The sequence below is a fragment of the Sphingomonas aurantiaca genome, from assembly GCF_003050705.1.
In the GTDB taxonomy this organism is placed as follows: Bacteria; Pseudomonadota; Alphaproteobacteria; order Sphingomonadales; family Sphingomonadaceae; genus Sphingomonas; species Sphingomonas aurantiaca.
This window is the reverse complement of the sequence record NZ_QAOG01000005.1, coordinates 115343-172896: the sequence shown is the minus strand read 5'-3', so window position 1 is coordinate 172896 and position 57554 is coordinate 115343. Positions and strand designations below refer to the sequence as shown.

The following is a 57554-nucleotide window of genomic DNA, read 5'->3' as shown; positions in this document are numbered from 1 at the left end:
GCCGGCAGCTCGCCCGGCGTGCCGGCTGGTATAGCGTGTGCATCGGCACAGTATTGCATCACCGGACGGGCAGTATCGCTAAATTCTCCGCATCGAATGCAAGAAACAGCGCAGGCGCACGGCGTGGGAGGATTCGCCTCTAAAATGGGGGTATCCACGGCCTGTTTCTGGCCAGTCTCCGAAAGATCCATAGAATGATGACATGGTATCGTGAAGCTGCCCCGATCCGGCAGAAACTGTTCGTGACGTTCTTCGTCATGACCGCACTCGTTGCGACTGGGGCACTGGGCGCGACCTTGGCGACATCGATCGTCGGGCCAGTCGTCGGGATCGGCGTCGCGGTCGTGATGGCGGCGGTGGCGGCCATCGCAGGGGCCTGGTTCCGCGCCACGATCGCCGACCCCTATGTGACGACGGTCGTGCGCATGGAGGCGCTCGCCGCGGGCGACCTCTCGAGCTCGATCCAGTTTACCGATTATGCCGATTGCGTCGGCCGCATGACCAAGGCGATGTTTACCTTCCGCGACACGGCGGTGGCGCAAAGGGATAATGGGGTCGAGCAGAAGGCGGTCGTCGACATGGTGTCGGCCCATCTCGAGGAACTGGCGGCGGGCGACTTGATGACCGCGATCGAGGAGGATTTCCCGCCCGAATATGCCGCGTTGAAGACCAACTTCAATGCCGCGCTCGACAGCCTGCGTGCGCTCATCACGTCGGTCAGCGACGGCGCCGCAACGATCCGGACAGGGTCCAGCGAGATCGCCCAGGCCTCTGAGGATCTGGCGCGGCGCACCGAAGCCAATGCCGCCAGCCTGGAGGAGACGGCCGCCGCGGTCACGCGCATGGACGGCCGTCTGAAGGCGACCGCGGTTGCCGCGCAGAGCACGGTCGGGCGCGCCGATCAGGCGATCGAGACCGTCGGCAGCGGTCGCGCGGTCGCCGCCGAAGCCGTGCAGTCGATGGGGCGCGTGTCGGAAAGCGCCAAGGGCATCGACAGCGTGATTGAGGGCCTCGACAAGATTGCGTTCCAGACGCGCGTGCTCGCGATGAACGCGGCAGTCGAGGCGGGCCGTGCCGGCGACGCAGGTCGCGGCTTCGCGGTCGTGGCCGATCTCGTTTCCGCGCTGGCGATGCGTGCCGAGGAGGAAGCCAAGCGTGCGCGCGACCAGTTGACCGCGACGCAGAGCGAGATCGTGATCGCGGTGAAGGCGGTCCAGAGGGTCGACGGCGCGCTCGCGGGTATTTCGGGCGATGTCGGCCAGGTCCATGAACTGCTGGCGACGATCGCGACCGACAACCAGGCGCAGTCCGCCGCGATCACCCAGATCTCGGAAGCGGTTCGCGCCATGGATGAATCGACGCAGCAGAACGCCGCGATGGTCGAGGAGACGTCGGCAGCCGCGCGCAACCTGAGCGGCGAAGTCGGCGCGCTCACCGAGGCGGCTGAACGCTTCCGCATCAGTGGCACGGGCGGGCGGAGCAAGGTCCGCCGCCTTTTTGGCAATGGCGATTTTTCGCCAAACGCCGCTGGCGCCGCGCGGCCCTTGCCGGCCGCCGCGGTCCACGCGCTGCTGCGCTAGGACAGGCGCCGCGCTGTCACGAACGCTTCGCGCTGGCGGCAGCCGACTATCCGCTCAAGGTTGGTGCGGTCCTGCAATTACATCCTGAATGCGCTGTCCGGATTCTCGAAGGGAATGGTGCACGACAGGCCCTGGGGGCATCGGGCGGATCTTCCTGCCCGGAAAGGAAAGACGCGGAGCAAGTCGCCAGGCGCTCCACGATCGACGAGGCGCCTCCGATCGGCGGCAACCGCAGTACCGGCACACCCCGTCCAGAGACAGGGCAGACAGGAAAAACGAATGTTTCAGCGTTTCACGGCATTGCTGAATCTGGAGCCCGATCCGGGCATCGTCATCGCACAATATGGCGAGCTGCGCCGCCAGAATCCGATGCTGTACGCCCTGCTCATCATCAACACGCTCGCGGTATCCTACACCCACTATGCCTATGCGCCGGTCTGGCTGACGGTCGGGGCGGCGGGGGTGTTGGTTGGTTATTGTGTTGGGCGCTTGATCTTCTGGCTGATGTTTGCGGAGCGGGCGAGCACCATCACGGTCGAACGCGCGGAAAGCGCGCTGCGCGGGACGATGATCCTGGCGGCGTCGGCGGCGATGATCTTCCTGGGCTGGGCGGCGATGCTCGATCAATATGGCGGACCGCTCGAGCGGGCGCATATCGCCGTCTTCACCGCGGTCACGGTGATCGGCTGCATCTTCTGCCTGGTGTACGTCCCGCAGATCGCGTTGATGGTCAACGGCCTCGTAATGACGTCGGTGCTCGTCTATTACCTGTATATCGGCAACGCCGTCCTGATCGGGATCGCGCTGAACGTCGCGCTCGTCTCCGCGGTCATGATCCAGGTCCTGCTCAACAGCTTCGACGGATTTGCCACGCTGATCCGCTCGCAGGCGATCCTCGCCGCGCAACAGTTCGAGACCGAGCGGCTGGGGCTGGACAATGCCCGGCTCGCGCTGACCGACGCGCTGACCGGACTGCCCAACCGCCGCTTCTTCTTCTCCCGCCTCGACGACATCCTGCGTGAGCATACGGAAAGCGGCGAGCGGTTCGCGATCGGCGTGTTCGATCTGGACGGGTTCAAGCCGATCAACGACACCTATGGCCATATCGTCGGTGACCGGCTGCTCGTCGAGGTCGGGAGTCGGCTTGCGGACGTCGCGGATGACGACCTGATCGTCGCGCGGCTCGGCGGTGACGAGTTCGGACTGATCGTCCAGACCGACATCGACGACGTGCAGGCGACCGGGCAGCGGATATGCGAGCTCTTGTCGCAGCCCTTCTACATCAACGAGCAGCGCCTCACGATCGGCTGCTCGGGCGGGGTGGCGATCTTCCCCGAGGCCGGCAAGACCGCGAACGCGCTGTTCGACCGATCCGACTACGCGCTCTACAACGTCAAATCGACGCGGCGCGGCTGCTGCGCCCTGTTCTCGGCGGAGCAGGAAATGCGGATCCGCTCCGATCGCGCGGTCGAGGCGGCGCTCCAGTCGGCCGATCTCCAGGCCGAACTCAATGTCGTGTTCCAGCCGCTGATGTGCATCGACACGATGACGATCCTGGGGGTCGAGGCGCTGGGGCGCTGGACGAGCCCGCTGGTCGGAGCGATCGCGCCCGAGCGGTTCATCGCGACCGCCGAGCGCATCGGCCTGATCAACCAGATCACGATCATGCTGTTCCGCAAGACGCTGACCAACCTCGCGGTGCTGCCCAAGACCATCGGGCTCTCGTTCAATCTCTCGGCGCACGACATCGTTTCGGCGAAGACCGTCGACCAGCTGATCGAGGCGATCGCGCAGCAGGGTGCCGATCCCGCCCGCATTACCTTCGAGTTGACCGAGACCGCGCTGATGCGCGATTTCGATTCGGCGATCGTCGCCATCGGTCGACTGCGCGCGCTGGGAATCCAGATCGCGCTGGACGATTTCGGCACCGGCTATTCGAGCCTGAGTTCGCTCCACCGCCTCCCGCTCGACAAGGTCAAGGTCGATCGGAGCTTCATCGCGCGGCTGGACGATGACCCCGGCAGCAAGATCATGGGGGCCATTCTCGGCCTGTGCACCACGCTTCACCTCGCCTGCATCATCGAGGGCATCGAAACCGAGCAGCAGCTCGGCGAGGTCCGCCGCCTGGGATACTCGATCGCGCAGGGCTATCTGTTCGCGCGCGCGATGCCGATGACCGCGCTGCTGGCGTGGCTCGCGAGCGGCAGCGGCGGCGCGCTCTACGCGTGTGCAATCGAGCGCGCAGCACGCAGCGGTGCGGCGAGACCGGTGCCGCGGCTTGTTCGATCGGAGCGCAGCGCCGGCAAGTGACGCGGCGGCGGCCGGTCAGTCCCGACTGACGATCTTGGGCTGTCAGCTCTGACTGACGATCTCGGGCGCGGCGTCGATCAGGTCCGCGATTCCCCCGGCCGGGCTGGCCGAGGGGATCGCAGCCATTGCGGCGCTCAGTGCTGCCGGATCGACCGCCCCGACCTTGTCCGTAAGCGCCGAGAATGCCGCGGCGGTCGGCAGCCCGGTGAAGGCGGCGGCATAGCGCGCGCGCAACTGCGCCAGATCGGCCTCGCGTCCCAGCATCGCCAGCGCGGTGGCATAGCGGAGCAGTCGCGCCTGCATCACCGAGTTCATCCGCGCGCCGCCCGTGAGCGAGGGGGGAGAATCGGCGGCCACCGTCTTCCAGTCGTGATGTTTCCACGCGATCTCGGCCCGGATCGTGGCTGCGTCAGGGACGGTCTGGAGCACCGCCATCGCCTCCGTCGTCCGGCCGAGCTGGTCGAGCGCGACCGCTTCAACTCGGTGCCGGTCCCAGAGCATCTCGTCGGGATAGGCATAGGTGTCGGTATCGCGGATCGCCGACAATGCGCGCGCCGGTTGCGCGGCGAGGATGAAGAGCGAGGCGACGCGCGCCGACAGCGGCCCCTGCGCCAGATCGCGGGTGCGCACGCGCAGCTGGTGATCGAGCAGCTCGCCCGCGCGCTCGTACAACCCCGCCGCCTGCAACCGATCCGCCAACTGCGATACCAGCAGGTCGCCCGCGGCGGCGGCGGGGGCCAGATCGCGATACTCCCAATAGAGCCCGGCGATCCGGTCGAGCGGCAACGGACTGTCCGGCGCCAGCAGCTGTGCGAGCGTCTGCTGGAGCTCGGTGATCAGCGCGGTGCGATCGGCCCCCCCGCTGAAGTAACGGAACAGAGTCGCGCCGGCTTCGAGCGTCCCCGCCAAGTCGTGCGCGCGCCGGGCGGCGTCGATGCTCAGGCGAAGCGCGCGCACCTCGATATCGTCGCCGCGCCAGTCGAACCGGATGCGGCGCAGCGTCGCCGTGTCCGCGCCGTTCAGGCTGCCCTTGCGCGCGGCGAGTTCGACCAGGCTGAGATCAGCATCGATCCGCTGGCCATAGTCGCCGCTCTCGCGCGCCCGCCCCAGCCGCAACCGCCCGCCGGGTTCGTCGCCCAGCGCGACGGTCGCACGGCCGCGCAGCAGGTTTGCGGCCGGGTCCCGGTCGGGAAGCGTCTCCAGCAACTGTATCGTTATCGCGGGTTTGCCGAGATCGGCGGCGGCGCGCGCGGCGGCGAGCAGGAACGGTGCGCGGGCTGCTCCGGCTCGGGCGTTGAGCGCCGGAACCGCGCAATTGACCTGACCCAGCGCCGGCCCGGGCAGCCCGCCGCGCGCGAACGCCAGCATCCGCCACGCACAGGCTTCGGGATTGTCGGTCAGCGCGTCGTTGGTCAGCGCATCGACGGCGAGCGTCGCGCGATCGAGCTTAGCCAAGGTCGCGCCGAGTGCGAGCCGGAACGCCGGGACCAGCATGAGGTCGGGTTCGTCCTGCCGCATGACGTCGAGTGCACCGATCGCCTCCTGCGCGCGGCCCTGTGCGATCTGCGCGTTCGCATAGGCCCATCGCGCCGCCTGACGGTTCGCCGGGCCCGCTGCGATCAGGGCCTCCCAACCGGCTTGCCCTGCGCTTTGCCAGCCCTGCGGCCTGGTCAGCAGCGGCAGTTCGGACAGTCGCGGCGCGAATGGCGGCAGCGCTGGTCTGGCGGCAACGCCTGGGCTGGCGTCGGTAGGCGATCCGCCCGTGTCCGTGGTGCCGGGCGTCTCGCCTGGCACTCCCGCGGGCGCTGGGGTGCCGGTCGCCGGCCCCGGAGCGGGGACGGGGGCCGAGGCCGATGCCAGCATCAGCGCGATGATCGACGCGAACCGCACGGTCATCGGGCCGCCAGCAGCCACGGCGCCAGCGCGACCCCCGCGGCCCCAACGACGCACGCGAACAGGAACAGCCCGGACAGCAGCAGCGTGCGCGACTTTACCGGCGCGACGGCGGCGGGCGCGCCGGGATCGCCAGTGGCTGCGGCGTTATCGTTCGCGCGGCGCTGGGGTGGCGCGCTCGATGCGTCGGGCGCGATCATCACGGTGCGGGCCGGTCTCTGGTCTCTGCTCATGGCGTTCCCGGGATTTGGTCGATCTTCTTCTTTATAGAGGGGAGGGGCGCGTCGACCGGGCCGACCGATCGCGCCGAACGCCGTACGCCATCCGTAGTACCACGTGGTTCCGCGCATCGGCGGCGGTCCGCACCGGCAAGCCGCTATAAGGCCTAGGATTAGCCAACTCTTTGGAAAAAGGCCTGTCGCATGACCGTTCTCTCCAACCACGCAGACTTGCTGCGGGCGATCGAAGCGCAGCTGGCGATCTGCCTTGAACTGGCCGACGACCTCCAGGAGTTCGTCGTGGGTGCGCAGATCTGCAGCGCGCATCAGACGACGCTGACCCGGCTGAACGAGCTTGCGCGCGGTGCCCCGTCGATCAAGGCGGTCAGGACGTGCTGCAGCGAGTGACAGCGCGAGCCCTCCCGAAGACTCTATCGTCTATAATGGATAGGGCCGGCGACGAGATGCGGCCCGTTGCCGGAGTCCGTCCCATCGCCACCATGCCCCTGAAGCTGGTCCTGCTGTTGTCGCTGATCGCAGGGATCGCCGAACCCGCCGGAGCCAGTACCGAAACGGCGCACGAGCCGCCGCAGATCCTCGCCATGAAGCCGCTCGTCGTGCCGATCGTTTCGTCGGATCGCCTCGACGGCGCGCTGCGCGTGACGTTCGCGCTGACCGCCCCGAACGAAGCCGCGCTCGCGCGCCTGACGCAGAAGCTTCCCGAGCTTCGCGCGATCTCGGTCGGCGAAGCGATCGAATTCTCGCGGCTGCACGTCTCGACCCAGATGCCGGTGGACGCCGCGCGACTTCGGCACACGTTGACGACGGCGTTGCACGACAGCGACGTCGCGTCCGTTCTGATCACGGAGGTTTCCGCGACGGCGTGACCCCGATCCGCGTAGCGACGCGCGGACAGGCCTGATACGGACGCGGCTCCAAAGCCCCTGGTCGGGCATCTTCGTGGGGACGCGCATATGATCTTGCACAGCGACGAGACGCTGGACGTCGACGTCCCGCACGGCGGCGCGATGCGCATCCACCTGTTCCGTCCCGCGGTCGAAGGACGCTTTCCGGGCATCCTGCTGTTCTCCGAGATCTATCAGGTCACCGCGCCGATCCGCCGGCTAGCGGCGATGATCGCGGGGAATGGCTATGTCGTCGCGGTGCCCGAGGTCTATCATGAGTATGAGCCCGCGGGCACGGTCCTCAACTACGACCAGGCCGGTACCGATCGCGGCAATGCGCTGAAGATCGCCAAGCCCGTCGCCGCCTATGATGCCGATGCGCAGGCCGGGCTGACCGCGTTGCTCGATCACCCCGCGTGCAACGGCAGGCTGGGGACGTTCGGCGTGTGCCTTGGCGGCCATCTGGCCTATCGCGCAGGCCTCGATCCGCGCGTGTCGGCCGCCGCCTGCTTCTACCCGACCGACATCCATTCGGGCACGCTCGGGGAAGGGCGGTCGGACGACAGCCTGGCGCGGATGGCCGAGCTCAAGGCCGAAACGCTGTTCGTCTGGGGGCGGCAGGATCCGCACGTTCCCTATGCCGGGCGCGCCGTGATCCGGACGCGGCTGGAGGAGATCGGCGCGTCGTATGAATGGCATGAGCTGAACGCGCAGCATGCGTTCCTGCGCGACGAGGGGCCGCGCTACGATCCCGCGCTGTTCCTCCAGGCGATGGCGATGACGCTGGGGTTCTACCGCCGTACGCTGGGGTGAACCTCAGCGCGCGGCCTCGACGAGCGTCGTGCCCGACGCCGGCCGCATCGTGACGCGAACGGTTGCCACTGCGCCGAGGATCATGAGCGCGCCCGACAGGTACAGGATGTTGCGCGGCTCGCCGCCGAGCACCGAATGGTAGAAGAGTGGCACCGTCAGGCTCTCGATGATCATCGGGATGACGATGAACATGTTGAAGATCCCCATGTACACGCCGTTGCGCTCGGGCGGGATCATGTCGATCAGCATGATGTACGGGTTGCCCATCATGCTCGCCCAGCCGATGCCGATTCCCAGCATCGCGACGAACAGCCCCGCCTCGTCGCGGATGCCGGGGATCGCCAGCATCGCCACGCCCGACGCGAGCAGGCAGACGGCATGCGCGCTCTTGGCGCCCCAGCGGCGTGCCAGCGGGACCAGTGCGATCGCGGCGACGAACGCGACGGCGTTGTAGAAGGCGCCGAGCTGGCCGACGGTCAGGACGGTATCGCGGAACGCTACGCTCTTGGCGTCCGACGTGCCGTGCAGCGACCGCGCGACCGCGAAGGTGATGAACTGCCAATAGGCGAACATCGCATACCATTGGCACAGCATCGCCAGCGCCAGCTGCCGCATCGGCCTGGGCATCTCGACCAAAGCGGTCCGCAGGTCGCGCAGCGTGCCGCCGAGCGTCAGCGGCTCCTTCGCCAGCCGCGCCTTCTCCTCCTCGGGCAAGGGCAGCTCGGGGACGCGCAGCACCGACCAGAGGATCGTCGCCAGCGACAGCACCGCGCCGATCAGGAACGCGATCCGCGTGATGTCGGGAATGCCGTTGCCGTCGACCGCGTCCTTGTTGAACCCGATCCACACCAGCAGCGACGGCGCGAGATACGAAAGGGTCTGCGCGAGCCCCGTGAACGCCGATTGCGTCAGGAAGCCGGCGGCGCGCTGGTCGTCGGGCAGGCGATCACCGACATAGGCGCGGTAGGGTTCCATCGTCACGTTGTTGGCCGCGTCGAGCACCCACAACAGACTGGCAGCGACCCACAAAGTCGGGCTGTACGGCATGGCGAGCAGGCAGAGGCTGCACAGCACTGCGCCGATCAGGAAATAGGGCGTGCGCCGACCGATCCGAGTCGAGGTCCGGTCGCTCATCGCGCCGATCAGCGGCTGGATCAGCAGCCCGGTCATCGGTCCGGCGAGCCACAGCAACGGCAGGCTCGCCTCGTCCGCGCCGAGATAGCCATAGATCGGCGCCATGTTCGCCTGCTGCAGCCCGAACGAGAATTGCAGCCCGAGGAAACCGAGGTTCATCTCGATCAGCCGCATCAGCGACAGCCGTGGCTTGGTCAGGAGGCCGAGGTTCGTCATCGTCATGCCTTCTCTACCATTCCGATCCGACGTCCTTCCTGTTCCCCCGCGGAGGCGGGGGTCCAGGAGTCACGAACGCCGGCCCTCGGGACTCTGGGCTCCCGCCTACGCGGGAGAACAGATAGGGTCGCGTGTATCACCCGGCTGGGCCAGCCCATATTACACCCCAAGGCTCGATCGTGAGCGTGTCGCTGCAAGCTTTGCCCGAGACCCGATCGCGCAATCCGTCGAGCCCATCGACCGCCACCGACGCGTCGGAAAAGTTCAGGAACACGCGGTCGTTGCCGCAGCCGATGCCGAGCAGGGCAGGGACGCCCGTCGCGATCGCCACAGGCGAGCCGGCACCGCCGCTGGCAATCCGTGCGGCGCGCAACGTGGCCAGATCGCCGCTGATCCGTCGCGCGGCGGGGCCATCGAGCGCCGACCAGTCCATGTCGGGGCGGTGCAGCCAGCGGCCTTCGTGCGCGCGCTCGGGATCGTCCAGATAACTGGTGTCGTTCAACAGCCCGGCTTCGTCGCCCATATAGGTCGTCGCCAGGCCACCGCTCGCGATCGACAGCGCGTTGAGGAGTGCGATACGGCGAAACGCCATTTCGCGTGCCTCGTCGTCCGTCGCGGCTTCGAGACCGGCGAGCGAGGCCATCGTCCCGTTCGAGCCGTGCAGCACCGATCCGTCGGACTGGAACGGCGCGCCGCGCGCCCAGCTGCCGTCGCCGCCTTCGAGGAAGCGCGCCGCCGTTTTCAGCCGTGCGACCGGATCCGGATCGATCCCGGCGAGATCGCCGATCACCGCGCCCCAGCCGATATCGTCGTGGCAGCGCGCATAGCTCAGCCAGTTGGCGCCGCGCGGCAACCCACCGCTCGCCTCGACGATCGCATGTGGCAGCGTGGCGGACTGTTCGGCAAGCGCGACCCAGCCCGCGACCATCAGCGAATTATTGTAGACGAGATGGCATTCGGGTTCGAACCCGCCATCCCAGTCCGCGCCCTCGTCCGCGCCGAAATAGGGGGGGACGAGCGCGGTCGGCACGATCGCCTCTGCCTTGAGCAGCGTGGCCGGCGCGACGATGTCGAGCGCCGCGCGCAGCGCCCGGACGATGAAATGCGCCTCTGGCCGGTTGCGGCAATCGGTGCCCAGCTGCTTCCACAGGAACGCGATCGAATCGAGCCGGAACGCCTCGAACCCGTGATTGGCCAGCCGCAGCATCGTATCGACGATCGCGAGCATGACCTCCGGGTTCGACCAGTTCAGATCCCATTGGAATGGATAGAAGGTCGTCCAGACCTGCCCGCCCATCGCAGGAACCGCGGTGAAATTGCCCGGCGCGGTCGTCGGGAACACCTCGGGGAGGGCGGCCTCATAGGCCTGCGCCTCGTCGTCGCCGAGCACGTGGTAAAAGGCGCGGTAATGCGGATCGCCCGCCTGCGCGGCCTTCGCCCAGGGGTGATCGTCCGCGGTGTGATTGAGCGCGAGATCGACGCACAGGCTGATCCGCCCGGCGCGCAGCCGTGCCGCCAGCCGCTCGACATCGGCCATCGTCCCGAGCCGCGGCTCGATCGCCAGATAATCGGCGACCGCGAAGCCGCCATCGCTGTCGCCCGCGCGCGCCTTGAGCAGCGCGAGCAGGTGGAGATACCGAACGCCGAGCGATTCCAGATGGTCGACCCGCTCGGTCAGCCCGTCGACCGTCCCCGCAAACCGATCGACATAGGTCGAATAGCCCAGCATGTCGGGCGCGACGAACCAGTCGGGATCGGCGAGCCGCGCGGTATCGAGCGCGGCTAGCGCGTCCGGGCGCTCGGCCGCCCGGTCGCGCAGGATCCGTTCCATCCGCGGCCAGAGCGCCGCCAGCCGGTCCGCCCCGTACAGCCTTTCGAGCTGGCGTTTCAGGCGGGGGGCCAGCGCCTCCAGGCGGCGCTCGGTCGAGGATGGCGTCATGGTCACCGGTCCGATCAGAAGCCGACGCGGACTGCGGCAGAGATCGTCCGGCCGGTGATCGAGCGTGCGCGGACGATGCCGTTGCTCGGGATGTTGCCCTCTTCGGCCTCGGTGATGCCCTTCACGTCGAACAGGTTGTTGCCGTTGACCGACAGCGTGACATTGTCCGCCGGGCGCACCGACACGAACGCATTGACCTGCGTATAGCCGGGCATCTTGAGCCCGTTATTGTCCTGCGCAAAGCTATCGGTCGTACCGATCACGTTCGCACCGACGGTGAGCCGGCCGACATCGACCTGTGGGGTTGCCTGGAAGATGAACTTGGCCTGGCGACGCGGGCGGTTGCCCTCGACCGCGGGGTTGAGCACGTCCTTGGTGATCTCGGCATCGGTATAGGTGCCGCCGGCCGACAGCGAGAACGGCCCGCGTGCGATCCGACCCTCGAGCTCGACGCCCTTGGCTTCATATTCGCGGTTGAAGAAACGCTGCGTCGTCGCCTCGAAATTCTGCTCCTCGGTACGCGCCCAGAACCCGGTGGCGTAGAGCGAGAGGCCGTTCTGGCGATATTTGAACCCGCCCTCGAGCTGGCGGACGAAATCGACCGCTGCGCCCTGGTCTGTCAGGCCGCCGGTCCGCGTGTTGATCGACGGGCCGAACAAAAGGCGATCGGCGTTGGCGCGGCCGCCGCGGCTGTAGCGCGCGAACACCGCAGTGGTGTCGGTCAGGCGGTAGTTCGCGCCGCCCGAATAGGACAGATAGTCGTAATTATAGTTCAGCGGCGACCGGACGTTCGGGATCACCGCGACCTGGCGCTCGGGGGCCGAGATTACGCCGTCGCCGTTGATGTCGAACGTCGTGATGCCGGTGCCGAAGCCAGCGCCCAGATCCGCACCCGCGACGCTGCCACGTGCGCGACCGAAGTCATAGCGCAGCGAGCCGTCGATGTTGAACCGGCCGATCTCCAGCCCAAGCTGCGCGAACGGTGCATAGGTCGTGTAGTCGAGATCGTACGACCGACGGCAGCAATTGCCGAAGAAGCTCGCCGAATAGCCCGTGACGCCGTTCTGCGTGACCGGCACGCCAGCCGCGGTGCGGACATTGACCAGCTCGGACCGGCCATTGTCGGCGACGGTCTGCACGAACGAGGTCCACAGCCAGTCGCTCTTGATGTCCTGACGCGAGGCGTAGAAGCCGCCTGTGATCGACAGCGATCCGGTACCCACCGGCACCGAGCCGTTGAGGCGGATGTCGTTGGTGATGTTGTTCAGGCTCTTCAGATCGACATCGAACAATACGACGTTGGCAAGCAGGCCGTTGCCGTTGAGCGATGCGGGGTTGGCGATCCGCTGGCCCGCCTGCGATCCGCTGGCGTAGAACAGCTGTGCGCCCGCGCCGCCGATACCGTTGGCGATCGACTGCGCCGACCCGACGGCGGCGGGGAAGGGCGCGGTGAAGCCGCCCGAAATGTCCGAATAGCGGAACCGCTCGACCACGTTCCAGCCGTCCGCGACCGGGATCTGCGTCTCCAGTCCGGCCGAATAGACCACCGGATGCTGACCGTCGGCGATTGAGCGCGTGACGAGCTTGTTGTCGCCGTCGAGCGTCTGCACGGTGCGGATGTTGCCGCTGTGCAGCGTGCCGTTGTTGATCGAGAAATTGGTGATGTTGCGATAGGTCGGGTCGCTGTCGGAGCCGGTGACCTGCACGGGGTTGGGCAGATAGCCGATTGCGCGGTCGTCGAGATACTTGCCGTACAGCCGGACATAGCCGCCGTCGCCGAACGACTTGGTGATGTTCGCCTTGAACTGGCCACCCTTCACGCCGTCATAGCCGACCTGACGCTGGCCGTCGCCGATCCGGTAGAAGCCGCCGAAATGATAGGTCAGCGAGTCGGACAGCTTGCCGCCCTGGTCGAAATCGACGCGGAACTCGCGGTAGTCGAGCCCGCTCGACAGCTGGAACGCGCCGCCTTCCTGCTCGCCCGTCTTCGACAGGAAGTTGATCACGCCGCCCGGCGAGTTCGAGGCGAAGGTCGAGGCCGATCCGCCGCGCACCGACTCGACCGTCCGCACGTTGAAGTCGGCGCGCAGGAAGATGTCGGCGTTGCCGAAGGTGATGTCGCCGAATTCGAGGATCGGCAGGCCGTCTTCCTGCAACTGCAGGAACTTCGAGCCGCCCGACGCGACCGGCAGGCCGCGCACCGAGATGTTCGCGTTGCCGTCACCGCCCGAGGCCTCGACGCGGATGCCCGGCAGGTTGCGCAGCAGCTCGCCCGAGGTGCGTGGTGCGAGCTGGATCAGCGCATCGGACGTGATCGAGCTGGTCGTGATCGAGGTGTTCAGCCGGTTCGTGCCGCGCGCGACCGCGGTGACGACGATGTCGTCCTGCGGGACGTCGGCGGCCGGGGCAGCCGGTGCGGCGGCGGGGTCTGCCTGAGGGTCAGCCGCCTGTGCGGAGGCGACGCCGGCAAATGCCGTGGCGAACGAAGCGGCGGCGATGCCGGCCAGCAAAACGTGACGTACTTTCATGCGATCCTCCCTGCGGGGCGGCTTTCTATGAAGCCCAGAATCGCGTCCTACTATTTTCGCAATCGATTGCAACAATTTTTCACAATCGATTGCGAAATTCAGCCGGATTGTCGCGCAATGAGCACAGGGGGGACGATCGCGGACTGGGCGGGCTCGCCGGCGATCCGTTTCAGCAGCCGGTCGACCATCAGTTCGGCGCCGATCGCAAGGTCCTGGCGAACCGTCGTGAGCGAGGGCGAGGTATGCGCGGCGAGCGTCACATCGTCATAGCCGACGACCGCGGTGGTGCCGGGAATGTCGATTCCCGCCTCGGCCAGCGCGCGCAGGACGCTCATCGCCGCCACGTCCGACGCGGCGAAGATCGCGTCCGGAACGGTGCCGCCGGCCAGATGCGCGGCCATCGCGGCATGAACCGCTTCGGGCATCATCGGCGTTGTCAGCACGTCATGCGGCAGCCCCGCGTCGCGCGCCGCCGCGGCGAAGCCTGCGAGCCGATCCGCGAACTCGGGCGGGGCAGGGTCGCCGACGAACAGCAGGCGCTGGCAGCCTTGCGCGATCAGATGCTCGGCTGCGAGCCGGCCGCCCGCGACATTGTCCGATCCGATCGTCAGGTGATGCTGGCCGGGGCGATGCGCCCCCCACACGACCAGCGGGGCATAGCGTTGCGCCACGCGCTCGATCACCGCGAACTGGTCCGACTGCCCCACCAGCAGCAGCCCGTCGATCCGGCCGCTGTCGACGACGCGTTCGAGCCAGTCGTCGGCATCGGGAATGACCCGCGACAACAGGATGTCATAGCCGCGCTCGACCAGCAGATCGGCGAGGAACCCGAGCAGCGTGAGGAAGAAGGGATCGGTCAGATGCTGCGTCCGGGCGTGGCCCAATGGCAAAACCAGGCCGATCGCGCCCGTGCTTTTCAGGCGCAGGTTGCGCGCCAGCTGGTTGGGCCGGACGTCGTGCTCGCGCGCCAGCGAGCGTATCCGTTCGCGCGTTTGCGCATTGACGGACGAATGCCCCGCGAGCGCGCGCGATACCGTCGCGGTCGAAACGCCGGCAAGTGCGGCCAGATCGGCGAGTTTCATGGCTCTCGAAATCCTCGACGATGCGCGTGGGATGCCTGCCCTACAATTTGCGCCCGCGGGCTGCAAATGTGTGGCAGCAGCGGGAGTGCGGCGCTGGGATCAGGTCAGATAGGCGTGGACGATCTCGACCAGCTCTTCGGCCGCGACGGTGCGCGGATCGTCGCGGGACGTGCCGGGATCGATCATGTGCTCGCGGATGTGATCCTCGATCACCTCGGCGATAAAGCCGTCGAGCGCGCCGCGGCACGAGGTCGCCTGCTGCAGGACGCGCGCGCATTCGCGATCCTCCTCGATCGCGCGCTCGAGCGCTTCTATCTGTCCTTTCAGCCGCTTGAGCCTGTTGAGCAGCTTCTTTTTCTCTTTTTCGACATGGCTCATGGCCGACGCACTGCACCCCCTTGATCTATAGTCCCCTAGGGTATAGCGGGCCCTCGTCGAGCCGCCAAGGGCGGTCGGCGGGTGTCGCGATTCCCGGCACCGGCATTGAACAGGACGCGCATGAAACCCCGATCTACCCCCTTGTCCGGCGATGGCGACAGTAGCGGCTTTGCCCTGCTGACGATCGCCGCTGGACGTCCCGGGTCCGGGTACGCCGTTCAGGGATCGCAGGCGCGGTCCGGCTGAGCGTCGGTCCCGGACTCGTCACACGAGCCCGGAAGAGACGCCTGATGACCATCCTTACGTTCCGCGCGATGCAGCAGGATCGCGCCATCCACGCCGCAATCGCCGCGGCACCGCTGTACCGCGGCCGTATCCTGCGGGGATTGGCGGCGAGCGGCTGCCGCTCGGTGACCGAGCCCTCGGCATGACGCACGCGTGTCACGCGGCGACGTTACCGCACCGCAGCTTCGGAGAAGGACGGCGTGGTGACTGACAGGGTTGCGATGGGGTCGCAGGCGTCCGGTTCGCAGGCGGGTGGCCGGGTGCGGTCGTTCTCGCGCATCCTGCGCGTGACGCAGCCCAACCGGGCCGATGTCATCGCGCTCGTGCTGCTGATCGGGATCGCGGCGCTGCTGGTGCGCGGCGCGGAAGGCGTCGCCGAGCCCTTGTCGCGGCTGCGGATCGAGCCGGTGACGCTCGATCCGCGCTATCTGCCCTATTACGCGCTGCGCACGGTGATCCGCATGTTCGCCGCGCTCGCGGCGAGCCTGGTCTTCACGCTGGTCGTCGCCACGCTTGCGGTGCGCAGCCGGCGCGCGGGGCAGATTATCGTGCCGATGCTCGACATCCTGCAATCGGTGCCGATCCTCGGCTTCCTGACCTTTACCGTCACCTTCTTCATGGGGCTGTTCCCCGGCCAGATCCTGGGCGTCGAACTGGCGGCGGTCTTCGCGATCTTCACCAGCCAGGCGTGGAACATGGCGTTCAGCTTCTACCAGTCGCTGCGCTCGGTACCCTCCGATCTGGACGAGGTGACTCGCGGCTTCGCGCTGTCGCCGATGCGCCGCTTCCTGCGGCTGGACCTGCCGTTCGCGACGCCGTCGCTGGTGTGGAACGCGATGATGTCGATGTCGGGGGGCTGGTTCTTCGTCGTCGCATCGGAGGCGATCACGGTCGGCAACACCACGGTGACGCTACCCGGCGTCGGATCCTGGCTGGCGCTGGCGATCGCGCGCAAGGACTTCGGCGCGATCGGGCTGGCGGTGGTTGCGATGGGGATCGTCATCCTGCTGTACGACCAGCTGGTCTTCCGGCCCGTCGTCGCCTGGGCGGACCGGTTCCGGTTCGAGCAGACCGCCAGCACCGAACGGCCGCGATCCTGGGCCTATGACCTGTTCCGCCGGACCCGCCTGTTGCCGGTGCTGTTCGCGCCCGTTACCGCGCTCGGCCAGCTGCTGCTCACGCTCGATCGCGGCGGCGCCGGCCCGCGCGAGCACCGCGTTCGCGAGCCCGGCATCGTGCTCGAGCGGCTGTGGCAGGCGACGATCCTGGTCGCGGTGCTGGCCGCGCTCTGGCTGGCGGGGCGCTATGTCTTCTCGACGCTGCGGGTGAGCGATGCAGTCGCGGTGTTCGGGCTCGCCTGCATCACGATGCTGCGCGTCGTCGTGCTGATCGCGCTCGCCAGCCTCGTCTGGGTGCCGATCGGCGTCTGGATCGGCCTCAACCCCAAATGGGCCGAGCGGCTGCAACCCGTCGCGCAGTTCCTTGCGGCGTTTCCCGCCAACGTCCTGTTCCCGTTCGCAGTGATCGCGATCGTCCACTGGCGCCTATCGCCCGACATCTGGCTGTCGCCGCTGATGATCCTGGGCACGCAGTGGTACATCCTGTTCAACGTCATCGCCGGCGCGAGCGCGATCCCGACCGATCTGCGCGAGGCGGCTGGCATGTTCGGCGTGCGCGGCTGGCAATGGTGGCGCCAGGTCGCGCTGCCGGGCGTGTTTCCCTATTACGTCACCGGCGCGCTGACCGCGTCGGGCGGATCGTGGAATGCGAGCATCGTCGCCGAAGCGGTGTCCTGGGGAACGCAACGGGTCGAGGCGCACGGTCTCGGCACGTTCATCGCCAAGGCGACCGAGGCCGGCGACTATCCGCGCGTCGCGCTCGGCATCGCGGTGATGTCGATGTTCGTGATCGCGTTCAACCGGCTCGTCTGGCGTCCGATGTACGCCTTTGCCGAGCGCCGCCTCCGGCTCGCCTGATGTCGAAAGGACAAGACATGGCAACAGCATCTCTCCGCGCCCCGGCCAGCCGCCCGCTCGTCCAGGTCGAGCATGTCAGCCACCGCTATGGCCGCGGCGACGGCGGCGCGCCGGTGCTCGACGATGTCAGCCTGACGCTGCACGAGGACGAGGTCGTGGGACTTCTGGGCCGCTCCGGCTCGGGCAAGTCGACGTTGCTGCGGTCGATCGCGGGGTTGATCCGCCCCGACGAGGGTAGCGTCCGCTTCGCCGAGGTCCCGGACGGGCCCGCGCACACGATCAGCATGGTCTTCCAGACCTTCGCGCTGTTTCCGTGGCTGACCGTGCTCCAGAATGTCGAGCTCGGGCTGGAGGCGCAGCGCGTTCCCGCCGACGAGCGGCGGACGCGCGCGCTGGCCGCGATCGACCTCATCGGGCTCGACGGGTTCGAGAACGCCTATCCGAAGGAATTGTCGGGCGGGATGCGGCAGCGCGTCGGGCTGGCGCGCGCGATCGTCGTCAACCCGTCGCTGCTGTTGATGGACGAACCCTTCTCCGCGCTCGACGTGCTGACTGCCGAGACGCTGCGGACCGACCTGCTCGATCTGTGGGCGGAAGGGCGGATGCCGATCAAGTCGATCCTGATCGTCACGCACAATATCGAGGAGGCGGTACTGATGTGCGACCGCATCCTCGTCTTCTCGTCCAACCCGGGCCGCGTCGCCGCGGAGATCGTCGTCGACCTGCCGCAGCCGCGCGATCGGCTCGATCCCGCGTTCCGCGCGCTGGTCGACGACATCTATGCGCGGATGACCGCGCGCGCGCCCGCCGAACCCGTCCGTGACGGGCTGTTCCCCGGCACCGGCATCCAGATGGTGCTGCCGCGCGTCTCGACCAACGCGCTGGCGGGGTTGATCGAGGAGGTCGATGCCAGTCCGTTCGATGGCCGCGCGGCGATGGCGGACCTCGCCGACCAGCTCCAGCTGGAGATCGATGAGCTGTTCCCGATGGCCGAGACGCTCCAGTTGTTGCGGTTCGCCGAATTGCGCGGGGCCGATATCCTGCTGACGCCGACCGCGCGGCGCTATGCGCAGGCCGATGTCGATGCGCGCAAGGCGATGTTCGCTCAGGCGTTGCTGGCGCACGTGCCGCTCGCGCAGCACATCCGCCGCATCCTCGACGAGCGCGCCGGGCATGTCGCCCCCGCACGCCGGTTCCGCGACGAGCTGGAGGACCACATGTCGGAGGACTATGCCGACGAGACGCTGCGCACGGTGACGCATTGGGGCCGCTATGCCGAGGTGTTCGCCTATGACGAAGACGCGGACCGGTTCAGCCTGGACGATGCGGTGTGATGCAGTGGTGGTCGTCGCCTATCGCTACGTAGAGGCGCAGGGGGGGGCATCGTCCATGGACGATGACCGCGCCGGTCTGTAGCGGTGGCGGCGCGCCTTGCAGGAATGCGTGCGTGTCGATTTGGCCGAGCGCGGGGTCGGCGCGGGCGAAAGCGGACGCTTTCTAGGGCGTTGCGCTGCTGATCGCGCCGAACGGAGCCCGATGATGTTCAAGAGTATGATCCTGGCCGCCGTCGCCTTGGCCTGGGCGCATCCCGCTTTTGCCGACATGACGGCGCATTACGTCATCGACGGCGACCAAAGCATCATGACGATGGAGATCGCCGCCAACGGCGATGTGCGCGCCCGGTTCGGCAGCGACGCGAGTTACTTCCTGACACGCGCCGGGCAAAGCTATTACGTCAAGGCAGGCCCTGACGGGCCGTTGGTGATGCGCCAGGAAGACATTGCCGCGGTCATGCTCGAGCAGCTCGCCGCCGAGCCTAATCCGCCGTCGCCGGATCCGCACGCCAAGGACGTCCGGCTCGTGGCGCGCGGCGCGGTCAGCATCAGGGGGCGGAAAGGCGTGGCCTATATGGTGAACGACAAGCATGCGCGGGGCCCTGACGATCCGCCCTTTCTCGTCGTGAGCGACGATCCGGCGCTGACGACGCTGGCGGTGGCGGTGCGAATGCAGTTCAGCGCGTCGCTCGGGCCGATCCGCATCCTGTACGGTGACGCTGGCGGATGGGACGACATGGTCGCGCTGTTCGCTCGGGGAGCGCCGCTGCTGTTTCTCGGCATGGAACTGGGCAGGATCGACCCGGCGCACCTGCCCGCGTCGCGGTTCGTCCTTCCTGCATCGCCGCTGTCGCGGGAGGCGGTCCGGCGCGATTTCACCGCGAGCCGCTAGCGCATCTGCGGTTGCCGATAGTCGCCGCTTTTCTTTGACGCGGTCGCGCAATGTCCCCATCGTGATGGTGGGGGAGGGACTGCGTGCGGCCAACGATCAACGACGTGTCTCGGCTTGCCGGCGTGTCCATCAAGACGGTGTCCCGCGTCCTCAACAATGAGGACCGCGTTTCGGATGCCACGCGCGCGCGGGTGACCGCGGCGTTCGCCACGCTGAAATATCGGCCGAACATGGCCGCACGGACGCTCGCCGGGCACCGCAGCTTCCAGATCGCGCTCGCGTGCGACAACCCCAGCCCCTATTATGTCTACGAGATGCAGTCGGGCATTCGCGATCGCTGTCTGCTCGACGGCGTACGGATGGTGGCACAGCCCTATGACCATGACTCCGACCGGTTGATCGACGATATCGAGAGCCTGATCGACGGATCGGGCGTCGACGGATTGATCCTCACGCCGCCCGCGACCGACTATCCCGAGGTGCTCGCGCTGATGGCGCGGCGAAAGGTGCGGTTCGTGCGCGTGTCGCCTGGCACCGATCTCGATCTGACCGCGTCGGTGTTCATCGACAATGTCGGTGCCGCGGCTGCGATGGTGCGGCATCTGCTGGCGCTCGGGCATCGGCGCATCGGGTTCATCACCGGGCATGCGAGCTATGCCACCAGCGCGCAGCGGCTGGCTGGATACCGGGCCGCGCTGGACGAGGCGGGCATCGCGTTCGATCCCCTCCTGGTGCGGCCCGGCGACTATGATTTCGCGTCGGGCGCCGCCGCGACGGAGGCGCTGCTGGCGCTGCGCCTGCCGCCCACCGCGATCTTCGCGTCGAATGACGACATGGCGGCGGGCGCGCTCAGCGTCGCGCACCGGCGCGGGCTGTCGGTGCCCGCCGCGCTGTCGATCGCGGGTTTCGGCGACGACGCGATCGCGCGCTATGTCTGGCCCGCGCTCACCACGATCCGCCAGCCGACGCGACTGCTCGGCTACACCGCGGCCGATCTCCTGCTCGCGCCGGAGTTCGTGGTGAAGCGGATCGACGTGCCGTTCGAGCTGATCCGCCGCGAGTCTACCGGGCCGGCTCGATCCGCGGGATGAGCAGCTGGACGACCCCCAGCGCCAGCAGATAGCTGACCGCGCAGATTGCCAGCATCGGCGCATAGCCGAACCCGTTGCCGAGCGACCAGGCGGACAGCTGGATCATCCCGATCGACCCCATATTGCCGCAGAACGCCGCGATCCCGATCGTCGACCCGACCGATCGCGCCGGCATCACGTCGGTGGTCAGCGCGAACACGTTGGTCGAGAACCCCTGATGCGCGAACAGCCCGAGACCCAGGACCAAAGCCGCGGTCCACGGGCTGTGCAGCGACAGGACGATCGGCACCGGCAGGATGAGCAGCGCATAGAGCAGCAGCGTCGACTTGCGCGCGCGATTGAGGCTCCAGCCGCGTGCCATCAACCGTGTCGGCAGCCAGCCACCCGTCAGCGCGCCACAGGCCGCCAGCGCGTAGACGAGCGCAACTGGCAGCCCCACTGCGCCCTGTTGCAGTCCGAACAGCCGGTGGAACAGGTCGGGCAGCCACGACAGCATGAAGAACCACACCTGGTCCGACAGCACCTTGGCAACCGCGATCGCGAGCGTCCGGCGATCGCGGAACAGGTCGATCCAGCGGATCGGTGCAGGCCCACCCGTCTCGGCGATCGCGGCGGGCATCCTGAACGCGAACCATGCGACGACCCAGACGATCCCGAGGCCGCCTGCGACCAGGAACGCCGCGCGCCAGCCGAATGCGAGCGCCAGCGCCGGGATGACGAGCGGCGTGATGACCGCACCGACATTGGGCGCGGTGTTGCCGATCCCCAGTGCGATCGACCGGTCCTTTGGCCCGAAATAGGTCGCCGCGGATTTGACCGCGGCGGGCGTGCCGATCGATTCCGCCGCGCCCAGCACGACGCGCGCGCCGATGAACCCCGTCACCCCGCTGACGAAGGCGTGCGCCATGCCGGCAAGGCTCCACACCAGCACACCCGCGGCAAAGCCGATCCGCAGGCCCACCCGGTCGATGAACCAGCCCGTCCCCAGGAACGCGATCGCGGCGGCGAACTGGAACGCCGACGCCATGTTGCCATAATCCTGATCGGACCAGGCGAACTCGGTCTCCAGTGTCGGCTTGAGCAGCGCGAGGATCTGCCGGTCGACATAGTTCAGCATGATCGCGAAGAAGACGAGTGCGACGACTCCCCAGCGCGCCCGCGAGTGCGCCGGGGAGGGGGCCTGCAGGTTTTCCGTCAAAAGTTCAGCCTTGCGGTGATGCCGGCGTAGCGATCGGCTTCGCGCGGGATGATGTAGCGATAGGCGCCGCCGGGTCCGCCGCTGACGATCGACGAGGCAAAGCTGGTGTCGAGCACGTTCTTCACCTGGAGGACGATCCTGAACGCATCCTTGGCATCGACGATGCCCGCGGAGAGATCGAGCAGGCCATACGCCTTGATCGTCGTCGCGGCGCGGATCGCGGCGCTCGCGTCGAACTGCGAGATCTGGCTGGACTGGTACGAGCTCTGCGCGCCCAGCGTGAAATCGACCGCGCCGCCGGTGCGAATCCGGTAGTCGGCGCCGAGCGATCCCTTCCACCGCGGCGCGTAGCCGAGCTGCGTACCCGCAGGCACGACGCCGGTGGTGACGCCGTTGGTCGGCACGCGGAACTGGTCGACATGCGCGTCGGTATAGGCCAGCCCGCCCGAAATGTTCAGGTCGCGGACCGGCCGCACGATCAGGTCGAGCTCACCGCCGCGCGTCGAGATGTCGCCCGCATTGGTGAAGCGCGTGACGAGCACGCCGGCGACCACGTCCGGGTTGTTCGCCTGGAAATTATGGTATTTCGCGTAATAGGCGGCGAGGTTCACGACCAGCTTGCCGCCGAACAGCGTGTTCTTCAGCCCGACCTCGTAGCTGTCCGCGGTCTCCGGATCGATCACGTTCGTGCCGGTCGCGCCCAGATTATAGAAGACGTTGAACGCAGGCCCCTTATACCCGCGCGAATAGGTCGCGTAGGCGGTCGATTCCCGGACCACGTCGAACTGCAGCCCGGCCTTGCCCGACCAGTTGGTGTTGGTGGTCTTGCCCGCGAACGGACCGAAGCTCGGGTTGATGCCGGGCCCCGCGAGCGTGGTGACCCGACTGTGGAAGACGTCGAGCTGGTCGGCGGTGTAGCGCACGCCGCCGATCGCGCGGAAGCGATCGGTCAGGTTGAACACGCCCTGCCCGAAAAAGGCGAGGTTCTTGAAGGTCGATCCGAACACCGCGGTCCCCGTCGGCCGGGTGACCGTCGTGCCCGCGGTCGAGCAGGGGGTGAGCACGGTCGGCGTCGGCGTCGCGGTGCAGACCACGTCGTCGCGGCGGAACGTCCGCTCGGTAAAGGCGCGCGAATAATAGGCGCCGACGACATAGCTGAAGAACTGGTTCGACGGCGACGCGACGCGGATTTCCTGCGTGAACGTGTTGCTGACCTGCGGCCCGAAATCGTGCAGCTGGTTGGCGCCGACATATGCGCGTGGCAGCCAGTCGCCGTCGCGGATCTCCGTGTTGTCGTATTCGCGGTACGAGCCGATATACGTCACGGTCTGCGTGCCGAGCGTCGCATCGGCCTGCAGCGAGACGCCCCAGCTCTTCTCGTCGGTGTGCGTGATCAGGTCCTGGTTGACGGTGCGCGACTTGTTGCCGTTGCGATCGGGCAGGACGCTGGCGGTGAGCCCCGTGGTCGGCGTGGTGCCGATGACCTCGGCGCAGCAATCATCGTTGCTCCGGCGATAGTCGCCGATCAGCGTGAAGGTGAGGTCGGGGGTGGCATCGGCGACGACCATGCCGCGGAATCCGTAATGTTCGTAGCCGTTCACGCGCCGGTTATCGTGCGCGATGTTGCGGATGTTGCCCGCATAATTGCCGTAGAAGCCGGTGAAGCGGCTCTTGACCGTGTCGCTCAGCGGAATGTCGAGCGCGGCGCGGGTGCGATATTCATTGCCGTTGCCGGTGTAGAACGCGCCCTCGACGAACCCGCCAAGGACGTCGCCGGGGCGCTTGGTGACGATGTTGATCACGCCCGCGCTGGTGTTCTTGCCGAACAGCGTGCCCTGTGGACCGCGCAGCACTTCGATCCGGTCGATGTCGATCAGGTCGCTGAACGCTTCGCCGGCACGGCTGTAGACGACGCCGTCGACGACGGTCGAGATCGACGGCTCGCCTGCCACCGAGAAGGTCGAGGTGCCGACACCGCGCAGGAACAGCGACTGATTGATCGTCGTGCCCGATTTGCGGAAATTGAGCGTGGGGACGAGATACTGCGCGCTCTCCAGGTTCACGCCGCCCTGCGCCGCGATCTGGTCGCCCGAGATCACCGACACCGCGACCGGCACGTCCTGGAGACGTTCGGTGCGTTTCTGCGCGGTCACGACGATCTCGCCGGGCACCGACCCGTCGGGGGCGGGGGCCGCGGCCTGATCGTTCCGGGCCGCGTCGCTCGCGGCCGGGTCGGTCCCGGACGGAACGACCTGCGCCCAGGTCGGTGTGTTCAGCCCAGCGGCGAGTGCCGCACCTGCCAGCAACCAACGGTTCTTCATGTCGCCCCCTCCTAAAATTCCTACTCGTCCGGTAGGCTATCGAATGTCTCGCGCTGTCATGCATGAGTTTGTCTTGGGTACCGCCAAGTGCGGCTTCATTCAAAACCCCAATTCGGCCATCTCCACCACGCGTTTGGTGCGCGCGCTGATCTCGGCGGCGGTGCCGATCGCCACCGCCATCAACCCGTCGCGCGCGGTGACCTCGACCGGTCCCTCGCCGCGCACCGCCGCGATGAACCGCTGATGCTGGTAGAAGGTGGATCCGTGATGGCTGCCCGCGTCAAGCGCGGTCTGGTCGACCGCGATCACCGATCGCTCGACCTGTTTCGGGTTGAGGAACCCGGTGCGCGGACTGAACACCAGTGCGCCTTCGGGGATCAGCACGTCGAGCCGGGCGGCGTCGCCGACCGCGGTGATCTCCTCCTGGTTCTCGGCGCCGTCCGCGAACATCGACAGGTCGAGCATCGCGCGGACGCCGTTGGCGAACTCAACGGTGGTATAGCTGTTGTCGATGATGTCGGGGCGCTCGCCGTCATAGCGTTCGTCGACATGGTTCACGTCCATCGCGCCCGAGCAATAGACGCGGACCGGCTCCGACCGGACGATCAGACGCATCAGATCGAAGAAATGGCAGCATTTCTCGACCATCGTGCCCCCGGTGTTGCGGCTGAAGCGGTTCCAGTCGCCGACCTTTGGCAGGAACGGGAAGCGGTGCTCGCGGATCGACAGCATCCGCAGCGCGCCGATCCGGCCGCCATGCACCTGCTCGATGAACGCCGCGGCGGGCGGCATGTAGCGATATTCCATCGCGGTCCAGAACGGGCGGGTCATCTGCGCGGCGCGGTCGACGACCCAGCGGGCATCCTCGAGCGTCGTCGCCAGCGGCTTTTCGCACAGGATCGCGATGTCCGCATCGAACAGTGGCTCGAGCACGTTGCGGTGCGTGTAATTGGGGCTCGCGACGATCACGGCATCGACCAGCCCGCTGCGCGCGAGCGCCGCCGCATCGGCGAATTCCTGCACGCCGTCGCCCCGCTTACCCAGTGCATCGCGCGCCCAGCCCAGCGACGTGGCCACCGGATCGGCGATCGCGGTGACCACCGCGCCGGGGGTGACCGCGAGGTTCTGGAGGTGCTCGACCCCCATCATGCCGGTACCGACCAGCCCATAACGTACTTGCTCGACCAAGCCTATTGCCCCTATTGAATGACAGCGATGTCGCATCTTGATCCTACACCCAAAGCCATTCCCCTCGGCAAGAGCGGAATCCTTGTCAGCCCGATAGCCTGGGGCATGTGGCGGTTCGCCGGAGCCGGCGTCGCCGATGGCCGACGCCTCATCGAAGCGGCGTTCGAGGCGGGCGTCACGCTGTTCGACACCGCCGATATCTACGGGTTCGATGGAACCGGCGGATTCGGCGATGCCGAAGTGCTGCTCGGTCGCATCTTCGCCGAGTCGCCGGACTTGCGGGCGCGGATGGTCCTGTCGACCAAGGGCGGCATCCTGCCACCGCTGCCCTATGATTCGAGCCCCGCCTATCTGGCGCAGGCGCTCGATGCGTCGCTGACCCGGCTCGGGGTCGACCAGGTCGATCTGTACCAGATCCACCGCCCCGACATCCTGACGCATCCGCAGGAGGCAGCGCGCGCGCTCGAGGATGCGGTGACCACCGGCAAGGTCCGCGCGGTCGGCGTGTCGAACTACACGCCCGCACAGGCTCAGGCGCTCGCGTCGTTCCTGACTATCCCGCTCGTCAGTCACCAGCCCGAATTCTCGCCGCTGCATCTCGAGCCGATCGAGAACGGCCTGTTCGATCAGGCGATGGAGCGCGATATGGCGGTACTCGCCTGGTCGCCGCTGGGCGGCGGTCGGATCGCCGTGCCCACCGACGACCGCAGCCGCGCCGTCGCCGAAGCGCTCGATGCCAAGGCCGCAGATACCGGCGCGAGCCGCGCCGCGGTCGCCTATAGCTGGATCATGGCGCATCCGGTGCGCGCGATCCCGATCGTCGGCACGCAGAACCCCGCGCGCATCGCCGAACTGGCGCAGGCCTTCACGATCCCGTGGACGCGACAGGAGTGGTACGACATCCTCGTCGCAGGCCGCGGCGAGCGACTGCCGTGAGTAACACCGCCGCGAAGGACACCGGCAAGTGACGCAAGCCTGTGAAGTCAGCTGGTTCTCGGCGCTGTGCGACGATGACTACGAGTTTCTCGGCGTCCCCGATCCCCGGCTGCACTCCACCTGGGAGCATTGCCGCGACATCGTCCTGCAGGCGGAAACCGGGGGATATGACAATATCCTGCTTCCCTCGGGCTATGCGCTGGGGCTGGACACCACCGCCTTCGCCGCCGCGATCGCGCCGATGCTCCGCCGGATGGCGTTGCTTATGGCGGTACGCGTCGGCGAGAGCTGGCCGCCGCAGCTGGCGCGCCAGATCGCGACGATCGACCGGATGCTCGGCGGGCGGCTCAACATCAACATCATCTCGTCGGACCTGCCCGGCGAGACACTCGCCTCGGGGCCGCGCTATGCGCGCACGGTCGAGTTGATGCGGATCCTCAAGACGCTGCTGAACGGCCAGCCGCTCGATCATGACGGCGAATTCTGGAAACTGAAGCTCGATCCGCCGCGGATCGGCACGCTGTCGGGCAAGGCGCCGTTGCTCTATTTCGGCGGACTCTCGCCCGACGCGCGCGAGGCGGCAGCGCAGGAATGCGACGTCTATCTGATGTGGCCGGACACGCGCGAGAAGGTCGCCGAGATCATCGCCGACATGACCGCGCGCGCGGCCCGCCACGGCCGCACGCTGCGGTTCGGCTACCGGGCGCACGTCATCGTGCGGGAGACCGAGGACGAGGCGCGGCTTTATGCCGACCGCCTCCTGTCGAAGCTCGATGCCGCGCAGGGGGCGGCGATCCGCGCCCAGTCGCTGGATTCGCGCTCGGCGGGCGTCGCGGCGCAGGCGGCGTTGCGCGAGGGTGCGTCGGCGGACGGCTATGCCGAGGACAATCTGTGGACGGGTATCGGGCGCGCGCGCTCGGGCTGCGGCGCGGCGATCGTTGGCGATCCCGACCAGGTGCTCGCCAAGCTCGCCATGTACCAGGAGATGGGTATCGAGGCGTTCATCCTGTCGGGCTACCCGCACGCCGCGGAAGCCGACCTGTTCGCGCGCCACGTCCTGCCGAACATGACGCACGCGCCGCTGTTCGACCGGGTCTGACACTCCCGGTGTAAGTGCCGGGAACGCCGGTGCTCTTGTCTTCCGGCGCAGGTCGGGGCAACGCCGACCGGGATGGATACCGAGACCGAGCTCGAAACCGTTCTGCTGGGGCCCGTCCTGCCGGACCGAGACTGCGGTGACTGTACCGCCTGCTGCACCGTCCTTACGGTCGACACGCCCGAGTTCAGGAAGCCCGCGGGTACGCCGTGCGTCCACCTTTCCGCGCGCGGCTGCGGTATCCATGCGGTCCGCCCGCGCATCTGCCGGACGTGGTTCTGTGTCTGGCGCCGGGTCGCCAGCATGCCCGATGCGGCGCGGCCCGACCGCTCGGGTCTGATCGTTTCAGTCAACTTCGTGAAGGCGCCGCAGAACATATTCGAGGGTGTCTCGATCAACGTCCGCGTCCTTCCGGGCAGCACCGCGATCGAGAATGGCATGGCGGCCACGATCCTCGACAGCGTGTGCGACGGGCTGGTGCCCGTGTGGTTCAGCGACGGATCGAAGAAGATGCTCATGCATCCCGACAACGACGTCGCGCGCCACGTGATCTCGGGCGACCGCGCGCCCGCGCACCTGCACGCGGAAGTCAGCGCCTGGCGCGAACGATACGGCCTCTTCAGCGCGAACCTCTAAGGGGGGCCGCTCAGCCCGGCGTCTTGGCCGGCTGGATATGCAGTGCGTCCTGATGCGCGATATAGCTGTCGAGCGCGCTTGCAGCGTTGAGCATGTGCGCGCGCATCCGGCGGGCGGCTTCGTCGCCGTCGCCCTCTGCGATCGCACGCATGACCGCGTCGTGTTCCGCGCGCGATGTGACGAGACGGCGGTCCTGGCGGAGCTGCATGCGGCGGAACGCATTGAGGCGGGTGCGGACCGCGATCGCCTGGTCGGCGAGGAAATCGTTGTGTGCGGCGCGGTAGATCGCCTCGTGGAATTCGCGGTTGAGCGCATCATACGCATCGACGTCGCCCGCCGCCACCGCGGCCTCGCTCGCCTCGTGGATGCGGAGGAGGCGGCTGCGCTCGAGCGGGGTGATGCGGTAGGTGGCGAGCCGGACGCAGACCGCCTCGATCTCCGCCATCGCCTCGAACATGTCCATCACCTCCTCGGCGGTGACATGGCGGACGATGACGCCGCGGCGCGGGCGGACCTCGACCATGCCGCTGGTCGCCAGTTGGCGCAGCGCCTCGCGGACCGGGGTGCGCGAGGCGCCGTAGCGATCCGCGAGCTGCTGTTCGTCGAGCGTGGTGCCCGGCGCCAGCTCGCCCGACGAGATCGCATCGGTCAGCGCGTTGCGGATCCGGTCGGACAGCAGCCCCGTGTCTTCGGTGTCTATATCCGCCACGTGCCCTCAGCCCCCCACGATCGCGCGGACGATCAGGTAGAGGATCGACGGCGCCACCAGGCAGCCTAGGCCGGTATGGAAGGTCGCGGTCAAGGCGCCATAGGGGACGAGGCGACGATCGGTCGCGGCAAGCCCGCCCGATACGCCGCTGACCGTGCCCATCAGCCCGCCGAACACCATCGCGCTGCGCGGGTTGTTGAGTCCGATGAGTCCGGCGACCAACGGCGTGCCGACCATCACCATCACCGCCTTGAACACACCTGTCGCGATCGACAGCGCGATCACCGGTGAACTGGCACCGATTGCCGCGCCCGTGACCGGCCCGACGATATAAGTGACCGCGCCCGCGCCGATCGTCGTCATCGACACCGCATCGGTATAGCCGAACGACGCCGCGACCAGCGCGCCGACGATGAACGGCAGGATCGTGCCGAGCAGCAGCGCGACGACGCCGATCAGCCCCGCCTTCTTGGCCTGTTCGACATCGACCTCGCACGCGGTCGCGACGATCGCGAAGTCGCGCAGCATCGCGCCGCCCATCAGCCCGATCCCCGCGAGCATCGGCAGGTCGGCGAGCCCCTTGTGCCCGCCGGTCGCGATGCCGCCCCAGAAGGCGAGCGCGAGCCCGATCAGGATCGCGATCGCCGAGCCATGGACGCGGCCCATTGTCAGCTTGGCGGACAGGATGTTCGACAGCCACATGACGATGCCGACGACCGCGAACGCGGTGAGGAGGGCATTGGCGGTCAGCACCTTGGTGATCATTTCCATGACAATCGCCTCAGTGCGTCGTTACGGGGGAGGGGGCGCGGGCTGCGTCGAGCGCCTCGCGGGCTTCGCGTGCCTCGATCTCGTCCATCGTCTCGGGCGTGCCCGACAGCCGGCTGATGAGCGCCACCGCGCTGAAGCACAGCAGCAGCGCGCCGACGCCCGCGATCAGCACGATCGGACCGCCCTCGACCGCGGCGACGACGTCCTGCTGCGCCGCCATCGCGACGACGATCGGGATATACAGCGCGCCCCAGAAGCCGATCCCGCGCGACACACCCTCATTGTAGCGGCCGCGGGTCTTGAGCCACATCCGCGCGGCGATCAGCAGGATCATCGCGATGCCGACCCCGCCGACATTGGCCTTCACGCCGAGCAGCACGCCAAGGCCTTCGCCGAGCAATTGCCCTATCAACGTACAGATGGCGAGCAGCGCGACTCCGGCGATCATGCGCCGCGTCCCGCGTCTGTGGCGGCAACGGGTAGGGACTCGCTCATGGCATATCCTCTCACTGTATTCGATCTATCGTCTTATACGTCTTTAAGTATGCACAGGGTTGCGTTTGGGGCAATAGGGAATACAAGACGCGTAGAATAAGCGTCAGGAGGCGATGCGGTGCGGCAATGGAATACGCGCAAGCAGATGCGCGAGGAGCGGATCGCGGCCGGTCGGGGCTTTGCCACCGGCAAGCTGGTCGATCCCGAAACGCTCGTCGACTTTCTCGAAGCGGTGCTCAGGCCCGGTGACCGGGTCTGTCTCGAGGGCGACAACCAGAAACAGGCGGACGTTCTGGCCAAGGGGCTCGCCGCGATGGACCCGGCGCGTATCCACGATCTGCACATGGTGCAGTCGGGCGTCGTGCTGCCCGAGCATCTCGACGTGTTCGACAGCGGGATCGCTAAGCGGCTCGATTTCTCCTATTCCGGCCCGCAATCGGCGCGGATCGCCAAGATGCTGTTCGGCGGCAAGATCGAGCTTGGTGCGATCCACACCTATCTCGAACTGTTCGCGCGCTATTTCGTCGACCTAACGCCGCAGGTCGCGCTGATCGCCGCGGTCAGCGCGGATCGACACGGTAACCTGTATACCGGTCCCAATACCGAGGACACGCCGACCGTGGTCGAGGCGACGAGCTTCGGCAGCGGCCTGGTCATCGCGCAGGTCGGCGAAATCGTCGATACGCTGCCGCGCGTCGACATCCCCGGCGACCAGGTCCATTTCGTGCTCGACGTAGGGCGACCCTTCTATGTGGAGCCGCTGTTCACGCGTGATCCCGCGGCGATGACCGAAACGCAGATCCTGACCGCGATGATGGCGATCAAGGGACTGTATCAGCCCTACGGCGTGCGCCGGCTGAACCACGGCATCGGCTTCAACACCGCGGCGATCGAACTGCTGCTGCCGACCTATGGCGAGAAGCTCGGGCTGAAGGGCAAGATCTGCACGCACTGGGCGCTCAACCCGCACCCGACGTTGATCCCCGCGATCGAGGCGGGGTGGGTCGAGCAGGTCCATTGCTTCGGCTCCGAAGTCGGCATGGAGGATTATCTCGCCGCGCGGCCCGACATTTTCTTCACCGGCCCCGACGGCTCGCTGCGCTCGAACCGCGCGTTCAGCCAGACCGCCGGGCTGTATGCGTGCGACATGTTCATCGGATCGACGCTGCAGATCGATCTTGCCGGGCACAGCTCGACGATCACCGCGAACCGCATCGCGGGCTTTGGCGGCGCGCCCAACATGGGCTCGGACGCGCGCGGCCGGCGCCACCCGAGTGCACCGTGGTTGCAGGCCGGCGCGGAGGCAGATCCCGACACCGCGACGCCGCTGCGCCGCGGCCGCAAACTCGTGGTGCAGATCGGCGAGACGTTCGGCGAGGGCAACGCGCCGCTGTTCGTCGAGAAGCTGGGGGCGCTCGAACTCGCGGAAAAGCTCGATCTCGATCTCGCGCCGATCATGGTCTACGCCGACGATACGACGCACATCGTGACCGAGGAGGGCATCGCCAACCTGCTGCTGTGCCGCAACGCGGACGAGCGCGAACAGGCGATCCGCGGCGTCGCGGGCTTTACCGAGATCGGCCGCGGCCGCGACAAGGCGATGGTCGAGCGACTGCGCGAGCGGAAAATCATCCAGCGGCCCGAGGATCTCGGCATCGATCCGCTCGACGCGAACCGGAACATGCTGGCCGCGCGTTCGATCAAGGATCTCATGCTCGCGTCTGGCGGGCTCTACCGGCCGCCGAGCCGGTTCCGGAACTGGTAGGAGACGACGCATGGAAATTCTCCATTTCGATATCGCCGCGCCGATGCCGGCGGGCGGCACGCGCAAGATGGCGTTGGTCGGCGTCGTCGCGTCGGGCAATCTCGAAGTGCTGGTCGAGCGCGGCGACGCGGCCGATCGGTGCGCGATCGAGATCAGCACCGCCGCGCACGGCTTTCGCGATCTGTGGGACGCGGTGGTCGCCGATTTCGTCGGCAGGCGCGCCGCGGGGGGCTTGCGGATCGCGATCAACGACGGAGGCGCGCGACCGGACACGGTGTCGCTGCGGCTGGCGCAGGGCGTCCGCCTGATCGAGGAGCCGGAGGCATGAGCAACATCCGCCAGAGCTGGTACGAGGCCGGCGCGCGCGAGCGGATCGCCGCTTTGGTCGATCCGCGCAGCTTTGCCGAATTCGTCGGCCCCGAGTGTCGCGAGACGAGCCCGCATCTGGGCATCTTCAATCTGCCCGCGCAGTTCGATGACGGCATCGTCGTCGGCAGCGGGTCGATCAACGGCACGCCCGTGCTCGTCGCAGCGCAGGAGGGCCGCTTCATGGGCGGCGCGTTCGGTGAGGTGCACGGTGCCAAGCTCACCGGGCTGCTGCGTGCGGCCAAGGCGCTCGGGCGCGACGTGGTCATCGCGTTCGACACCGGCGGCGTGCGTTTGCAGGAGGCCAACGCGGGCGAGATCGCGATCGCCGAGATCATGCGCGCGATCGTCGAGGCGCGGCTGGACGGCGTCCGCGTCGTCGGGCTGATCGGCGGGCGCGCGGGCTGCTATGGCGGCGGCGGGCTGATCGCGGGGTGCTGCTCGACGCTGATCGTGTCCGAACAGGGCCGCATCAGCGTGACCGGGCCCGAGGTGATCGAGACCAACAAGGGCGTCGAGGAATTCGACTCGCGCGACCGCGCTCTGGTGTGGCGAACGATGGGCGGCAAGCACCGCACGCTGATCGGCGGCGCGGACGTGTTCGTCGACGACGACGCAGCGGCGTTCCGCGCCGCGGCGACAGCGGCGCTCGCGCGGCCGGCCAAGTTCGACGCCGCCACGCTGGCGGCGGAACAGGCGCGGCTCGAACGCCGGATCGCGCGGTTCGGCGACATGAGCGATGCGACCGACATCTGGCACGCGCTCGGCATCAACGATCCGAAGGCGATCCCCGATATGCCCGCCGACGCCTTCGCGACTTTAGCCGCCCAGTACCGGGAGAGCGCCGATGACGCCCGCTGAGATCCTCGATTCGCTCTTCCCCGCAGGGCATGACGTCACGACCGATGGCGACCTCCTGTTCGGCCGCGCAAGGTTCGGCGACGGCATAGTCCATGTCGTCGGCGCGACCGGCCGCGCGCCGATCGGGATCGACCAGGCGATCCGGCTGTCCGCTGCGGTGTTGCAGATCGCCTCGAGCGACGACGCCGCGCCGATCCTGTTCCTCGTCGACAGCGCGAGCCAACGGATGAGCCGGCGCGACGAACTGCTCGGCCTCAGCGAATATCTCGCGCACCTCGCCAAGTCGCTGCTGCTGGCGGAGGCCCGAGGTCATCGCACGATCGGGCTGCTCTACGGCGGCAGCGCGGCGGGTGCATTCATCGCGACCGCGCTGGCCTGCGGGACGCTGGTCGCGCTGCCCGGCGCACATCCCGAGGTGATGGACCTCGCCTCGATGGCGCGCGTCACCAAGCTGCCGATCGACGTGCTCGAGGCCAAGGCGAAGACCACGCCCGTCTTCGCGCCCGGCCTCGACAATCTGGTCAGCGTCGGCGGTATCGCGACCGTTTGGGATGCCGGAACGAGCCTCGCCGACCAGTTGCAGACGGTCCTGGCAACCCCACGCGCGGGCGACGATCGTGCGACGCTGGGAGCGGAACGCGGCGGCCGGCCCGCAGCGGCACGGATCGCCGGGGCGGTTGCGACCGCGGCGCAAGGGTAATGCGGTTCGATCGGCACCGGCTGGTCTATCTCGATTCGGCGCGTTGGACCGAGATACTGGGCAGCTATCCGGCGCTTCGGGAAATTCCCATGGTGGTCGACTGGGTGGCCGCGGGGTATCCGCTGATCGCGCGCCGTCCGCTGTGCGACGAAGGCGCGGGGCTGGTACCGCTCGGCCTGCCGCTACCGCCATCGCTCGGCAAGCAGCGGCTGGCGCTGGCGGTTCCGCCCGAGGCGATCCTGTCCGACGCACCGCCACCGTTACTGGGGGAGGCGGCGCAAGCGGCACCGGCGGCGTGGCAACGGACGATCGACGCGCTCGGCGCGCTCGATCCCGACACGCGGTGTTTCGGCAGCCTGGCATGGGCGCATCTGACGGGCCTGCCCTACCTGTCGGAGACTTCCGATCTGGATTTCGTCTGGCAGGTCGCGTGCGCCGATAACGCCGCGCGGCTAGTGGCGGCGCTGGTGCGAATCGAGGCGGATGCGCCGATGCGGCTTGATGGGGAGATCGTCACGCCGACGGGTTTCGCGGTCCAGTGGCGCGAATATGCGTCGGACGCGACCGAACTGCTGGCGAAGGCGGCAGATGGCAACCGCATGATCGGCCGCGGCGAGATGTTCGCGTGATCGCGCTCGCACGCGCCGCAACGGCGGTGGCAATCGACGGCGCCGCCATCGGCCGCCGCGCGGCCGACTGCCTCAGACAGGAGATCGCGACCTATCCCAAGCCCGGCCTCGTCAGTCCGGTCGATACCGGCGCGCACGACGACATGGACGCCGCAATGATGGATCGCAGCGCCGACGCGCTCGCCCCCTTCTTCGCGCGGCTCGCCGAGGCGGGGGCGGCCGGGGCTGGAATGGACGTCCTCCGCGCGATCGGAATCGAGGCCGAGCACGCGATGATGGCGGCGACCGGTGGCGTGAACACGCATCGCGGCGCGATCTTCGGGATGGGGCTGCTGTGCGCCGCCTCCGGGTTTCGCCTGGCCTATGGCGCACCGGGAACGCTCGGTTCGATCGTCGCGCAACGCTGGGGAGCGGAGATCGTCCGCGGGCCGATCCCGCTGCACAGCCACGGGACGATGGTCGCGCGCCACCATGCCGCCGGCGGCGCTCGCGCCGAGGCCGCGGCTGGCTTTCCCGCGCTCTACGCCATCGCCTTGCCCGCGCTCGCCGCCGCACGCGACCTGACCGCCGACCGAGAGGCGCACCACGTCCACGCGCTGATGACGCTGATCGCCGAGGTGGAGGATACAAATCTCCTCTATCGCGGCGGCGCGCACGGGCTGGCGTTCGCGCAGTCCGAGGCGCGCGCGTTCCTCGACGCCGGAAGCGTGGGCGCCGGCGACTGGCACGCGCGCGCCGTCGCGATGCACCGCGCTTTCACCCACCGACGCCTGAGCCCCGGCGGCTGTGCCGACCTGCTCGCCATGGCGCTATTCGTTGAGAGCGCCACGCCATGACGCTCGCGCTGCTGTGCTCGGGGCAGGGGCGGCAGGATCGCGCGATGCTCGAAATGTTCGCCGACGATCCGCGCGCGCAGTCGATCCTGACACATGCCGGCGCGCTGCTGGGGCAGGACATCCGCACGCTCCTGCAAACCGCCGATGATGCGACGCTGTTCGCCAACCGCACGAGCCAGATCCTTTGCGTCGCGCGTGGTCTCGCCGCCGCCGCCTGCCTTGAGCCGGCGTCGCCCTTCACGGCCGCCGGCTACAGCGTCGGCGAGATGGCGGCATGGGGTGTCGCCGGGATCTGGTCGCCCGAGCGCACGCTGGACCTGACCGCGCGCCGCGCCGAGGCGATGGACTCGGCGAGCGGCCCCGACGACGGCCTGGGCTTCGTCCGCGGACTGCCGCGAGACCGCGTCGAGGCGCTGGTCGCCCGGTTCGATTGCCACATCGCGATCGTCAATCCGGCCCTGCTCTTCGTGGTCGGCGGCAAGCGCGACGATGTCGATCGCTGCTGCGCCTCGGCGCTGGGGGAGGGCGCTGCATCGGCGCGGCCGATCGCGGTCCATATCGCGTCGCATACCCCGCGCCTGTCGAACGCGGTCGCGCCGTTTCGCGCCGCGTTGGAGGGATCGGCGCCCGGCAGGCCCGGGCGTGGCCGCACGCTGATCGGCGCAGCGACCGCCTCGATCGTCAGCGGCGCGCGCGACGTGCCCGGGCTGGCGGCTCAGCTCGACACGACGATCGACTGGGCCGCCACACTCGAGGCGCTGTTCGAACGCGGTGTCGATCGTATCCTGGAACTCGGGCCGGGCACCGCGCTCGCCGACATGGTGCGCGCGGTCGACCCCGCGCTCGACGTCCGCGCGGTCGACGATTTTCGCAGCGTGGCGGGGATCAGCGACTGGATGGCGCGCTAAGGCGCACCGCCGCCGTCGGATCAGGCGGCCTTCGCGGCCATCCGCGCGGCGAGCTTCTCTTCCTCGGTCCAGACCTTGCGCTCACGCGGCGGCTTGGCCGGCTTGACCTGCTTGACCGGTCCGCCACCCAGCACGGGCGCGCGCTTGGTCGAGTGGCGCGCCACTTCGCAATGCCATTCATGATCGTCCTGCACGGTCAGCGTCCGGCCGATCTCGCGCTCGACGTCATGCAGCCAGGCGCGCTGCTCGGCATCGCACAGCGTGATCGCAAAGCCGCTGCGCCCCGCCCGGCCGGTGCGGCCGATCCGGTGGACATAGCTTTCCGGCAGGCTCGGCAGATCATGGTTGAACACGTGCGTGACGGTATCGACGTCGATCCCGCGCGCGGCGATATCGGTCGCGACCAGCACCTGCACGGTTCCGGCACGGAACGCGTCGAGCGCGCGCTCGCGCTGGCCCTGCGACTTGTTGCCGTGCAGCGCCTCGGCGGTGATGCCGGCTTCGCCGATGAACGCGCATACGTCGTTCGCTATGTTCTTCTGCAGCGTGAAAACGACGGCCTGGCCCATGTCGGGCGTTTTCAGCAACGCCAGCAGCGCCGCCTTCTTGTCGGCCGCGTCGAGGAACATCACCGACTGATCGATACGGTCGACCGTGGTCGACGGCGGCGCGATCTCGACCTTGACCGGATCGCGCAACAGGCTGTCGGCGAGCGCGGCGATCGATTTGGGCATCGTCGCCGAGAACAGCACCGTGTGCCGGTCCACCGGCAGCGTCGCGACGAGCCGCTCGATCGGCTTGGCAAAGCCCATGTCGAGCATCTGGTCGGCCTCGTCGAGCACCAGCGCCTCGAGCGCGGACAGGTCGCAAAGCCCCTGGTCGACCAGATCGAGCAGGCGGCCCGGCGCGGCCACGATGATGTCGACTCCGGTCTCGAGCGCCTTGACCTGGTGGAACTGGCTGACGCCGCCGAATATCGTCATCACGCGCGGCTTGATATGGCGGCCGAAGCTCTCGAACCCGGCCGCGATCTGCGACACCAGTTCGCGCGTCGGCGCGAGGACCAGGATGCGGGCGCCGTTCCTGGGCGCGGGGCGCGGATCGGCGGCGAGCCGGTGCAGCAGCGGCAGCGCGAACGCGGCGGTCTTGCCCGTACCCGTCTGCGCCATGCCGAGTACGTCGCGACCCTCCAGCAGCATCGGGATCGACTGCGCCTGGATCGGGGTCGGGCGCGAATAGCCCTCCTCTGCGAGCGCCTGCAGCAAAGTCGGCGCGAGGGAGAGATCGGCAAAGGTCATGGTCATGGTCACGCGGCGCCTCCAGCGCTGAGCAAAGCTGCGCCTGATCGGGCTTAGCGTAGGGAGAGCGCGGGCTGCTAGGTGCGATGCTGCACTGCGTCAATCTAAAAGCCGGGACGGTGTCCATTATGCCCGGCTTTTCCTCTGGCCGCGCCGTATCGCGAGACACGTGCGCGGCCGGAGGCGCGTGTGCGCTACTTCGTCAGGCTGGTCATCAGCGAGCGATAATAGGTGATCGCCAGCGGGATGTTGTCGATCGGCGTGCGTTCGTTCAGCCCGTGGCTGAAATCGTCCGACTGCTTGATGAAGGTTGGGCTGACGCCGTAGCTCGGCACGCCGACCGAGCGGTACCACATCGAATCGCTGGCGCCCGCGGACATGCTCGGGAACACCGGCACGCCGGGCCGGATCGCGCCCATCGCGGTCTTGACCGCACCGGTCAGGTCGGCGCGCAGCGGCGAGGCATCGGTCGGGTTCGAGCCTTCGGTGACGTCGCTGAACGTCACGCCGGGGTCCGCGGCGACCTTGGCCAGTTCCGCCATCACGCTCGCCGGTTTCACGCCGGGAAAGATCCGGCAGTTGATGTTCGCGGTCGCGCGCTGCGGCAGCGCGTTCAGCGCGTGCCCGCCGCTGATCATCGTCGTGACGCAGGTGGTGCCGATCTGGCCGACATAGCCGGGATTGGCGGCAAGCGTCTCGATCGCCGCCTGGTCCTTCGGGTTTGCCGCGAAGGCGCGCATCGCCGCGCCGATCGCAGGCGTCTGGCGAGGGGCGACGCCCTCGAAATAGCCCTTGGTGATCGGCGACAGCTGCGGCGTGAACCGGTAATTGCCGATCCGGACCAGCGCTGCGGACAGCTGGTTGATCGCGTTCACCTTGCGCGGCGCGGACGAATGGCCGCCGGGGTTCGTCACCGACATCTGGAAATCGGCATAGGTCTTCTCGGCCGCGCCGATCGTGAAATATTCGGCCTTGCCGTCTTCCGCGTACAGCCCGCCGCCGCCGTCGATGTTGAGCGCCATCTCGGCGTTCTTGAGCTGGTCGGCGATCAGCGAAGAGGTCTTCATGACCGTTTCCTCATCGCCCGACAGCGCGAGGACGATCCCACGCTTCGGCGTGTAGCCCGCCTTCTTCATGTCGAGCAGGGTCGCGATCGCGAGCGCGGCGTCGAGCTTCATGTCGGTCGCGCCGCGGCCGTAGAGATAGCCATTCTCGACCACGGCGGTGAACGGATCGCGCTGCCAGTCGGCGGGTTTCGCCTCGACCACGTCGATATGGCCGGAGAAGACGATCGGCTTCAACGCCGGATCACTGCCGCGCCACGTCGCGATCAGATAGGCGGTGTCGTCGACCGGGGTGACCGTCACGTCCTGCGCCGCAAAGCCGCCCGCAACCAACGTCGCCTTCAGATACGCCGCCAGCTGCGGCGTCTGGTTGCCGGGCCCGCGAACGCTGCGAAAGGCGATCATCTTCTTGGCGATGGCGAGGCCGTTGTCGGCGGCGGTCTGCGCTTGCGCGGGAAGGGCGGTCATCGCGGCAGTGCAGGCGAGAAACAGCTTGAGCTTGGACGTCATCTTCATCTTTCTTTGGAGTTTCCGATCCTCTCCTGGCGGGGGAGGATCGGCGGGTCATTCCGGTCTAGAATTTCGCGCCTGCGCGCAGGCCGATCGTGCGCGGCGTGCTGGTGACGATATAGGTGCGCTGCGAACAGGTGCCGCATTGCTGGAAGCGCGACAATTGCGCGCGTTCGTCCCAGAGGTTCTGGACGAACAGTTCGAACGTGAAATTCGACAGCTCGGCACCGACCGAGGCGTTGGCGGTCGTATACGCCTTGAGCCGGCCGAAACTCGCGGCCTGTTCCAGCCGGATATCGGCAGCCGCCGAACTCTGATGCGCGACCAGGCCCTGGATATAGGCCTTGGCCGCCCCGATCGGCATGCTGTAGCGCGCGGTGCCGCTTGCCTTGAAGCGCGGGGTGATCGGCAGGCGCGTGCCCTTGGGGGCGAGCACATCGGTGCCGTCGCCGCTACAGACCTGCGTCGCGCACAGGTCGTTGCGTGTCTTGGCATCGGTATAGGCACCCGCCGCGGTGAGCGAGAGGCCGCCCGTCGCGTAGTTGGCATCCGCCTCGATCCCCCTGATCCGCGCGTTCGGTCCGTTCTGGATGATCGTGAAGCTGTTCAGCCCGAGGAACGAGAACTGGAACTTGTCCCACGCCTGTTGATAGATCGACGCGTTGAGCCGCAGCCGGTCGAACAGCGTCGTCTTGAGCCCCAGCTCGTAATTGGTCAGGAAGTCCGCGTCGTACGGCGCCACGTCGCCGCGACGGTTGATCCCGCCCGGCCGGAACCCGCGCGAGAAGGTCGCGTAGGCCATCACCTTCTCGGTCGGCTTGTAGGTCAGGTTGAACCGGTAGGTGGCGCCTTGTCCCTCCGTCTTCTTCGGGCGCAGCCCGGTGGTCGTGTACGTCGCCAGGTTGGTGCAGGGCGATCCAGATACCGCCGCGGGCAGCAGCGTGGAGGTATCGCCGCCGCTCAGATACGCCTCACGCAAGGTCTGGCCATTCGCCAGATAGCAGCCCGCGACGCCGGTCTGGCTGCTGCCCGCGGCGTTGAACGGTGTCGCGCTATAGGGCCGGCCATCGTCGGGATCGACCGCGGGATTGCGTCCGAACCCGTAGAATCCGATCAGCGAATTGTCGTAGATATAGGCGCGCCCGCCCGCGGTCGCGGTCAGGTTGGGCAGGATGTCGAAGCTCGCCTCGCCGAACATCGCGTAGTCCTTGTCGACGCGCTTCTGCTTGGTCAGCCACAAGGTGCCGGGCGAACCGTTGACCGATACCGCGGTGCCGAGATTGGCGATCTGGTAATCCTGGAAAATGGCGTTCGTCTGGCGCTGGTAGAAGGCACCGGCGACGATCCGGAACCGGTCCTCGACAGGCGATGCGACGCGCAGTTCCTGGCTGGTCTTCTTGAAATGATCGGTGCCGATGATCTTCTGGCGAGGATCGATCATCCGCCCGGCATTGTCCTGGTAATAGAAATAGCCGGCCAGTCCGCCGACCGACGAATAGGCGGAATCATAGGCCTCGGCGTAATCGGTATAGTCGCTCGACGTGTAGGTCTTCCGGTCGAGATACGCGCCGGCATAGGTGACGTCCCAGTTGCCCAGCTTGCCCTCGATCGTCAGCGCGCCCTGGATAAACCGATCGCGGCGATATTCGGGGAAGAAATGCTGGAGCTGGAGGTCGCCGACCTTGGGGTCATAGCCATAGGTGCCGTGGTTGCGCTGTTCCTGGTACAGCACGGTCGGCGTCACGGTCCAGTTGCTGTCGAGATCGACCTTCAGCGCGGCGCGGCCGCCATAGGTCTCGGTGTCGTTATAGTTCTTCTTCACGAACGCGGCATTGTCGACGACCACGCCGCCATTTGCCGAGGTGCACGAGGTCGCGGTCGGCTCGGGCAGGTAGCTGCGGCAGCCCGCGACATTGTCGATATAGCCGGCGTCGCGCTGATAGAAGCCGACGACGCGAAGTGCGGCGGACTGCGACAGCGGCATGTTGAGCATGCCCTCGATCTTGCTGCCGACGCCGCCCGACTTGACGCTGTTCACCTCGCCGTCGACGCGGCCGTAGAAGTCGCTCGTGTCGGGCTTGTTGGTGATGATCCGGATCGTGCCGGCTTCGGACGAGGCGCCGTACAGCGTGCCCTGTGGCCCGGCGAGGCTCTCGATCCGGGCGATGTCGTAGATATGGACGTCGAGCGTGCCCCCGATCGTCGTCACCGGCTGCTCGTCGAGATACGTGCCGACCGAGGGCAACGGCCCCGAATGGTTGCCGTCGCCGCCCGACGCGACGCCGCGCATATAGACGACGGTCGATCCGGGCTGCGTGGTCTGGAACGACACGGACGGCAGCAGCTGCGTATATTGGTTGAAGTTCGAGATGTTCAGGTCATCGAGCCGCTTCGTGCCGATCGCCTGGATGCTGATCGGGACCGCCTGGATATTCTGGTCGCGCTTCTGCGCGGTGACGACGATGTCGCCCTCATATTCCCCGGCGGTCGGCCCCGTATCGGTCTGCGCGGCCGTTTCCGGCGCGGCGGTGTCGGTCGGCGCCGTCTGGGCGATTGCGGGCGCCGCAAACGCGGCCGACGCCAGGAGCGACGCGATCCAAACGCGACGATCGAAAATATGCATGCCCGTTGCCCCCACGACGATTTATGTCCGCAGAGTGTGTTGCGGCGCAACAAAGGTCAAACAAAGCTTGGTCGATGATGAATTAATGTGACGTGTCCGTGACGTTTTCGCCACGGGTCAGGTCGTGGCGGCGAGGCCCAGTGCCGTGCGCAGCGGTCCGAGCCACGCGTCATAGGGGCGCCAGGCATCGACGCCGTCGCGGTTGATCGGCCTGCGGACCTGTTCGGAACTGGCGGTGCGCACCGCGCGCTCGGTCTGGTGGAACGCGAGACAGGCGGGCTCGAACGCCAGTCCGCAGGCCGCCAGCAGGGCGCGGACCTCGACCTCGGTATTCGCGATCAGCGCTTCGTGGTCGACGCGGTGGACCCGGCCGGGCAACACCGTGTCGACATGCGTCATCAGCCGCACATAGTCGGTATAGTAGCGGCCCATATCGTCGAGCGCATAACTGAACGCCTGGCCGCGCGCATAATGCTGCTTGAAGTTCGAGAAGCAGCAATCGAGCGGGTCGCGGCGTGCGTCGATGATCCGCGCATTGGGCAGCGCGAGCTGGATCAGCGCGATATGCGCCCAGTTGTTGGGCAGCTTGTCGATGAAGAACGGGCGATCGGTGCGCCGCTGGATCGCAGCGCGGCGCAGATACTCGTCGCCAATGTCGCGCGCCGCGTCGGCGGACAGCGCCGCCAGACCCTCGGGATAGGACGCGATCCGCCGTGCCAGCGCGGGCATGTCGGGCAGTTCGGTCGTCCCCTCGACCAGGCTGTGGCTCGCGAGGATCTGTTCGATCAGCGTCGAGCCGGCGCGCGGCATGCCGAGCACGAAGATCGGGTCGGGCGCGCTCGATCCATAGTCGCGGCGGGCTGCGAGAAAATCGGGGGTCAGCAGAGCGATGCTGCGATCGACGAACGCCTGCGTCTCGTCGGCGTCGTACACGATCCGCGTCCGGCGCAGTGCATTGCCCGCCGCATAATGCCCGAAGGATCGCACCGGATCACGCCGGTCCTCGAACGCCTTGCCGAGCGCGAAGTCGAGGTGGAAGCGGTCCTCGTCGTCGATGTCGTCGCGCGCGAGGGCGGCTTCCATCGCCGCGATATCGGCCTCGTCGAACCGGACCGTCTTGAGGTTGGCGAGGCTCCACCACGCATCGCCGAGCGGCGGCAGCAGCGCCAGCGCGCGGCGATACGCGGCGATCCCGTCGTCGCGGCGCCCGACGGTCTTGAGCATATGGCCATAGCTCAGCCACACACGGGGCTGGCCCGGCGCATCGTGCAGGACCTTTTCGTAGAGCGCGATCGCGTCATCGAACCCGCCGAGCCGGCCGAGCGCAGCGGCCTTCAGGTTGGCGTGGCCCGGATTGTCGGGCTCGTCGGCGATCACCGCATCGAGCAGCGTCAGCGCCTCGGGCGCGCGGTTCTGGCGATACAGCACGAGCGCGAGGTTCGCGCGCGCCGCGGTAAAGCCGGGCGCGAGTTCGACCGCCCGGCGCAGCAACGCCTCCGCATCGCCGTAGCGCCCGATCCGCCCGGCCAGCTCCGCCAGCATCCGGATCGCGCGCGCGTCGAACGGGTCCTGCTTCAGATACGCCTTCAGCAGCGGCTCGGCGATATGGAGATGGTTGTCGTGCAGCGCGAGCGCGGCCTGCATCAGGTCGCTCGGCCAGCGGGGATTTGGGGGGGGCGCCATCGCTGCCGACAGTCGCGACGCACAAGCCGTGCGTCAAGCCGTCCATAGTGGCGGCGCGGCGTCAGTCCCAGTCGGCGAGCTTGCCCAGCGCATCGCGTGGGAGCGCGGCCCCGAACCGGATGCTCTTCGGCCGCTCGGGGCCCGCCAGCCGATCGGCGATCGCCTGGTCGATCCGCGCGGAGAGCAGGTCGGGATCGGCCGCGTCGTCGCGGACGATGAATGCCTTGAGCCGCCCGTCGTCGCCCAGCCGAACAGCGGCATCGACCACGCCGTCGAGCGTCCGGAGCATAATGGCGACGCGGCCGGGCCAGACATTGTGCCCGCCGACCTGCACCGCGCCGTCGCGCCGGCCGGTCGGGCGCAGGCCGCGATCGCCGATCCGCTTGATATGATCGGGCAGCGCATGGCACAGGCCCCGGTCGTCGCCGAGTTGCCAGTCCTTGTCCTTTGGCAGCAAGTGCCAGCGGGGCAGCAGCGTGTAGGCGGTCGCCGGCAGATCGCGCAGCGCGATGCCGCCCGTCTCCGACGATCCATAGATGTCGAGCAGCCGCGCGAGTCCGTCCGCCAGCAAGTCCGCGGCCAGCCGGTCGTCGAGCGCGCCGCCCGAACTCACCCCGACGATGTCGGCCGGGAAACCGCGCGTCAGCCGGAGCAGCGCGCGCCACTGGTCGGGCACAGCGACGACGAGGTCTCCGGGCGCGAGATCGAACGGGGTGCCGATCGTCCGCACGACGACCTCCACGCCGAGCGCCGCGGGAAGCAACGCGGTCCAGATGATCCCGTAGAGGTGATGCGCCGGGACCAAAGCCACGACGCGGCGGCGGCCGGGGATCTGCGTCGCCAGAAAGGCGGCCTCGTCGAGCAGGTCGGCGATGGCGTGGTCGCACGGCTTGGGCCGCCCGGTCGAGCCCGATGTCCGCACCGTCATCCGGCCGTCCGCCGCGGTATGCCCGCGCAGGATCCAGTCGATCCAGTCGCCGACCCGCGCCGGCGGTTCGCGACCCAGGTCGCTGTCCTCGAGCCCGAACGTCTCGGCCAGCGCGCCGAGCGCCATGAGCTGTTCGATCGAGTCGAGGCCGAGCCCGTCCTCGCCGATCGGCAATGCTTCGGGCCAGGTGTCGCGATCGGTTGGCGCCGCGCCGGTCGTGCGCCAGCGCCGCAGTTCCGATGCGACCACCGCACACGCGATCCGGTGGACGGCGGCGCGCGAAAGGGCGGGCAACGCCGTGGTCACGCCGCGTGTGCGTCGGACCGATAGACCCGGTTGCGACCCGCGCGCTTGGCGGCATAGAGGCGCTCGTCCGCCAGCGCGATCAGCGCATCGATCGATCCGCCCGCCTCGTCCAGCGTCGCGCAACCCAGGCTCGCCGATACCGTCAGCGGGCCGCGCGGCATGTCGACCTCGATCGCGCCGATCGCGGTGCGCATCGCTTCGGCCAGCCCGATCGCCTGGTCGTTATCACGGCGCGGCAGCAGCGCACCGAACTCCTCGCCGCCCAGTCGCGCGAAGACGCCGCGCGGGGGAAGCAGCATGGTGCAGACCTCCGCGACGCGACGCAGGAGGATGTCGCCGACCGGATGCCCATGCGTGTCGTTGACCGTCTTGAAGTGATCGAGATCGAGCAGGATCAGCGACAAGGGCTGGCGCACCTCGCGCCAGTGGGTCTGCTCGCGTTCCATGATCTGGCTGAAATGGCGCCGGTTCGACGCGCCGGTCAGGTGATCGCATGTCAGCAGCCGGCGCATGTCCTCCGCCGCGCCCTCGCGGCCCGGCACGTCGCGCAGGATCACGGAAAAGCCCGACGGACGGGGATCGTCCGCGTGATCGGAGCGCGCGACCACGAGGCGCTGGCACCAATAACGTCCGCCATCGGCCCGCCGCTGCCAGCCTTCCTGGAGATGCCAGCCATCGCGCCCGGCGATCTTCACCTGCTCGCTGAGTCGAAGCGCGGCCCCGGCCGGATCGGTGTCGAGCACGTCCGCCAGGTTGCGGCCGGTCACCGCGGCGCAATCATAGCCGGTCTGCCGCGTGAAGCAGGCATTGGCCGACGTGATCAGGCCATCCGCCGTGATCGTGAGCGCGGCATATTCGTTGGTCCCGTCGACCAACGTGGCGAACCAGCTATCCGCCTGGCGCAGCCGCTCCTCCTGCACCACCTGCTCGCTGATATCGGCCAGCGTCACCATCAGGCGGTCGACGCCCAGTTTCATGACCGTGCAGCCGAGCACCTTGGGCGCCTGCGCGCGGCGGCCGGGACCGAGATCGACGAAGATCCGATGCCCGTCGCAGATCTTGCCCGTTGCCGGGCCATAGTCCGCGACGATGCTGCGCAATTCGGGCGCATGCTCCTCCAGCGCCTTGAACAGGTTGCTCGAATCGCGTGGGCCCGCGAGCGGAAGCAGATGCTGCATCGCGTGCGGGTTCATCATCGCGATCTCGCCGGCGCGGTCGCACTCGATCAGCCCGACCGGGCAGGCATAGAGGAATTCGAGAAGCTGCTCCTCGCTCGACGTCCCGTTCATGCCGGTTGGCTCACCGTTCGATCAGGATATAGCGTCGTGGCGCGTCAGGCCGCGCCAGCAGGCGCAAGCGGACCTTGGTCGGCCGCATCCGTAAGGTGAGGACATAGGGCACGATCGCGTCGAGCACGGGCTCGTCGTCGAACCGCTGCGCCACCATGAAGTTGTTCATGCACTGCGCGACGGCATCGAAGAACGGCACCCCAATGACGGTGGCGGGGTCGAGCCCCGACATCCGCGCCTCGGTCGCGTTATACGTCTGCACGACGGTGTCCGCCCCGAAGCCGACCACCCCGAACGGCAACGCATCGCGCGCGTCGCCGCCCATCGATTCGAGGTCGTCGACCGAGATTGCATCGAAATTCGCTTGCGTATTCAACACTAACCTTGGCTCCCTCAGCGGTCGGGTCATGCCTTGTGACCGTTAAACTTAGGCTAAGACGCTTGGCTAGGGCCGTCGCGCTCGACTGCCCGTAAACGTCGGCCCGCCGATCATGGGCCCATCGTCGGATCGCCTATCGTACAGCACGGCCGGTCACTCGATCCGCAACCCCTGCGTCAGGAGTTCGAGCAGCGCGTCGACCTTGGGGGTGAGCTGTTTGCGTCTCGGCCACACCAGGTGCAGCGGCAGCCCGACCGTCGCCAGATCGGGGAGGATCTCGACAAGCTCGCCGCTGGCAAGTTCGGCCTTGATCAACCAGGTCGCGAGCTGCGCGATGCCGAACCCCGCCTTGACCGTCTCCACCTGTGCCTCGGCGCTACCCAGCACGATCCGCCCGGTCATCGGACGGTCCTCGACGCGCCCGCCGTCGCGCGCGAACCGCCAGTTGATCGTGCTGCCGTCGCCGCGCCCGTAGAGAATGCAGTCGAACGCCTCGAGGTCGTCGACGCTGGCCGGCGTGCCCCGCCGCGCGAGATAGGCGGGCGCGGCGCACCGAATGACGCGTTCGCTGCCCAGATAGCGATGACCCAGATTGTCCGGCCAGGGCTCGGATGCACCGATCCGGATCGCGACGTCGACGCCCTCCTCGACGATGTCGATCTTGCGGTCGGTGAAGGTGATGTTCGGCCGCACGTTGGGATGCCGCTCAGCAAAGGCGAGCAGCAGCGGCATCGCCTGCATCCGCCCGAACGCGATCGGCACGTCGACCTTCAGCCGCCCGACGATCTCCGACCGATGCGAGGCGAGCACGGCTTCGGCATCGGCGAGGTCGCCGAGCACGCGAACGCAGGTCTCGTAGAACGCCGCGCCGACATCGGTCAGCGCCAGTTTGCGCGTGGTGCGCTCGAACAGCCGGCTGCCCAGCCGCGCCTCGAGCCGCGCGACGCTCTTGCTGACCGCCGAATTGGTCAGGTTCAGCCGCGCGCCGGCGGCGGTGAAGCTGCCCGCATCGGCGCTGCAGACAAAGGCTTCGATGCCCTTCAGGCGTTCGGAGGGAATCACGGTGGCGCTTTCATTATGGAATAATTGTCGCGTTATACGCGAATTAATGCCGCACGACGCTGGTTTTCGTCGCGCGTAGAGAGGGCGCCATACAGGAGTCTTGTCAATGTCGTCCCCCAGCCAATCCATTCATGCCGCGCCGCCGGGCAAGAAGTCCGCGGGGCATGGCCTTGCCGTGCTGCTGCTGGCGGTGTCCGCCTTCGTGATCGTCACGACCGAGTTCATCATCGTCGGGCTGCTGCCCAGCCTCGCGCGTGATCTCGGCATCTCGATCACCGTCGCGGGGCAACTCGTCACGCTGTTCGCGTTCACCGTGATGCTGGCGGGGCCGTTCCTGACCGCGATGCTGTCGCATTTCGAGCGCAAGCGGCTGTTTGTCGTCATCCTCGTGATCTTCGCCGGCGCAAACGCGTTGGCCGCCGCGGCGCCCGATATCTGGGTCCTTGGGCTCGCGCGTTTCCTGCCGGCGCTTGCGCTGCCGGTGTTCTGGGGCACCGCCAGCGAGACCGCGGGCGAACTCGCCGGGCCTGAAAAGGCCGGTAAGGCCGTCGCCAACGTCTATCTCGGTATCTCGGGCGCGATGGTGCTGGGGATTCCGCTCGGCACGCTCGCCTCGACCGCGTTCGGCTGGCGCGGGACGTTCTGGGGGCTGTCGGGTCTGTCGCTGCTGATGGCGGTGCTGCTGCTCGTCGTCATGCCGACGCTCGCTCGTCCGGCCCGCGTCAAGCTCGCCGAACAGGCGCGTATCCTCAAGGATCCGTATTTCCTCGGCAACGTCGTGCTGTCGGTGATCGTGTTCACCGCGATGTTCACCGCCTACACCTATCTCGCCGACACGCTCGAGCAGATCGCGCATATCCCGGCAGGGCAGGTCGGCTGGTGGCTGATGGGTTTCGGGATCGTCGGGCTCGCGGGCAACTGGCTCGGTGGGCAGTTCGTCGGCCGCGGACCACTGATGGTGACCGCGATCACGTCGCTGGTGCTGGCGGTCGGCATGGCTGCGACGACGTTGGTCGCAGGGTCGCATGTCTGGCTGGCTGTCGCGCTCGCCGTCTGGGGCATCGCCAACACCGCGCTCTATCCGATCTGTCAGGTGCGCGTGATGCAGTCGGCGAGCCATGCGCAGGCGCTGGCGGGCACGCTCAACGTGTCGATGGCCAATGCCGGCATCGGCCTCGGCGCGATCATCGGCGGCTCGGTGATCCAGCATCTGGGGCTCGGCGCGGTCGGCTATGTCGCCGCCGCGATCGCGATCCTCGCGGTGCTGGTCACGCCGGTCGTGAACCGCCTCAAGAGCCAGGGCGCGAGCTGATGGACACGCGTCCGGATGCGGTGGCCGCGGATCTGGCCGGACACGCCGCTTATGCGCGCGTGTTCCAGCCCGGCCGGCTGACCCTTGGCTTCATCGCCCCGCTCGAGGCGTATCCGGATGCGCCATGGCCGACGCTCGCGGATCACGCGGCGCTGGCGCGCAAGGTCGATGCGCTCGATTTCGCGGCGATCTGGTTGCGCGACGTGCCGTTCTACGATCCGAGCTTCGGCGATGTCGGGCAGGTCCTCGATCCGATGGTCTATGCCGGCTGGCTGGCCGCGCAGACGACGCGGATCGCGATCGGTACGGCGGGGATCGTCCTGCCGCTGCGCGACCCGCTGATCGTCGCCAAGCAGGCGGCGAGCGTCGATCAGCTGCTCGGCGGACGGTTCCTGCTCGGGCTGTCGACGGGCGATCGTCCGTCCGAGTTCACCGCGTTCGACAGCGATCTCGGCGACCGTCCCGAACGCTACCGCGATGCGATCGGCGTCATCCGCGCGGCGACTGAGCAATCCTTCGCCCGGCATGCGTCGGCGCATTACGGAACGCTCGACGGCACGATCGACATGGTGCCCAAGCCGGTCGGGCCGCGCCTGCCGATCCTCGCGATCGGACGCGCCGGGCAGACGCTGGAGTGGCTGGGCGCCAATACCGACGGGTGGATCTGGCATCTCAGCGACGCCCGGCGTCTGCCCGACGTGCTGGCGCGGTGGCGCAGCGCGACCGCGGGCGGCGCGTACAAGCCTTACGGCTATGGCGCGATGTTCGATCTGCTCGCTGACCCGGATGCGCCGCTGACCTATGCCGCCGGCGGCATCCGGAGCGGCCGCAACGCGCTGATCGCGCTGTGGCAGCGCCAGCGTGACGAGGGCGTCGCGCATGTTGCGCTCAACCCCAAGCCGTCGCGCCGTCCGTTCGCGGACGTCGCCGACGAACTCGCGACCTACGTCCTGCCACATTTTCCGACCGACGCGCGTTAAGCCCCCTTCATCATCAGGATGTCCCCCATGCCCAAGGTTTCCACCACCACCGATTATGCCGCGCGCGATGCGAGCATCGCGATCAACAGCTACACCACCGTGCTGCGCCGCCCGCGCGTGCCGCACGACGTCTTCGCGACCTATTGGCGCGACGTTCATGGCCCGCTTTGCTCGCGCATCCCGGGCCTCGCCTGGTACGTCCAGAACCATCTCGACCGCGAACAGGATGCGCATCTCTGGCCCGTGATCGATGGTATCGCGCCGTTCGCGGACTATGAACTCGACGGCGGGGTGGAGATCGGTTTCGCATCGAAGGCCGACCAGGACGTCTTCAACGCGGCCAGCCACATCCTGTTCGCGGACGAGCAGAACATGTTCGCGGCCACCGTCGCCTATGCGTTGCCCGACGGATCGCGCACGTTGGTCGACCGCTTCGCCGATCCGATCCCCAATGGCGACGACGGGTTCGACCGCATCCATGTCCATATCGGCGCGGCGGGCAGCGACGCCGAAACGTTCGCAACGTTCATGACCGAGTTTGCCGAGACGCTCGCCGCCGACGCCGCGGTGCTGAAGCTGCGGCTGCATTTGCCGGAACGCTACGACAATGCCGAACCCGCTCCGCCGGCGCCCAACGTCGATCACGAAGTGCCCGCCGAGCGCTCCTTGATCGCGGTGCTCGAGCTCGCCTTCGAAAGCCCGCTGACACGCCGCGCGTTCTTCGAATCCGACACGTTCACCGCGACACACGCCGCACAGCAGGCGCATATCGCTTATGTCTCGGCATTCGCGGTCAGCGGCGTCTATACCTATGTCCGCGACAAGCAGCTGACCACCGCCGGGCTTCGCGGCAGCCGCCAGGCGCAGCTGATCGAGCGGCTCGGCGCCAATAACCAGCTCGCCGACGACGTGCGCGGCCTGATGCACACCGGTACCGTCGACTAAAACCCGCGGATCGCGACCGGCCGTGCCCGTGTCACTGATCCGTCCCTGCGACGTCATCAAACTGTACCCCCGGCCGCATACCGGCTGGGGGGATGACCGCGGCCAACCTCACCACGACCGATCCCGCGCCCGGCCGCCTCTGGCAGGGTTGGTCGCGGTTGCGTGCGCAGGTCGAGCGGCTGACGCGGCGGGCCGATGGCGAGGATCTGCTGCACAATGCCTATGTCAGCATGGCGACGCTCGCCGCCGCGCCGCGCAACGACGAGGCGTTCCTGGTGCATGCCGCGGTCAACCGGGGGCGCGATGCGTTTCGGCGCGAGGCGGTGCGCGGGCATGGCGACGCGGCGGACTCGATCGACCGGCTGCGCGATCCCTCGCCGATCCAGGACGAGGTGATGATCGCGCGGGCACGGCTCGCGCGCGTCCGCGACGGCATCGACCGCCTCAGTCCGCGCACCCGCGAGATATTCCTGATGCAACGCCTCGATGGCCATAAATATCGCGAGATTGCCGAGCGACTGGACATCAGCCAAAGCGCGGTCGAGAAGCACATGGCCAAGGCGATGAGCTTCCTGGCCGATTGGACGGAGGGTTGGTGAGTTTCGCGATGCCCGGCCGCCGCTCCCCGAACCCCGGCGATACGTCCCATGGCGATGTAAACCGCAGCGCGGCCGAGTGGATCGCACGGCTCAACGCCGATGACTCCACCGCGCGAGACGCAGCCGACTTCCGCACCTGGCTCGCCGCGAACCCCGATCACGCCGCGCGGTTCGAACGTGCCACTGACCTGTGGGACATGGTTCCGGGAACGGCGCCATCGCGCGCGCCCGTCACGCGGCGCCGCGCGATCGCGAGTCTCGTCGCGCTGACGGCGACCACCGCAGGCGGGACGATCGCGTTCCAGGCCGCGCATGCCGCCACGCCGTACGAGACGGGGATCGGCGAACAGCGGCGGATCGCGTTGCAGGACGGATCGTCGCTGCTGCTCGATGCGACGACCCGCGTGCGCGTCATCGCGACGGCCGCGCGGCGGCGGCTCTGGCTGGCGCACGGCCGCATCGACCTGACCGTGGCGGCGCTGACGGTGCCGTTCACGATCGACGCGGGGCAGGGGGACCTGACCGCGCAGGCGGGGCGGTTCGACCTGCGCCGCGACCGCGACGACCGCGTCGCCGTCACCGCGATCGAGGGGAGCGCAGCGCTGGGCGCAACGCGGCGGATCACGGGGGGCGAGCGACTGGCGCAGGGCCGGATCGACCGACCCGACCTCGCCGCGACGCAGGCCTGGACCAGCGGCCGCGCGGCGTTCCACGACGATAGCCTCGCGACGGTCGCCGAGGAGGCGAACCGCTACAGTGCGACCCGGCTGGTGATCGCCGATCCCGCAGTCGCCCGGCTGCGAGTCAGCGGCATGTACCGGATGGGCGACAATGTCGCGCTCGGCCGCTCGCTCGGGACGCTGCTTGCGGTGCGGGTGCGCACGATCGACGGCGCGGTCCTGCTCGGCGGATAAATTTCGACGCGGGGGGTGGGGTAGATCGATCCTCGCCCGTCGAGGAGGTGCGGCACCATCGCCGCCTTCCTTGGGGGGATGAACACCGTGACGACCAATCGCCGGCGCCTGCGCCGATCGTTCGTGCTGGGCGCCGCCTTCGCTGCGCTGTCGACCAGTTTTCTCGCCACCGCCGCCAGCGCGCAGGCGCGTCCCGTGACCGTCCATCTCACCAAGCAGCCGCTCGGCAGGGCGCTCGAGGCGCTGGCCCGCCAGAGCGGCACCGACATCCTGTTCACTCCCGCCGCGGTCGCCGGGATGACCGCGCCTGCGCTCAACGGCACGATGCTGCCGCACGCCGCGGTCGAGCGGCTGATCGCCGGCACGCGACTCACCGTGCGTCGTGACCCCAATGGCGCGTTGCTTGTGGCCGCGACCGTTGCTCCGCCGCAGACGGTCGCGACCGCGTCGCGCCCCGATGACACCGGCCCAGCCGAAACCGCCGACGTCGTCGTCACTGGCTATGCGAGCAGCCTCACCACCGCACTCGCGCAAAAGCGCAAGGCGACCAACGTCATCGACGTCGTCAAGGCCGAGGATATCGGCAAGTTCCCCGCGCAGAACATCGCCGAGGCTTTGCAGCGCGTCCCCGGCGTCTCGATCGTCCGCGATCGCGGCGAGGGCGTGTTCGTTCGGATCCGCGGGCTCGGCGCCAATTTCCAGGTGGTGACGCTCAACGACCGCTCGGTCGCGGTGAACGAGAATGTCCGCGACAGCGGCCAGAGCGGGCGCCAGTTCCGTTTCGACACGCTCCCCTCCGAACTCATGTCCGCGGTCGAGGTGATCAAGAGCCCGCGCGCGAGCCTCGACGAAGGCGGCATCGGCGGCATCGTCAACCTGCGCACCTTCCGCCCGCTCGACCTGAAGAAACCCGTGCTCGCGCTGTCGGCGACCGCCAGTTCGCCGCGGCTCGCCGGTGCGGTCGATCCGCGGCTGTCGGGCATGGCGAGCTGGGCAAGCCCGGACGGCAAGTTCGGCGCGCTGATCGCGGGCGTCTATGACGAGCGCACCACGCGGCAGGACCGCATCACCGGCGTCGGCTGGGCGGACGGCAAGATCGACACCGACGGCAACGGCTCGCTCGACAGCGCGACGATCCTGATCCCCACCGCGATCCGCCCGACGCTCGAACGCGAGAATCGCGACCGGATCGGCATCAACGGCGCGGTCCAGTGGAAGCCCGACGACCGGTTCGAGCTGAACGTCGACGGGCTCTGGAGCCGGCTGAACGTCGCCTATGACGAGCTGACCTATTCCGCGGCGGACGGATCCAACCTGCCGCGCGGGATCGTGCCGGGCAGCGCGGTGATCGAGAACGGCGTGCTGACCGGCGCGACGACGACCGCCTCGACCACGCAGATCGGTCGCGAGACGTCGGTGCTCCAGTACAAGAACTGGCTGGTCGGCACGAACGCCAAGTGGCAGGCCGGCGGCTGGACGATCGCCGCGGACGGCAGCATCGGCCAGGCCTATTCGAACACGCCCGAGCCGATCTACCGCACCCGCCTGCTCGGCACGGTCGGCGCGACGACGTTCGATTTCGGCAAGGCGGGCGACCGGCTGCCCAACGTCACGCTGCTGAACGCCGATCTCTCGAACCCGGCGCTGCTGCCCGGACGGCGGATCGAATACCGCGTCAACGACTCCAAGGACCGGGAGCGCGCCGCCAAACTCGATGTGACGCGCGACCTGACCGGCGTCGTCAGCGCGCTGCATGCGGGCGTGAAATACCAGAAGCGCACGCGCGCCTATGATCGCCGCGACATCAACTTCACCAGCGGCATCACGGGCAAATATTTCGACGCGAGCTATTTCGTGCCGTTCCCCGTCGACGATTTCCTGGATGGCGCGAAGGGCGATCTGCCCACTAGCTGGGCAATACCCGATCCGGCCAAGTTCCTCGCCGCCGCCACCGGCAAGGAGGCGCTGCTCGCCGCCCCGCTCGCGCGCGGCGATCTGCGCAACAGCTATGCGATCGGCGAGGAGATCGTCGCGGGCTATGGCATGGCCGATTTCGCGTTCCCGCTTGGCGGCGTCGCGGTGCGCGGGGATATCGGCGTCCGCTATGCCCGGACTCGCCAGACCTCGTCGGGCTATGCCGATGACGGCAAGGTCGCGCTGCCCGTCACCTACGACAAGACCTATGACAATTTTCTGCCCTCGCTCAATCTGGTCGCCGAGGTCTCGCCCGATCTGCAAATGCGCTTTGCCGCGTCGAAGGTCATCACCCGGCCATCGCTCGCCGATCTGGCGCCGCGCCTGACGATCAATTCGAGCCCGACCGTCCTCACCGCGGTCGGCGGCAACCCCGAGCTGAAGCCGTTCGAGGCGTGGCAATATGACGCCACGGCCGAATGGTATTTCGCGCCAGGCAGCGCGCTGGTCGGCGGCGCATTCTACAAGGCCATCACGACCTTCGTGTTCCAGCAGACGCGCGACTTCGTCCTCGACGGCCAGACCTATCGCCTGACCGCGCCCAAGAACGGCGGCGACGCCTATGTCGCCGGGATCGAGATCGCCTATCAGCAGCTGTTCAAGATGCTGCCTGCACCGTTCGACGGCCTTGGCGCGCAGGCCAACTACACGCACACCAAGACCGGCGGCACCTATGCGCTGGCGACCGGCGGCACGTTCCGCGATGCGCTGGTCGATGTCGCCAAGGACAGCTTCAACCTGACCGCCTTCTACGAGAAGGACCGCATCGGCGCGCGCGTCAGCTACAGCTGGCGCGGCAACGTGCTGCGCGACGTCGGCGGCGCCGGGCTCGCCGCGAACAACGACAGCGCGTTCGGCAGCCTCGACTTCGACATGTCGTACAAGGTGACGCCGAACGTCACCTTCGTCGTGCAGGGCATCAACATGGCCGGCGGCGTGCAATGGCAGTATGTCCGCGACAACCAGTTCGCGGGCTATACCGATTACGGCCGCACGCTCACCGCCGGCGTCAGGGCGAAGTTCTGATGCGGATCGCCTCGCTCGCGGCCGGCCTGGCGCTGGTCGCCTCGACGATGGCGGTGGCACAGACCCCGCCACCGCCGCCAAAGGACAAGCTCGAACGCGTCGTCATCGTCATGCGCCACGGCGTCCGCAGCGCGATGTCCAGCCCCGAGGAGCTCGGCCGCTACAGCCGCCGCGCCTGGCCGCGCTTCGCGGTGCCCGCGGGGCATTTGACCGCCAATGGCGCGACGCTCGTGACGATGCTCGGCGGCTGGTACGCCGCGTACTACCGGCAGCTGGGCCTGCTCGGCGCGAGCGACTGCGCGGTCTATTACTGGGCGAACCATACGCAGCGCACCGAGGCGACCGCGACTGCACTCGCCGCCGGCCTCACGCCGGGATGCGCGCCGGCGATCCACCAGTCCGCTGCGGCACCCGATCCGCTGTTCGAGGCGCCGCAGACGCCGCTCGCGCCGCTCGACGCCCCGCGGATGCTCGCGGCGATCTCCGCGCGTGTCGACGGCGATCTCGCGGCGTGGGACGCGCGGCAGACCCCCGACCGCGATCGGTTCGAGGCGCTGATGCTGCAATGCCGCCGCATCCCCTGCGCGTCGGCCGAGCGTGCGAAGGTCCAGCGCCGGCTCGGCGATACGCCCATCGCGATGCGGATCGACGGCGGCAAACCCGATCTCACCTCGCCCAGCCTGCAGGTCGCTGGCATCGCCGAGAGCCTCGTCATGGCCTATGCCGACGGGCTCGCGTTCGACGGCTGGCGCGGGATCGATGCGGCGACGATCGGCCGCGCGCTCGTCGTGCACGGTGCGGGCATCGACCTGCGCACCCGCACCCCTGAGGTCGGCCGCCAGACCAGCAGCTATCTCGCGATGCGGCTGCTCGCGACGCTCCAGCGCGGCGCCGGCGTCACCGCGCTGGCCGATCCGATCGGCGACGGCGAGAAGATCGTCGTCCTCAGCGGCCATGACGGGACGGTGACGATGCTCGCCGGACTGCTCGGCCTCGACTGGAAGCTTGGCGATTATGCCGCGGGCGAAGCGGCCCCCGGTGGCGGGCTCGTCTTCGAAGTCTGGCGTGTCGCCGCGACCGGGCAGCAGGCCGTCCGTATCCGCTACGTCGCGCAAGGGCTCGATCAGATGCGTCGCCGCACGCCGCTGTCGATCGACGCACCGCCCGAGATCGCCGCGATCCGCATCGCCGGTTGCGGTGATTCTTGCCCGCTGTCGGACTTCACGACGCACCTGCTCGCCAGCGTGTCGCCGGTCACGCCGCACTGACTGCCGCCCGCGCGTCGTCTTGCACTAGCCTGGACGCGTCAGCCTGCTAGGCGGGGCGACATGCTCAACATCCGCAGCGGAACCAGTATCGTCGAGGTCGACGGGGTCAAATATGAATGGCAGCTCCAGCGCGAGCCGCAATGGTCGGACGCCGACGGGTGGAAGGGCATGATGGTGTCGCTGGTGCAGAAGGACACGCAGCGCGCCGCGATCCTGGAGTTTCCGCCGCCGATGCGCCTGCTCAAGGGCCTGCAGCGCGGGCGCCTCCAGGTCAGCGACGCGCTCGTCGCGCGCGGCGTGCGCGCGGCGCTGGGGGCCGGCTGGGAACCCGAATCGCGCGGCAAGCCGATGGTCTTCACGGTCGACGCCGACGGCAATTGACGCGCCGCCGGGGCCGCGCGCGCTGACGAGTCCGGCCATGATCGATCGAGTCGATCGATTGCAGACATCCAGATTCCCCGTTTCGGAAGCCGCGATCGTTCGATCAAAGGACCTGACTTGCCGCACGTCCTGTGCGGGCATGCGTCGCCGTACGCGTGCACAGACAGAGGGTCCCGATGAAGAACTTGAACAGCCGTCAGGCGATGGCGGCGATGCTGCTCGCTGCCGCCTCCACCAGCGCCCTCATGGCTCCGGCCGCCGCGCAGACGATGCCGGTTGCCGACACGCAGGCCGAGACCCGGATGACCACCGCGGCCGCTCCGGTCAGCGCAGGCAAGCCCGCGCTCGCGCAGGCCGGTGTCGCCGGGACCGTCGATGCCAAGGGCGACGCAGGCAGCGCCGCAACCCCGCAGATGACTCGCGACAATGGCGCGCCGATCGGCGAGAACCGCCACTCGAAGGCGGCGGGCGACTTCGGCCCGGTTCTGCTCGAGGACACCACGCTGATCGAGAAGCTCGCCCGGTTCGATCGCGAGCGTGAGCCCGAGCGGGTCGTCCACGCCCGCGGCACCGGCGCGCACGGCGTCTTCACCGCCACCGCGGACATCTCCAACATCACCAGCGCATCGCTGTTCGCGTCGGGCAAGCAGACGCCGGTGTTCGTCCGCTTCTCGACCGTGATCCATCCGTCGGGCAGCCCCGAGGGGATGCGCGATCCGCGCGGCTTCGCGACCAAGTTCTACACCGATCAGGGCAATTGGGATCTCGTCGGCAACAACCTGCCGATCTTCTTCATCCGCGACGCGATCCAGTTCCCGGACATGATCCATTCGCTGAAACCCTCGCCGGTCACCAACAAGCAGGATCCCAACCGCTTCTTCGATTTCTTCTCGGCCACGCCCGAGGCGACCAACATGCTCGCGCACGTCTATTCGAACCTCGGCACGCCCGCGTCGTACCGCACGATGGATGGCAACGGCGTCCACGCGTTCAAGCTGGTCAACGCCAAGGGCGAGACGGTGTT

The 57554-nt window shown here is 68.0% G+C and carries 50 protein-coding genes (1 of these 50 cut by a window edge); 29 read left to right on the top strand and 21 right to left on the bottom strand.

The annotated features are described in order from the left end of the window. Positions 1-194: 194 nt before the first annotated feature. A complete protein-coding gene (locus C8J26_RS14935) occupies positions 195-1580 on the top strand; it encodes a methyl-accepting chemotaxis protein (RefSeq protein WP_107959064.1) in 1386 nt (461 codons plus the stop codon). Between the two features lie 279 nt (positions 1581-1859). Beyond that, a complete protein-coding gene (locus C8J26_RS14930) occupies positions 1860-3890 on the top strand; it encodes a putative bifunctional diguanylate cyclase/phosphodiesterase (protein WP_167398855.1) in 2031 nt (676 codons plus the stop codon). A gap of 42 nt (positions 3891-3932) precedes the next feature. Here C8J26_RS14930 and C8J26_RS14925 read toward each other — a convergent pair whose 3' ends face one another. Beyond that, positions 3933-5786, bottom strand: coding sequence for a hypothetical protein (locus C8J26_RS14925; RefSeq protein WP_107959062.1), 1854 nt, complete (start codon positions 5784-5786; stop codon positions 3933-3935). Beyond that, the gene (locus C8J26_RS14920; RefSeq protein WP_146168851.1) at positions 5783-6016 is read right to left on the bottom strand and encodes a hypothetical protein; all 234 of its coding nucleotides are present in this window, start codon (positions 6014-6016) and stop codon (positions 5783-5785) included. Before C8J26_RS14920 ends, C8J26_RS14925 begins: the two co-directional genes overlap by 4 nt. Positions 6017-6205: 189 nt before the next feature. Between C8J26_RS14920 and C8J26_RS14915 the strand changes: the two genes are divergently transcribed. From C8J26_RS14915 to C8J26_RS14905, 3 genes are all read left to right on the top strand, one after another. Next, the gene (locus C8J26_RS14915) at positions 6206-6409 is read left to right on the top strand and encodes a hypothetical protein (RefSeq protein ID WP_107959060.1); all 204 of its coding nucleotides are present in this window, start codon (positions 6206-6208) and stop codon (positions 6407-6409) included. Positions 6410-6501: 92 nt separating this feature from the next. Further along, positions 6502-6888: a flagellar basal body-associated FliL family protein gene (locus C8J26_RS14910; RefSeq protein WP_146168850.1), complete on the top strand. Its 387-nt coding sequence runs from the start codon at positions 6502-6504 to the stop codon at positions 6886-6888. 87 nt (positions 6889-6975) lie between these two features. Then, complete coding sequence (locus C8J26_RS14905; protein ID WP_107959058.1) at positions 6976-7719, top strand: dienelactone hydrolase family protein; 744 nt, start codon at positions 6976-6978, stop codon at positions 7717-7719. A gap of 3 nt (positions 7720-7722) precedes the next feature. Here the strand turns inward: C8J26_RS14905 and C8J26_RS14900 are convergent, their stop codons facing one another. The 5 genes from C8J26_RS14900 to C8J26_RS14880 form a co-directional block, all read right to left on the bottom strand. Further along, complete coding sequence (locus C8J26_RS14900; RefSeq protein WP_244185335.1) at positions 7723-9075, bottom strand: MFS transporter; 1353 nt, start codon at positions 9073-9075, stop codon at positions 7723-7725. Between the two features lie 130 nt (positions 9076-9205). After that, a complete protein-coding gene (locus C8J26_RS14895; RefSeq protein WP_107959057.1) occupies positions 9206-11008 on the bottom strand; it encodes an alpha-amylase family glycosyl hydrolase in 1803 nt (600 codons plus the stop codon). A gap of 14 nt (positions 11009-11022) precedes the next feature. Continuing rightward, positions 11023-13536 carry a TonB-dependent receptor domain-containing protein gene (locus C8J26_RS14890; protein WP_107959056.1) on the bottom strand — a complete coding sequence of 838 codons (2514 nt, stop codon included), beginning with the start codon at positions 13534-13536 and terminating at the stop codon, positions 11023-11025. Between the two features lie 98 nt (positions 13537-13634). Further along, a complete protein-coding gene (locus tag C8J26_RS14885; RefSeq protein WP_107959055.1) occupies positions 13635-14618 on the bottom strand; it encodes a LacI family DNA-binding transcriptional regulator in 984 nt (327 codons plus the stop codon). Positions 14619-14717: 99 nt separating this feature from the next. Beyond that, the gene (locus C8J26_RS14880) at positions 14718-14996 is read right to left on the bottom strand and encodes a metal/formaldehyde-sensitive transcriptional repressor (protein WP_093397704.1); all 279 of its coding nucleotides are present in this window, start codon (positions 14994-14996) and stop codon (positions 14718-14720) included. Between the two features lie 290 nt (positions 14997-15286). On the opposite strand from C8J26_RS14880, the gene C8J26_RS20525 reads away from it, so the two are divergent. The 5 genes from C8J26_RS20525 to C8J26_RS14860 all read left to right on the top strand — a co-directional run bounded on the left by C8J26_RS20525 (position 15287) and on the right by C8J26_RS14860 (position 20574). Further along, positions 15287-15427, top strand: coding sequence for a hypothetical protein (locus C8J26_RS20525; RefSeq protein WP_167398854.1), 141 nt, complete (start codon positions 15287-15289; stop codon positions 15425-15427). Positions 15428-15502: 75 nt separating this feature from the next. Further along, positions 15503-17257 (top strand): ABC transporter permease, encoded by a 1755-nt coding sequence (locus C8J26_RS14875; protein ID WP_107959054.1) that lies wholly within the window; start codon positions 15503-15505, stop codon positions 17255-17257. Between the two features lie 17 nt (positions 17258-17274). Beyond that, a complete protein-coding gene (locus C8J26_RS14870) occupies positions 17275-18591 on the top strand; it encodes an ABC transporter ATP-binding protein (RefSeq protein WP_107959053.1) in 1317 nt (438 codons plus the stop codon). Positions 18592-18712: 121 nt separating this feature from the next. Continuing rightward, positions 18713-19483, top strand: a complete 771-nt coding sequence (locus tag C8J26_RS14865; RefSeq protein ID WP_146168849.1) for a hypothetical protein — start codon at positions 18713-18715, stop codon at positions 19481-19483. 104 nt (positions 19484-19587) lie between these two features. Continuing rightward, positions 19588-20574 carry a LacI family DNA-binding transcriptional regulator gene (locus C8J26_RS14860; protein ID WP_244185334.1) on the top strand — a complete coding sequence of 329 codons (987 nt, stop codon included), beginning with the start codon at positions 19588-19590 and terminating at the stop codon, positions 20572-20574. Here the strand turns inward: C8J26_RS14860 and C8J26_RS14855 are convergent. The 3 genes from C8J26_RS14855 to C8J26_RS14845 form a co-directional block, all read right to left on the bottom strand. Then, positions 20546-21691 (bottom strand): MFS transporter, encoded by a 1146-nt coding sequence (locus C8J26_RS14855; RefSeq protein WP_107959197.1) that lies wholly within the window; start codon positions 21689-21691, stop codon positions 20546-20548. The two genes, C8J26_RS14860 and C8J26_RS14855, sit on opposite strands and share 29 nt — an antisense overlap. A 77-nt stretch (positions 21692-21768) precedes the next feature. Next, positions 21769-24093, bottom strand: a complete 2325-nt coding sequence (locus C8J26_RS14850) for a TonB-dependent receptor (protein ID WP_107959050.1) — start codon at positions 24091-24093, stop codon at positions 21769-21771. 99 nt (positions 24094-24192) lie between these two features. Beyond that, the gene (locus C8J26_RS14845; protein WP_107959049.1) at positions 24193-25317 is read right to left on the bottom strand and encodes a Gfo/Idh/MocA family protein; all 1125 of its coding nucleotides are present in this window, start codon (positions 25315-25317) and stop codon (positions 24193-24195) included. A 69-nt stretch (positions 25318-25386) separates the two neighbouring features. Here C8J26_RS14845 and C8J26_RS14840 point away from each other — a divergent pair, with 69 nt between their 5' ends. The 3 genes from C8J26_RS14840 (at position 25387) to C8J26_RS14830 (ending at position 27949) form a co-directional block, all read left to right on the top strand. After that, positions 25387-26217, top strand: a complete 831-nt coding sequence (locus C8J26_RS14840; protein ID WP_107959048.1) for an aldo/keto reductase — start codon at positions 25387-25389, stop codon at positions 26215-26217. A gap of 28 nt (positions 26218-26245) precedes the next feature. Then, entirely contained in the window at positions 26246-27316 is a 1071-nt protein-coding gene (locus C8J26_RS14835; protein ID WP_107959047.1) for an LLM class flavin-dependent oxidoreductase, read from the top strand. Positions 27317-27388: 72 nt separating this feature from the next. Then, positions 27389-27949 (top strand): YkgJ family cysteine cluster protein, encoded by a 561-nt coding sequence (locus tag C8J26_RS14830; RefSeq protein WP_107959046.1) that lies wholly within the window; start codon positions 27389-27391, stop codon positions 27947-27949. Positions 27950-27959: 10 nt separating this feature from the next. Here the strand turns inward: C8J26_RS14830 and C8J26_RS14825 are convergent, their stop codons facing one another. From C8J26_RS14825 to madL, 3 genes are read right to left on the bottom strand one after another with little or no spacing between them, the layout of a single operon-like run. After that, positions 27960-28658: a GntR family transcriptional regulator gene (locus tag C8J26_RS14825; protein ID WP_107959045.1), complete on the bottom strand. Its 699-nt coding sequence runs from the start codon at positions 28656-28658 to the stop codon at positions 27960-27962. A 6-nt stretch (positions 28659-28664) separates the two neighbouring features. Then, positions 28665-29429, bottom strand: coding sequence for a malonate transporter subunit MadM (gene madM / locus C8J26_RS14820; RefSeq protein WP_056022622.1), 765 nt, complete (start codon positions 29427-29429; stop codon positions 28665-28667). Between the two features lie 10 nt (positions 29430-29439). Then, positions 29440-29877, bottom strand: coding sequence for a malonate transporter subunit MadL (madL, locus tag C8J26_RS14815; RefSeq protein WP_107959044.1), 438 nt, complete (start codon positions 29875-29877; stop codon positions 29440-29442). Between the two features lie 165 nt (positions 29878-30042). Between madL and mdcA the strand changes: the two genes are divergently transcribed. The 7 genes from mdcA to C8J26_RS14780 are packed head-to-tail and all read left to right on the top strand — an operon-like array spanning position 30043 to position 35989. Continuing rightward, positions 30043-31689: a malonate decarboxylase subunit alpha gene (mdcA, locus tag C8J26_RS14810; protein WP_107959043.1), complete on the top strand. Its 1647-nt coding sequence runs from the start codon at positions 30043-30045 to the stop codon at positions 31687-31689. A gap of 10 nt (positions 31690-31699) precedes the next feature. Next, on the top strand, positions 31700-32017 hold the full coding sequence (gene mdcC / locus C8J26_RS14805) for a malonate decarboxylase acyl carrier protein (RefSeq protein ID WP_107959042.1): 318 nt from the start codon (positions 31700-31702) through the stop codon (positions 32015-32017). After that, positions 32014-32916, top strand: a complete 903-nt coding sequence (locus tag C8J26_RS14800; RefSeq protein ID WP_107959041.1) for a biotin-independent malonate decarboxylase subunit beta — start codon at positions 32014-32016, stop codon at positions 32914-32916. Before mdcC ends, C8J26_RS14800 begins: the two co-directional genes overlap by 4 nt. Further along, entirely contained in the window at positions 32903-33616 is a 714-nt protein-coding gene (gene mdcE / locus C8J26_RS14795) for a biotin-independent malonate decarboxylase subunit gamma (RefSeq protein WP_107959040.1), read from the top strand. The genes C8J26_RS14800 and mdcE overlap by 14 nt, the downstream gene beginning before the upstream one ends. Then, positions 33616-34245, top strand: coding sequence for a malonate decarboxylase holo-[acyl-carrier-protein] synthase (mdcG, locus tag C8J26_RS14790; RefSeq protein ID WP_107959039.1), 630 nt, complete (start codon positions 33616-33618; stop codon positions 34243-34245). The genes mdcE and mdcG overlap by 1 nt, the downstream gene beginning before the upstream one ends. After that, complete coding sequence (gene mdcB / locus C8J26_RS14785) at positions 34242-35081, top strand: triphosphoribosyl-dephospho-CoA synthase MdcB (protein WP_244185333.1); 840 nt, start codon at positions 34242-34244, stop codon at positions 35079-35081. Before mdcG ends, mdcB begins: the two co-directional genes overlap by 4 nt. Further along, positions 35078-35989 (top strand): acyltransferase domain-containing protein, encoded by a 912-nt coding sequence (locus C8J26_RS14780; RefSeq protein ID WP_107959038.1) that lies wholly within the window; start codon positions 35078-35080, stop codon positions 35987-35989. Before mdcB ends, C8J26_RS14780 begins: the two co-directional genes overlap by 4 nt. Before the next feature lie 20 nt (positions 35990-36009). Here the strand turns inward: C8J26_RS14780 and C8J26_RS14775 are convergent, their stop codons facing one another. The 8 genes from C8J26_RS14775 to C8J26_RS14740 all read right to left on the bottom strand — a co-directional run bounded on the left by C8J26_RS14775 (position 36010) and on the right by C8J26_RS14740 (position 47131). Next, positions 36010-37293 (bottom strand): DEAD/DEAH box helicase, encoded by a 1284-nt coding sequence (locus C8J26_RS14775; RefSeq protein WP_107959195.1) that lies wholly within the window; start codon positions 37291-37293, stop codon positions 36010-36012. 188 nt (positions 37294-37481) lie between these two features. Further along, the gene (locus C8J26_RS14770; protein ID WP_244185332.1) at positions 37482-38861 is read right to left on the bottom strand and encodes a M20/M25/M40 family metallo-hydrolase; all 1380 of its coding nucleotides are present in this window, start codon (positions 38859-38861) and stop codon (positions 37482-37484) included. 64 nt (positions 38862-38925) lie between these two features. Continuing rightward, the gene (locus C8J26_RS14765) at positions 38926-41484 is read right to left on the bottom strand and encodes a TonB-dependent receptor (protein ID WP_107959036.1); all 2559 of its coding nucleotides are present in this window, start codon (positions 41482-41484) and stop codon (positions 38926-38928) included. Between the two features lie 117 nt (positions 41485-41601). Continuing rightward, on the bottom strand, positions 41602-43167 hold the full coding sequence (locus tag C8J26_RS14760; RefSeq protein WP_244185331.1) for a tetratricopeptide repeat-containing sulfotransferase family protein: 1566 nt from the start codon (positions 43165-43167) through the stop codon (positions 41602-41604). A gap of 61 nt (positions 43168-43228) precedes the next feature. Continuing rightward, positions 43229-44401 carry an AMP-binding protein gene (locus C8J26_RS14755; RefSeq protein WP_107959034.1) on the bottom strand — a complete coding sequence of 391 codons (1173 nt, stop codon included), beginning with the start codon at positions 44399-44401 and terminating at the stop codon, positions 43229-43231. Then, the gene (locus C8J26_RS14750; RefSeq protein ID WP_107959033.1) at positions 44398-45690 is read right to left on the bottom strand and encodes a sensor domain-containing diguanylate cyclase; all 1293 of its coding nucleotides are present in this window, start codon (positions 45688-45690) and stop codon (positions 44398-44400) included. The genes C8J26_RS14755 and C8J26_RS14750 overlap by 4 nt, the downstream gene beginning before the upstream one ends. A gap of 10 nt (positions 45691-45700) precedes the next feature. Further along, on the bottom strand, positions 45701-46069 hold the full coding sequence (locus C8J26_RS14745; RefSeq protein ID WP_234422671.1) for a phosphonate transporter: 369 nt from the start codon (positions 46067-46069) through the stop codon (positions 45701-45703). Between the two features lie 153 nt (positions 46070-46222). Further along, positions 46223-47131, bottom strand: a complete 909-nt coding sequence (locus tag C8J26_RS14740) for a LysR family transcriptional regulator (protein ID WP_107959032.1) — start codon at positions 47129-47131, stop codon at positions 46223-46225. Between the two features lie 106 nt (positions 47132-47237). On the opposite strand from C8J26_RS14740, the gene C8J26_RS14735 reads away from it, so the two are divergent. The 9 genes from C8J26_RS14735 to C8J26_RS14695 form a co-directional block, all read left to right on the top strand. After that, positions 47238-48443 (top strand): MFS transporter, encoded by a 1206-nt coding sequence (locus C8J26_RS14735; protein ID WP_107959031.1) that lies wholly within the window; start codon positions 47238-47240, stop codon positions 48441-48443. Beyond that, entirely contained in the window at positions 48443-49423 is a 981-nt protein-coding gene (locus C8J26_RS14730; RefSeq protein ID WP_107959030.1) for a TIGR03571 family LLM class oxidoreductase, read from the top strand. The genes C8J26_RS14735 and C8J26_RS14730 overlap by 1 nt, the downstream gene beginning before the upstream one ends. Before the next feature lie 27 nt (positions 49424-49450). Further along, the gene (locus C8J26_RS14725; protein ID WP_107959029.1) at positions 49451-50368 is read left to right on the top strand and encodes an EthD domain-containing protein; all 918 of its coding nucleotides are present in this window, start codon (positions 49451-49453) and stop codon (positions 50366-50368) included. A gap of 92 nt (positions 50369-50460) precedes the next feature. Then, positions 50461-50967, top strand: a complete 507-nt coding sequence (locus C8J26_RS14720) for an RNA polymerase sigma factor (RefSeq protein WP_107959028.1) — start codon at positions 50461-50463, stop codon at positions 50965-50967. Next, positions 50964-51881 carry a FecR family protein gene (locus tag C8J26_RS14715; RefSeq protein WP_244185330.1) on the top strand — a complete coding sequence of 306 codons (918 nt, stop codon included), beginning with the start codon at positions 50964-50966 and terminating at the stop codon, positions 51879-51881. The genes C8J26_RS14720 and C8J26_RS14715 overlap by 4 nt, the downstream gene beginning before the upstream one ends. Positions 51882-51968: 87 nt before the next feature. Then, positions 51969-54881, top strand: coding sequence for a TonB-dependent receptor (locus C8J26_RS14710; RefSeq protein ID WP_244185329.1), 2913 nt, complete (start codon positions 51969-51971; stop codon positions 54879-54881). Continuing rightward, entirely contained in the window at positions 54881-56149 is a 1269-nt protein-coding gene (locus C8J26_RS14705) for a histidine-type phosphatase (protein WP_107959026.1), read from the top strand. The genes C8J26_RS14710 and C8J26_RS14705 overlap by 1 nt, the downstream gene beginning before the upstream one ends. Before the next feature lie 60 nt (positions 56150-56209). After that, positions 56210-56530, top strand: a complete 321-nt coding sequence (locus C8J26_RS14700) for a hypothetical protein (protein WP_056415468.1) — start codon at positions 56210-56212, stop codon at positions 56528-56530. 203 nt (positions 56531-56733) lie between these two features. Continuing rightward, positions 56734-57554, top strand: partial view of a catalase gene (locus tag C8J26_RS14695; protein WP_425275413.1) — the 5' portion only. 856 nt of this gene lie beyond the right edge of the window; only the first 821 of its 1677 coding nucleotides appear in the window; it begins with the start codon at positions 56734-56736; its stop codon lies beyond the right edge, outside the window.

What these genes read in the sequence shown, in the direction of transcription:
- C8J26_RS14775 (WP_107959195.1), bottom strand. Translation starts at nt 37,293, where the DNA reads ATGACCATGACCTTTGCCGATCTCTCCCTCGCGCCGACTTTGCTGCAG.
- C8J26_RS14870 (WP_107959053.1), top strand. Translation starts at nt 17,275, where the DNA reads ATGGCAACAGCATCTCTCCGCGCCCCGGCCAGCCGCCCGCTCGTCCAG.
- C8J26_RS14840 (WP_107959048.1), top strand. Translation starts at nt 25,387, where the DNA reads ATGTGGCGGTTCGCCGGAGCCGGCGTCGCCGATGGCCGACGCCTCATC.
- C8J26_RS14845 (WP_107959049.1), bottom strand. Translation starts at nt 25,317, where the DNA reads ATGCGACATCGCTGTCATTCAATAGGGGCAATAGGCTTGGTCGAGCAA.
- C8J26_RS14705 (WP_107959026.1), top strand. Translation starts at nt 54,881, where the DNA reads ATGCGGATCGCCTCGCTCGCGGCCGGCCTGGCGCTGGTCGCCTCGACG.
- mdcE (WP_107959040.1), top strand. Translation starts at nt 32,903, where the DNA reads ATGACGCCCGCTGAGATCCTCGATTCGCTCTTCCCCGCAGGGCATGAC.
- C8J26_RS14895 (WP_107959057.1), bottom strand. Translation starts at nt 11,008, where the DNA reads ATGACGCCATCCTCGACCGAGCGCCGCCTGGAGGCGCTGGCCCCCCGC.
- mdcG (WP_107959039.1), top strand. Translation starts at nt 33,616, where the DNA reads ATGCGGTTCGATCGGCACCGGCTGGTCTATCTCGATTCGGCGCGTTGG.
- C8J26_RS14735 (WP_107959031.1), top strand. Translation starts at nt 47,238, where the DNA reads ATGTCGTCCCCCAGCCAATCCATTCATGCCGCGCCGCCGGGCAAGAAG.
- C8J26_RS14900 (WP_244185335.1), bottom strand. Translation starts at nt 9,075, where the DNA reads ATGACGATGACGAACCTCGGCCTCCTGACCAAGCCACGGCTGTCGCTG.
- C8J26_RS14730 (WP_107959030.1), top strand. Translation starts at nt 48,443, where the DNA reads ATGGACACGCGTCCGGATGCGGTGGCCGCGGATCTGGCCGGACACGCC.
- C8J26_RS14910 (WP_146168850.1), top strand. Translation starts at nt 6,502, where the DNA reads ATGCCCCTGAAGCTGGTCCTGCTGTTGTCGCTGATCGCAGGGATCGCC.
- C8J26_RS14885 (WP_107959055.1), bottom strand. Translation starts at nt 14,618, where the DNA reads ATGAAACTCGCCGATCTGGCCGCACTTGCCGGCGTTTCGACCGCGACG.
- C8J26_RS14875 (WP_107959054.1), top strand. Translation starts at nt 15,503, where the DNA reads ATGGGGTCGCAGGCGTCCGGTTCGCAGGCGGGTGGCCGGGTGCGGTCG.
- C8J26_RS14800 (WP_107959041.1), top strand. Translation starts at nt 32,014, where the DNA reads ATGAGCAACATCCGCCAGAGCTGGTACGAGGCCGGCGCGCGCGAGCGG.
- C8J26_RS14915 (WP_107959060.1), top strand. Translation starts at nt 6,206, where the DNA reads ATGACCGTTCTCTCCAACCACGCAGACTTGCTGCGGGCGATCGAAGCG.
- C8J26_RS14935 (WP_107959064.1), top strand. Translation starts at nt 195, where the DNA reads ATGATGACATGGTATCGTGAAGCTGCCCCGATCCGGCAGAAACTGTTC.
- mdcC (WP_107959042.1), top strand. Translation starts at nt 31,700, where the DNA reads ATGGAAATTCTCCATTTCGATATCGCCGCGCCGATGCCGGCGGGCGGC.
- C8J26_RS14850 (WP_107959050.1), bottom strand. Translation starts at nt 24,093, where the DNA reads ATGAAGAACCGTTGGTTGCTGGCAGGTGCGGCACTCGCCGCTGGGCTG.
- C8J26_RS14920 (WP_146168851.1), bottom strand. Translation starts at nt 6,016, where the DNA reads ATGAGCAGAGACCAGAGACCGGCCCGCACCGTGATGATCGCGCCCGAC.
- C8J26_RS14890 (WP_107959056.1), bottom strand. Translation starts at nt 13,536, where the DNA reads ATGAAAGTACGTCACGTTTTGCTGGCCGGCATCGCCGCCGCTTCGTTC.
- C8J26_RS14925 (WP_107959062.1), bottom strand. Translation starts at nt 5,786, where the DNA reads ATGACCGTGCGGTTCGCGTCGATCATCGCGCTGATGCTGGCATCGGCC.
- C8J26_RS14765 (WP_107959036.1), bottom strand. Translation starts at nt 41,484, where the DNA reads ATGCATATTTTCGATCGTCGCGTTTGGATCGCGTCGCTCCTGGCGTCG.
- C8J26_RS14700 (WP_056415468.1), top strand. Translation starts at nt 56,210, where the DNA reads ATGCTCAACATCCGCAGCGGAACCAGTATCGTCGAGGTCGACGGGGTC.
- C8J26_RS14880 (WP_093397704.1), bottom strand. Translation starts at nt 14,996, where the DNA reads ATGAGCCATGTCGAAAAAGAGAAAAAGAAGCTGCTCAACAGGCTCAAG.
- C8J26_RS14750 (WP_107959033.1), bottom strand. Translation starts at nt 45,690, where the DNA reads ATGAACGGGACGTCGAGCGAGGAGCAGCTTCTCGAATTCCTCTATGCC.
- C8J26_RS20525 (WP_167398854.1), top strand. Translation starts at nt 15,287, where the DNA reads ATGACCATCCTTACGTTCCGCGCGATGCAGCAGGATCGCGCCATCCAC.
- C8J26_RS14725 (WP_107959029.1), top strand. Translation starts at nt 49,451, where the DNA reads ATGCCCAAGGTTTCCACCACCACCGATTATGCCGCGCGCGATGCGAGC.
- C8J26_RS14780 (WP_107959038.1), top strand. Translation starts at nt 35,078, where the DNA reads ATGACGCTCGCGCTGCTGTGCTCGGGGCAGGGGCGGCAGGATCGCGCG.
- C8J26_RS14760 (WP_244185331.1), bottom strand. Translation starts at nt 43,167, where the DNA reads ATGGCGCCCCCCCCAAATCCCCGCTGGCCGAGCGACCTGATGCAGGCC.
- C8J26_RS14905 (WP_107959058.1), top strand. Translation starts at nt 6,976, where the DNA reads ATGATCTTGCACAGCGACGAGACGCTGGACGTCGACGTCCCGCACGGC.
- C8J26_RS14830 (WP_107959046.1), top strand. Translation starts at nt 27,389, where the DNA reads ATGGATACCGAGACCGAGCTCGAAACCGTTCTGCTGGGGCCCGTCCTG.
- madM (WP_056022622.1), bottom strand. Translation starts at nt 29,429, where the DNA reads ATGGAAATGATCACCAAGGTGCTGACCGCCAATGCCCTCCTCACCGCG.
- C8J26_RS14930 (WP_167398855.1), top strand. Translation starts at nt 1,860, where the DNA reads ATGTTTCAGCGTTTCACGGCATTGCTGAATCTGGAGCCCGATCCGGGC.
- C8J26_RS14770 (WP_244185332.1), bottom strand. Translation starts at nt 38,861, where the DNA reads ATGACGTCCAAGCTCAAGCTGTTTCTCGCCTGCACTGCCGCGATGACC.
- C8J26_RS14855 (WP_107959197.1), bottom strand. Translation starts at nt 21,691, where the DNA reads ATGCTGAACTATGTCGACCGGCAGATCCTCGCGCTGCTCAAGCCGACA.
- C8J26_RS14720 (WP_107959028.1), top strand. Translation starts at nt 50,461, where the DNA reads ATGACCGCGGCCAACCTCACCACGACCGATCCCGCGCCCGGCCGCCTC.
- madL (WP_107959044.1), bottom strand. Translation starts at nt 29,877, where the DNA reads ATGATCGCCGGAGTCGCGCTGCTCGCCATCTGTACGTTGATAGGGCAA.